We start from the raw sequence: 57,166 nt of genomic DNA, 5'->3' as shown, positions 1-57,166 counted from the left end.
TATTACGGTGTGGAAATGCATCTTGCAACAGAGAATCCAGGCTGAACATCGCGTTATCTCCTGACGTAGTCGCTGCAAACTTAAGCCAGAGCCGTGACTCTGACATGTCAGTTACATGACAATAAAGTGAATCCATCGACTATCAGGTATAGCAAAGTAATGGCGAATTGGGAGTGAAAGACGCATTTTCGCCCCCACTTGCCTTCACATCGGCGCCAGCAACGCTTCGATGCGGCGGTTTACCGCGTCGCGCAGGCGCAGCAGCGGCCCGGCCTGGTGCGGATAACGCTTGAAGGTGATGCGCATGCCCAGCTCACTTTCTATAAGCGCTTCCACCGTCGCCCGATCGGTCAAACTCTCCAGCAGCTGCAGCGCGCGCATGTCCTGCAGACCCTGGTGCAGCACCCGCAGGCGCAGCGACTCCACCGGCTGCAGATCCTCACCGGGATAGACCACGAACGGATCGCCGGAGGGAAACGCATGGCCGCTGTCGGTCACCGCGTACGGATTGATGCGTTCACGCGAATGGGCGCTGTTATAGAAGTTGAATCCCCAGTGCAGAAAGCCGGCGATGCGGTACAGATACAGCTGCACGCCCAATATGCGGTTGCGCGCCGAAGGCTGAGCGAAGAAGCGATTGGCGACCTCAGTCTTCTGCACGCAGCAGTAATAGGCCCACAGGCCGGGGACCTGGTGTTCGATAAAAGGTTCGAGGTGGTCGGTCGCAACGACCGGGGTTTCCACCAGGTCTTGCTGATAAAACGCGAAATCCGACAGCGCATCGAAGGTGCGGAAGCCATCCAGCAGCGGGCGCAGCGCGGCGCTGGCGCGCCGGTAGGCCGCCAGGTTGTCCAACGTCGGCTCATCGGAAACATGGAACCATACCTGCCGTTCCAGCCCCCGTTCGCGGAACCAGGCGGTCAACGCCGGCAGCAGCGCCTGTAGGAAACGCTGATACGCTTCGCCCTGCGCATCGGTGTGCCAGCCGAACGGCGTTCGCGTCTCGCCCTGCTCCTCCACCACTATCTTCGGCGCATGCGCCGCGCCCCATTGGGTAAACAGCGGCGCGATTTCGAAGTGCTCGATGCCCTCTTCCTGCGCCAACGCCACCCACTGCGCCAAACGGCTGAAATCGAAGCCATACCCGTGCGCCGAATGTGTCACCCTCACCAACTGTACCGTGGTCCGTTCGCCGCCGACGGCGGTATCCAGCGGCGGCGTGAACAGCGGCGTCAGCAGCATATTGACGCCGGCCTGCACCGCGCAGCGCACAAAGTTGCGTACCGCGCGCCAGTACGCCGGGCTGAACACCGCCAAACGGTAGTAATCCGCCAGGCAGTCGGTGTGCAGCCATTCGGTGTGCAACAGCGTTTGCGGCGGCAACGCCGCGGGCACCAGATGCAGCGTCAGTGTGGCCTCGGCCAGCGCCTCGCCGCTCTGGGCATCCAGCAGCCGCAGGGTCAACGGAAAGTCGCCGGCCAGTTGTGCTTCGGCCGGCGGCGTCAGGGTCAACCACAGGCTGCCATAATAGCGGCAGGCGGCAAAAAAACGCCGTTGCGGCAGCGGTATCAGCGGATCGGGAAATAAGCCCGGCTCGGTGGTCAGGTAATTCTCATCGGTCTCGCGATAACAGGGAAAACCGCTCGGCACCGATTGCACCTGGCGCACGCTGATATACTCCGCCAGCGGCCCGTCGAGTTGATAACACAGCTCATGGCGAGTCTCGTTGCCCGGAGTTTGCAAACAGTACACCGCCTGCCAGGACAGCACCTCGTTATTTAACCCGCTCAGCCGATTTTCCACGGCAATGGGCAGCATATTTTGGCGATGAAATACTTTTTCCAGGCAATGCGTAAATACCAGAGACAGGCGCATGATATTTCGCCCTCTTTACTTTTGATGAATAAATGTTGTGAGATTCAGGCTAGCGTCTTTTATCGCCACAAACAATAGCCGGCAATAAAAAACGTTCAAGCGCCCTCCTCGGACAGCCCCAGCAAGATTTTTTTGTTTATTTGCATCACAAAAATGAAAGAAGCTGAAGCTTGCACAATAAAAATATTTTTAATCCCCATTATGGTGCAAAGGTTATCAGTTATTCCTATGCCTGCGAAGGCCGCTAAATGCCGCGCCACCGGGGATAAACCCCGCCAAAAGGTTAATGAAATGTGAACGAAAGCGCCTTTCATTTGGCCGTGAAAGCCTTTCGATTTTAACAACAACGAAACATTGTCGCCCCATTTTTGGGCGTTTGGGGGTGTATTGACACATTGAAAGTTAAGGGATAGAAAGAATTTACGTTGCGAAAAACGCTATTCGTCGCTCACCGAGGGGAAAGCAATGTCACCGATAAAAAATACCGGCCGCCTGCTGGCGCATTCTATTCTTGCCAGCGCATTATTATTACCTACGCTGCTCCATGCCGCAGATAAAATAACTTTACGCTATGCCGTTTGGGACAGAAACCAATTACCCGCCGAACAGGAGATTGCCAAGCGTTTTGAACAGGCTAATCCGGATATAAGAATAGAAATAGAATTAACTCCCTCGGCGCAATATTTCGTTAAATTAGATTCCGCCGCTGCCGGCGGCGTAGCGCCAGATATATTCTGGATCAATATGCCTTATTTTGTGCAGTACGCCAAAAACGGCATTATGGAGCCGTTGGCGCCCTATATTAAGGACAGCGGCCTTAAACTGGACGACGTGGTCGCCAGCTCGGTGAAAGCCTATCAGTACGACGGCCAACAGATGGCCATCCCGCGCGACGTCGATTCCATCGCCGTGTGGTACAACAAAAAACTGTTCGATCAGGCCGGCGTCAGCTATCCCACCAGCGACTGGAGCTGGGACGATCTGAAGAGCAAAGCCGCCGCGCTGAAAAACGGGCTGAAAGGCGCCGCCTTCCCGCTGGTGATGGACCTCAGCATCGACGGCCAGGACAGCTACATGAACCTGCTGTTCCAAAACGGCAATCACATCGTGCCCAAGGATGGCCAGCCTACCGACATCGCCAACGACAAGTCCATCTGGGTCTATCAGCAACTGCAGGGCATGATGAAAGACGGCCTGATGCCGAGCGCCCAGCAGATGAGCGAAGTCAAAACCGAGAATATCTTCCAGTCCAACCGCGCCGCGATGGTCTATGCCGGCTCCTGGCTGGCGGCGCCGTTCGCCAATAACCCGCTGATCAACGACCACATCGGCGTGGTGATGATGCCCAAAATTGAACGCCAGTCCGGCGTGGCCCACAGTTTGGCCTTCGCCATGTCGGCGAAAAGCGCCCACAAGCAGGCCGCCTGGAAATACATCGCCTTCATGAGCAGCGAGGCCTCACAGGCGGAGCTGGCCAAGGTGGTGATCCCGGCCAACAAGACGGCGGCCAAAGTCTGGGCGCAGCAGATTCAGAAAGTCGACGTCTCGCCTTACATCCAGACCCTGGAAGTGACCCAGGCTTACCCCACCGCCGGCACCAATACGCCGAAGTGGCAAAACATGTGGATCGCCAGCCTGAAGAAGATCTTTATGGGCGCGGACGCCAAACAGGAAATGGACAAATCGGTCAAGAAGATCGCGCGCGTCATGGAGCAGTAATCGCCCCGCCGCGGCGCGCTGCCCCGAGCGCGCGCCGCGGTGGACCCACGCTGAACGTCATAGGTGAGGAATGGCAACATGTCGCTGGCAGAAACGGCTACGGTCACCCTGAAACCATCCCGGCGCACCGCCCGCCCCGCGCTCAATCGGCTCGAACGCGCCGAACGCTTCTGGGGCTGGGTGATGATCCTGCCGCTGCTGTTGGGGGTGACGGTGTTTTACCTGATCCCCTTTTTGCAGAACATTTTCTACAGCTTTACCGATCTGAACCAATTCATGCGCTGGAGCAGCATCAGCGTCGATAACTATCTCAACCTGTTTGAAGACGACGACTTCTACACTGCCGCCGCCAACACCCTGTTTTACGTGGTGGTCTGCGTGCCGATCAGCCTGAGCCTGTCGCTGCTGCTGGCGATTGGCCTCAACCAGAACATCCGCGGCAAAGGCCTGCTGCGCACTCTGCTGTTCCTGCCGGCGGTCACCATGCCCGCGGCGGTGGCCATGGTGTGGCAATGGCTGTTCAACAAGGATTTCGGCCTGATCAATCAGGCGTTGGGCCTTCTGCACATTGCGCCGGTCGCCTGGCTGTCCGATCCGGACGTGGTGCGCATCAGCGTGTCCATCATCATCATCTGGTCGTCGCTGGCGCTGAAAATCATCATTTTGCTGGCCGGGCTGCAGAGCATTCCGCGCCAGCTGTACGAAGCGGCGGACATCGACGGCATCGGCACCCTGCGGCGCTTCTTCTGCATCACGCTGCCGATGATGGTGCCGACGCTGTTCTTCGTGTCGGTGATGAGCTTTATCGAGATCCTGCAAATCTTTGACGTGGTGTTCCTGATGTTCGACCGCGCACTGGTGGAGAACGACGTGATGACCGTCACCAACCTGTTCTACAAGTACGCGTTTTACCTGCAGGAAAAAGGTTACGCCTCCGCCATCACCGTGGTGCTGTTCGCCGTCACGTTGGTGATCACCCTGATTCAAATGGCGATCGGCAAGCGCCTGAAAGTCAGCTGAGGAGCTGCACATGAACGCAAGCAAGAAAACGCTGGTGTACCTGTTTATGGGGCTGGCGGCGCTGGCCTCGGTGGTGCCTTTTATCTGGATGCTGGTGACCTCGCTGAAAACCCAGGCCGAGAGCATTCAGATCCCGCTGACGCTGCTGCCGGCGCATCCCAGCCTGCAGGCCTACGGCCGGGTGATGCACGAAATCCCGTTCGCCGGTTTTTATCTCAACTCGCTGCTGGCGACCTTCTTCACCGTCACCCTGCAGATGGCGATCGCCACCCTGGCCGCCTATGGCTTCTCGCGCCTGCATTTTCGCGGCCGCGACGCGGTGTTTCTGGTGTGCGTGTCGATCCTGATGGTGCCCGGACAGGCGTTTCTGATCCCGCAATTCCTGGTGGTGCAGAAGCTGGGGCTGGTCAACAGCATCACCGGGCTGGTGCTGCCGGGCATTTTCAGCGTTTACGCCACCTTTCTGCTGCGCCAGTTCTTCCTGGCGGTGCCGAAGGAGATGGAGGAAGCGGCGTTGATCGACGGTTACAGCTACTTCGCCATCTTCTGGCGCATCATGCTGCCGCTGATCCGGCCCGGCATTATCGCCTGCGTCATCATCAACGGCCTGTGGAGCTGGAACAACCTGATGTGGCCGCTGATCGTCAATACCACCACCGAGAAGCTGACGCTGCCGGTTGGACTGGCCTCGCTCTCCAGCCGCGCCGGGGTGGAATACCCGTTGCTGATGGCCGGGGCGCTGATGGCGGTGATCCCGATGCTGATGCTGTTCATTATTTTCCAACGCTATTTCATCCAGGGCATCGCCAGCGCCGGGGTGAAAGGCTAACGCGCAGACAAGGTAAACGACATGGCCGGAATTCAGTTAAATAGCGTTAAAAAAGTGTACCCCAACGGTTTCCACGCGCTGCACGGCGTCGATCTGGACATTGAGGATGGGGAATTTATGGTGTTCGTCGGCCCGTCCGGCTGCGCCAAATCCACCCTGCTGCGGATGATCGCCGGGCTGGAGAGCGTCAGCGAGGGGCAGATCCTGATCCACGATCGCTGCGTCAACGACAGCATGCCGAAGGATCGCGGCGTCGCCATGGTGTTCCAGAACTATGCGCTGTACCCGCACATGACGGTGTACAAGAACATGGCGTTCGGCCTGATCGGCAAAGAGAGCAAGGCCGAGATCGACCGCCGGGTGCGCGACGCGGCGGAAAAGCTGGAGATCACCAATCTGCTGCAGCGCAAGCCGGGCCAGCTCTCCGGCGGCCAGTGCCAGCGGGTGGCGGTCGGCCGCGCCATCGTGCGCAAACCCAAGGTGTTCCTGTTCGATGAGCCGCTGTCCAACCTCGACGCCAAGCTGCGGGTGTCGATGCGCGTGCAACTGATCGAACTGCACAACCAGCTGAAGCAGGAAGGCGCCGCTGCCACCATGGTGTACGTCACCCACGATCAGGTCGAGGCGATGACCATGGGCGATCGCATTTGCGTGATGAACCGCGGCGCCATCATGCAGGTGGATAAACCGATCAACCTGTACCACCACCCCGCCAACCGTTTCGTCGCCGAGTTTATCGGCAGCCCGTCGATGAATTTGCACGATCTGGCGATCGTGCGCGACGGCCAAACGGTGCGGCTGCGTATCGGCCTGCAGCACCAGCTCGATCTGCCGCCTGCGCTGCAACGGCAATTGGCGGACTACCCGCATGCGCGGGTGTGTCTCGGCATCCGGCCGGAGTCCTTGCGGCTGTGCGCGCCCGGCAGCGCCAACTGTTTCCCGGCGCAGATCGTCACTATCGAGCGCATGGGCAACGAAGAGCTGCTGCACTGCGAACTGGCCGATCTGCGCTTCGTGCTGCGCATGGCGTCGCTGCCGGATTGGGAGCCGCGCCTCGGCGAAAACATTCATCTGGCATTCGATCTGACGCGCGCGCATTTGTTCGACGAGCTCAGCGGCCAAAACCTCAAATAACAACAGCGGAGTATCCAGCAATGTCGTCAACACAACCCAACAGCTTTGCCCATCGCCCGGTGCGGGTGCTGGTGGTCGGCGCCGGGGCGCGCGGTGAAATCTACTCGCGCTATGCGCTGGCGCATCCCGATTTGATGCAGGTGGTGGCGGTAGCGGAACCGCGCGACGCCTACCGCGAGCCGTTCGTGGCGCAGCATGCCATCGTGCCGGAAAACGTCTTCACCGACTGGCGTCAGGCCGCCGGCGCCGGCAAGCTGGCCGACGCGGTGCTGATCTGCACCCAGGATCAGATGCACCTCGAACCGGCGCTGGCCTTCGCCCGCCTGGGCTACGCCATGTTGCTGGAAAAACCGCTGTCGCCGGACGCCGACGAGTGCCGCGCCATCGTCGCCGAGGTGACGCGCCAAAAGCTGATCTTCTCGGTCGGCCACGTGCTGCGTTACACCCGCTATACCCAAAAGCTCAAGCAGCTGCTGCGCGACGGCGCGATCGGCGACATCATCAGCCTGCAACATTTGGAACCGGTCGGCTACTGGCATCAGGCGCACTCCTTCGTGCGCGGCAATTGGCGCAACGATCGGCAGGCCGCCTTTATGCTGCTGCAGAAATCCTGCCACGACATCGACTGGATCCGCTACGTGATGGAGCAGCCCTGCGAACAGGTCAGCTCCTTCGGCAACCTGCGCCACTTCCGCCAGGAAAACCAACCGGCCGGCGCGGCGGACAACTGCCTGGATTGCGCGGTAGAGGCAAACTGCCCCTATTCCGCCAAACGCATCTATCTGGGCGACAATCACAAGGCCACGCCCGGTTTTCTGCGCGTGCTGACGCCAGAACCCGACCAGACGACTCTGCGGGCGGCGCTGCGAGACGGGCCTTACGGCCGCTGCGTCTACCGCTGCGACAATAACGTGGTCGACCATCAGGTGGTCAACATGCAGTTCGCCGGCGGCCGCACCGCGTCGTTCACCATGACGGCCTTTACCCGCCACGAAGATCGGCACACCCGCATCTTTGGCAGCCGCGGCTGCCTGGAGGGCGACGGCCGCCATATTCGCATCACCTCGTTCCTCGACGACGGTGAAACGCATTACGACACCGACGCCGGCCAGGATCTGCACGCCATGGCCGGCCACGGCGGCGGCGACTACTACCTGATGCAGCACTTTATCGCGGCTATTCGCGCCAACGATCCGAGCCAGGTGCTGGCCGGCCCGGCGGAAGCGCTGGAGAGCCATCTGATGGTGTTCGCCGCCGAACGCGCGCGCCGCGAGGCGGCGGTGATCGCCCTAAGCGGAGCCTAAAGCATGGCGATGAGAGAGATGCGTTACGGCTTCGACATCGGCGGCACCAAAATTGAAATGGCCGCTTACGATCGCCGGTTCAATCAGGTGCTGCTCCAACGGGTGCGCACCCCAACCGGCGATTACGGCGAGTTCGTGGCCTGCATCGCCGGGCTGGCCGAGCAGGCGGATCGCAAACTGCACACGCGCGGCAGCATCGGCATCGGTTTACCGGGGATCACCGATCCCGTCAGCCGCCGCCAGTTAGCGGTCAACGTGCCCTGCCTGACCGGCCATTGCCTGGCGGATGACCTGACGCAGGCGCTGGCGCGACCTATCGCCATCGAGAACGACTGCCGCTGCTTCGCGCTGTCGGAAGCCAGCACGCCGCAAACCGCGCACCTGCCGCTGGTGTTCGGCGCCATCATCGGCACCGGAGCCGGCGGCGGCCTGGTGGTGAACCGGCAACTGCACAAGGGGCGCAGCGGCGTGGCGGGCGAATGGGGTCATATGCCGATATCGGCCCAGTTGGCGCAGCGTTACGATCTGCCGCTGTTCAGCTGCAACTGCGGGCTGACCGGCTGCTTTGAACGCTACGTCTCCGGCAGCGGGCTGCTGGCGCTGAGCCGCCATTTCTCCCATCCGGCCGCCGACGTGCCGGCGCTGGTCGCCTGCTATCGTGCCGGTGATGCGCTCGCACAACAGCTGATGACCATGTACGTCGACATCCTGGCCAGCGCGCTGGCCGGCTTACAGCTGCTGCTGGACGTCGATGCCTTCGTGCTGGGCGGCGGGCTGTCCAACGTCGGCGAGCTGTATCGGCTGTTGCCGCCGGCGATGCGGCGCTGGCTGCTGCCGGGCGTGGAACCGGCGGCGGTGTTCCCGCCGGTGCACGGTGACAGCAGCGGCGTGCGCGGCGCAGCGCTTTTAAGCGCGCCGGCATAAAAAAAAACAGTGAAAGCCCGGCGGTTGTCGAGCGATCGCTGCGGCTTTCGGCATCGATGGACTGAATGAATAAGCGCTGGGAATTGGCGACTGAAAAATAACGAATTTGCCGTTTTCACTTTGCGTTAACACCGCTTTCGGTTGCCGCTCAATCGAAAGCAAAATCAAATATAACCAACTGATAGATATAGATATTTTAAAATTAATCGATTGCATTTCAGTGTTTCGTTTGCTGTAATTCGCCACGAACAACTGAAAGCGCTCCGGTCGGTATCGCTGCGGCTTATTAAGCCGCGGTCGGGCACGGCTACAGGTAAATCAGGAGTCTGCATTAATGATCAATACCGCAAAACGCCGGGAATTAATTATCGACCAGCTGTGCCGCGAGGGCACGGTGCGCGTGGAGCAGCTTAGCCAGCAGTTTTCGGTGTCCAGCGTCACCATCCGCAGCGATCTGCGCCAGCTGGAAAAACACGGCTGCGCGGTGCGCGCCTACGGCGGCGCCATGTTGAATAAACAGTTCGCCTTCGACCGCCCGCTGCAGGACAAGGGCCGCATCAATCGCGACGTAAAACACGCCATCGCCTGCGCGGCGGCGGCGCTGATTGAAGACGGCGACGCCATCATCCTCGACTCCGGCTCCACCACCAGCCAAATGGCGCCGCAGCTGGCGGGGAAAAAGGATCTGGTGGTGATGACCAACGCGCTCAACATCGCTTTCGAACTGGCCAACAACGAGCAGATCGACCTGATGGTGGTCGGCGGCAGCGTGCGCCGCAAAGCCTGGTCGCTGTACGGCCCCGCCGCCGAACAACAGCTGCGCCAGTATCGGTTCGACAAGCTTTTTCTCGGCGTCGACGGCTTCGATCTCGCGAGCGGCATCACCACGCCGGATCCGGGCGAAGCGCAGCTGAACCGGGTGATGTGCGAGGTGGCGCGCGAAGTCATCGCCATCGCCGACGCCAGCAAATTCGGCCGCACCAGCTTTTGCATGATCCGCGACATCGGCCAGATCCACCGCCTGGTCACCGACAGCCGCATTCCTGAACACTATCTGCAGGCGCTGCACCATTTAGGGATCGACGTGATTATCGCCGACCGTTAACCGAGGCTTTTTAAGGAGCTGTCATCATGAACGCGTATTTCTCTTACGAGACGAATTGGCTGAAGCAGCGCAACGCCTGGCTTACCGCCGCAGAAATTTGGCAACAGCCGGATTTGTGGGCGACGCTGCATCGCCAACTGCAGGATCAACAGGCGCAATGGCAGCCGTTCCTGGCGCCGCTGCTGGCCAATCCGCGCCTGCAAATCGTGCTGTGCGGCGCCGGCAGTTCGGCATTTGCCGGCCGCGCCCTGGCCCCCTGGCTGCGCGAACGCACCGGCCGCGACGTGGTGGCTTACGGCACCACCGATATTGTCGCCAACCCGCTGCAGTATCTCGACCCTGACCGGCCGACGCTGCTGGTCTCCTTCGCCCGTTCGGGCAACAGCCCGGAAAGCGTGGCGACGGTGGAGCTGGCCGATCAATTGCTGCCGGAAAGCTATCATCTGATGCTGGTGTGCAACCCGGACAGCCGGCTGGCGCAGTACGCGCATCAGCGTGGCAACGTCTGCTCGCTGGTAATGCCGCAGGGCGCCAACGATCAGAGCTTCGCCATGACCTCCAGCTTCAGCTGCATGATGCTGAGCGCCGCGCTGCTGCTCGGCCCAACGTCGCTTGAGGCCGCCCAGGCGCCGTTGAACGCCATGGTGCAGCGCTGCCGCACACTGCGCGAAACGCTGCAGCCGCAGGTGAAGGCGCTGGCCGCCAGCGGTTTCCGCCGTTATATCACCCTCGGCGGCAGCTGCTTTACCGGCCTCGCCGAAGAGGCTTCGCTCAAGATGCTGGAGCTGACCGCCGGCCGCATCGTTACGCGCTACGACTCGCCGCTCGGCCTGCGCCACGGCCCGAAATTTATGGTCGACGGCCAGACATTGGTGGTGCTGATGTTCTCCCACCACGACTATGCCCGCCAGTATGACCGCGATCTGTGGAACGAGCTGCAGCGCGATGGGCAGGCGATGCAGCTGGTCGGGTTGACCGGTGAACGCCAACCTCTCGCCGATGCCCTGCTGCATATGCACGATGCCGCTGACGATATCTGGCTGCTGTTCCCGTATCTGCTGTTCAGCCAGATGCTGGCCTTCGAGAGTTCGCTGGCGCTGGGGCTGACCCCGGATAACCCCTGCCCGACCGGCGAGGTCAACCGGGTGGTGAAAGGCGTGACGATTTACCGTTTTCCTTCCCTCGAGCCGTAAGGAGATCCCATGTATCTGATAGCCAACCGAGACATGCTGCTCAAGGCGCAGCGCCAGGGTTACGCCGTTCCGGCGTTTAACGTCCACAATCTGGAAACCGTGCAGGTGGTGGCGGAGACCGCCGCCGAGCTGCGCTCACCGGTGATCATGGCCGGCACGCCCGGCACCTTCAGCTATGCCGGCACCGACTACCTGATCGGCATCTGCCAATCGGCCGCGCACCGCTACGATCTGCCGCTGGCGCTGCATCTCGATCATCACGAAGAACTGGACGACATCGAGCACAAGGTAAAAAGCGGCATTCGCTCGGTAATGATCGACGCTTCCCACTTGCCGTTTGAACAGAACATCGCCAAGGTGGCCGCCGCGGTCGCCCTGTGTCACCGCTACGGCGCCAGCGTGGAGGCGGAGCTGGGTCGCCTGGGCGGGCAGGAAGACGATTTGATCGTCGATACGGCGGACAGCTTCTATACCGATCCGGCCGCCGCGCGCGAGTTTGTCGCCGCCACCGGCATCGACTCACTGGCGGTGGCGATCGGTTCCGCCCACGGCCTGTACCACGGCGAACCGAAGCTGGACTTCGAACGCCTGGCGCTGATCCGCGAACAGGTGGACGTGCCGTTGGTGCTGCATGGCGCCTCCGGCATTCCGGAAGCAATGGTCAAGCGCGCGATCTCGCTCGGCGTTTGCAAGGTCAACGTCGCCACCGAACTGAAAATTGCCTTCGCCGATGCGGTAAAAAGCTACTTTTCGCAGCACCCGGACGCCAACGATCCGCGCAAATACATCGTCCCCGGCAAGCTGGCGATGAAAGAAGTGGTGGCGGAAAAGATCCGCATCTGCGGCAGCAGCGGCATGCTGTAATCCCGCTCTCGCCCCCGTTGCTGCGGCCGCGCAACGAGGGCGAAAACGGCTGCCATTGCCCGACTTTCCTGAGAGAACGATCACAGCCTGTTATCCCGCCCGCGCCTGAAATCATTAACCGGTCTTCACTATGATCCAAATCATGGTTTTACTCATCCTACCTCCCTATTATCAAATTCATTGAATGCGGGCAGTAGGATTTTTGCCCATTCGTTTTTATTTCGCCAGACGAAATAGCTTATTTTATGAAAACAAGCGCGCTTGTTTTTTAATTGGCAGTGTTTTTACTCTGAAAGGAACAGCGTATGAACCATTACTTAGCCGTATTAAGCGCATTGGTCATTCTGCCCTTCGCTCTGCAAGCAAAACCGCTTTCCGGCAGCCAGGTCGCCTCTGGCGTCGTGCGCTTCACCGGCGCCATTACCACACCGGCCTGCACCGTCAAACATCAGGATGAAAAGCTTATCTCCAGCTGCTTCGGTAAAGTGACGGAATATCAGAACGGGTATATATCCTCTTCGTTAAAAGAGATGCCAAAAGAATTAGTTTCTGCCGTCAGCAGTGAGTTGGTGAATAACGATCCCCATTTAAAGCGCGTGACTATCAGCTATAAGTAAGCACAAAGCGTTACTGCCTGCTGAAATAATAAACAAGACGCAACTTGTCTTGATGACTTATAAATTTATTTTATAAATTTATCGCACAATAACTCCCCGCCTTACCGTAAGCCGGCTATTCGGGCAACCCTGCGGTTGCCCATCATCATGTCCGAAATCCGCCATCGCTCCCTCCCATTTCATGCGATAATCGCCACACTAAACTGAGGAGTGAGCCAGATGCAGACTTTTTTGATTGATCGTACCGCCACGCCGGTGGGAGAACTGGTGCTGATTGCCGATGAACAGGGGCGCCTGCGGGCGATCGACTGGACCGATCACGAAGCGCGCCTGATGAAGCTGCTGAACACCCACTACCGCGCCGATCGGTTTACCCTGCGCGAACAGCGCGATCCCAGCGGGCTGACCGACGCCATGCAGCGCTATTTCGCCGGGGAACTGAGCATTATCGATCGGTTGCCGGTGATGACCGCCGGCACCGAGTTCCAGCGCACCGTCTGGCAACAGCTGCGCCAAATCCCCTGTGGCGAGATCCTGACCTACGGCCAGCTGGCGCAACGCATCGGCCGTCCGACCGCCTCGCGCGCCGTCGGCATGGCCAACGGTTCAAATCCGATCAGCATCGTGGTGCCCTGCCATCGAGTGATCGGTTCGCAGGGCGCGCTGACCGGCTATGCCGGCGGCGTACAGCGCAAGCAGTGGCTGCTGCAGCATGAAGGCTACCTGCCGAAAAGTTTGCTGTAGCCGCTGCGATCGGCTTATCCAGCGCCATTGTTTGGCGCTGCTTAATAAAGCACAGTGCCCAACGCCGCGCTCGTGCCCGCAGGGCACTATTAATAACTTGTGTGAATAAAACGCATAAGTCACAAATAATACTCATAACTTCAGTCCGATACAGAATAATCGGCGGCATGTGTGCGCAAAATTCGCACACAATACCCCTATTCATGCTAATGCCACCCTTATCAGCTGCAGCAAAAGATGTTAAAATTGACTCATATCAATTATTGAATGAGCGTAATCTATGATCCCGGAAAAACGCGTGATTCGTCGTATCCAGTCTGGTGGTTGTGCGATCCATTGCCAGGACTGCAGCATCAGCCAGCTGTGCATTCCTTTCACCCTCAATGCTCACGAGCTGGACCAGCTCGACAACATTATCGAGAGGAAAAAGCCCATCCAGAAAGGCCAGACCTTGTTCAAGGCCGGCGACGAGCTGAAATCGCTGTACGCGATCCGTTCCGGGACCATCAAAAGCTACACCATCACCGAGCAAGGTGATGAGCAGATCACCGGCTTCCACCTGGCGGGCGACCTGGTAGGCTTCGACGCCATCGGCGGCCTGAAGCATCCGAGCTTCGCTCAGGCGCTGGAAACCTCGATGGTGTGCGAGATCCCGTTCGAGACCCTCGACGATCTGTCCGGCAAAATGCCGAACCTGCGTCAGCAAATCATGCGGTTGATGAGCGGCGAGATCAAAGGCGACCAGGACATGATCCTGCTGTTGTCGAAGAAAAACGCCGAAGAGCGCCTGGCGGCGTTCGTTTACAACCTGTCGCGCCGCTTTGCGGAGCGCGGCTTCTCACCGCGTGAGTTCCGGTTGACCATGACCCGCGGCGACATCGGCAACTACCTTGGGCTGACGGTGGAAACCATCAGCCGCCTGCTGGGTCGCTTCCAGAAAAGCGAAATCCTCAGCGTGAAAGGCAAATACATCACCATCGAAAACGCCGACGCGCTGTCGGTGCTGGCCGGTACGCCGCGCATCAACGTGACCGTCAACGCCTGATCCCCCCGCCGGATCAACATTTCACCGAAATTGTTGATCCGGCACGCTTCCGTTGTTGTTCTGTTTTTCAATGTTGGGTTACTCTGTAAATTAACAGACTGTTGATTTCAGCTGTAAGGAGGCCCTATGGCGAAGTATCAGAATCTTCTGGTGGCTATTGACCCCAATCAGGACGATCAGCCGGCATTGCGCCGCGCCGTATACCTGGTAAAACGGAACGGCGGGCGCATCAAGGCCTTCCTGCCCATCTATGACTTCTCTTACGAAATGACGACCCTGCTCTCTCCGGATGAAAGAACGGCGATGCGGCAAGGTGTGATCAGCCAACGCGCCGCCTGGATCAACGAGCAGAGCCGCTTTTACCTCAACGACGGCGTGCCGATCGAAATCAAAGTGGTCTGGCATAACCGCCCCTTCGAAGCCATCATTCAGGAAGTGCTTTCCGGTCAACATGACCTGCTGCTGAAAATGGCGCACCAGCACGACCGGTTGGAGTCGGTGATCTTTACCCCCACCGACTGGCACCTGCTGCGCAAATGCCCTTGCCCGGTGTGGATGGTGAAAGACCAGCCCTGGCCGGAAGGCGGCAAGGCGCTGGTGGCGGTCAATCTGGCCAGCGAAGAACCCTATCACGACCCGCTCAATATCAAACTGGTGCAAGAAACCGTCGAACTGGCGCAAAACGTCAACCAGACCGAGGTTCATCTGGTCGGCGCCTATCCCGTTACCCCGATCAACATAGCCATCGAATTGCCCGACTTCGACCCGAGCGTCTACAACGACGCCATTCGCGGCCAGCATCTGATCGCCATGAAGGCGCTGCGGCAGAAATTCTGCATTAAGGAAGAGTTCACCCACGTGGAAAAAGGCCTGCCGGAAGAGGTGATCCCCGATCTGGCCGAACATCTGCAGGCCGGCGTGGTGGTGCTGGGCACCCTGGGCCGCACAGGCATTTCAGCCGCCTTTATCGGCAACACCGCGGAACATGTGATCGATCATCTGAAATGCGACCTGCTGGTGATTAAACCGGAAAACTTCAACTGCCCGATCGAGGCGGATGAAGATGACGAGCATGACGACGAAGATTAACCTTCGTGCATAAAAAACGGGCCGCTAAGCGGCCCGTTTTTTTGGTTGCCCAATTCTACTTCTGCAGCGCCCGCAGAATCGCTTCCACGCTGTCTTTGGCGTCGCCGAACAGCATCTGGGTGTTCTCCTTGAAGAACAGCGGGTTCTGCACGCCGGCATAGCCGGTGTTCATCGAGCGTTTGAACGCGATCACGTTCTGCGCTTTCCACACTTCCAATACCGGCATGCCGGCGATCGGGCTGCGCGGATCTTCCAGCGCCGCCGGGTTCACCGTATCGTTGGCGCCGATCACCAGCACGGTGTCGGTATCCGGGAAATCGTCGTTGATTTCATCCATCTCCAGCACCACGTCGTACGGCACCTTCGCTTCCGCCAGCAGCACGTTCATGTGGCCCGGCAAGCGCCCCGCGACCGGGTGAATGCCGAAACGCACCTTCACGCCGCGCGCCCGCAGTTTTTCGGTGATTTCCGCCACCGGATACTGCGCCTGCGCCACCGCCATGCCGTAGCCCGGGGTGATGATCACCGAGGTGGAGTTCTTCAGCTGCTCGGCCACTTCTTCCGCCGTGGTTTCACGGTATTCGCCCATCTCTTCGGCGTCGCCGGTGGATGAACCGTCACTGCCGAAACCGCCGGCGATCACGCTGATAAACGAACGGTTCATCGCCTTGCACATGATGTAAGACAGTATCGCCCCCGAAGACCCCACCAGCGCGCCGGTGACGATCAGCAGATCGTTGCTCAGCATGAAGCCCGCAGCGGCCGCCGCCCATCCCGAGTAGGAGTTGAGCATTGACACCACCACCGGCATGTCGGCGCCGCCGATCGAGGCGACCAGATGCCAGCCGAACGCCAGCGCGATCGCCGTCATCAGCAGCAGCGCTATCACCTGCCAGCCCACGCTGTCGGTGCGCACGAACGCCACCAGCAACAGGAACGAGATCACCAGCGCCGCCAGGTTCAGCTTGTGGCGATTCGGCAGCATCAGCGGTTTGGAAGAAATGATGCCGCGCAGCTTGCCGAAGGCGACGATCGACCCGGTGAAGGTCACCGCACCGATAAAGACGCCGAGGAACACTTCGGTCAGATGGATATTCGCCATCACCGGCTCCATCGGCGCGCCGTGATCCAGGTAGCTGTTGAAGCCGACCAGCACCGCCGCCAGGCCAACGAAACTGTGCAACACCGCCACCAGCTCCGGCATTTCGGTCATCTCGACCTTCTTGGCCAGATAGACGCCGATCGAGCCGCCGATGATCATGGCGATGATGATCCAGCCGACGTTGCCGGAATCCGGCCCCAAGATGGTGGCGATCAGCGCGATCGCCATGCCGGCGACGCCGAACAGGTTGCCCTGCTTCGACGTTTCATGCCGCGACAGGCCCGCCAGGCTGAAAATAAACAAAATAGCGGCAACAATGTATGCAGCTGTAACCAATCCTCCAGACATTTGTTACCCCTTAGTTCTTGCGGAACATCTTCAGCATGCGCTGAGTGACGGTGAACCCACCGAAAATATTGATGCTGGCGATCAGCACGGCGATAAAGGAGAGGAAACTCACCCAGCCGCCATGGCCGATCTGCAGCAGCGCACCGACCACGATAATCCCTGAGATCGCGTTGGTAACCGACATCAGCGGGGTATGCAGCGCGTGGCTGACGTTCCAGACCACGTAGTAACCGACCACGCAGGCCAGCGCGAACACGGTAAAGTGCGACAGGAACTCTTTCGGCGCCGCGTCCGCCAGCCAGCCGAACAGCAGGATCGCCAGGGCCATCAGGCCATACTTCAGCCACGGCGAGGTCGGTTTAGCTTCAGGTTTGGCGGCCGGTGCGGCGGCGGGCGCCGCTTTCGGTTGGGCTGAGACCTGGATCGGCGGCGCCGGCCAGGTGATTTCACCGCTGCGCACCACGGTAACGCCGCGGATCACCGTATCGTCGAAATCGATGTCAATCTCGCCGTTTTTTTCTTTCGACAGCAGCTTCAGCAGGTTGACCAGGTTGGTGCCGTACAGCTGCGAAGATTGGGTCGGCAAGCGGCTCGGCAGATCGGTATAGCCGATGATTTTCACGCCGTTGTCGGTCACGGTAATGGTGTCAGCCACGGTCAGTTCGCAGTTGCCGCCGGTTTGCGCCGCCAAATCGACGATCACGCTGCCCGGCTTCATCGACGCCACCATCTCTTTGGTGATCAGCTTCGGCGCCGGTTTACCCGGGATCAGCGCGGTGGTGACGATGATGTCAACCTCCGCCGCCTGCGCGGCGAACAGCGCCATCTCGGCCTTGATAAAGGCTTCGGACATCACTTTGGCGTAGCCGTCGCCGCTGCCCGCTTCCTCTTCAAAATCCAGCTCGAGGAACTCCGCCCCCATGCTCTGCACCTGCTCTTTCACTTCCGGGCGGGTGTCGAAGGCGCGCACGATGGCGCCGAGGCTGCCCGCGGCGCCGATCGCCGCCAGGCCGGCCACGCCGGCGCCGATGATCATCACCTTGGCCGGAGGCACTTTGCCGGCGGCGGTGATCTGGCCGGTGAAGAAACGGCCGAACTCATGCGCCGCTTCGACGATCGCGCGGTAGCCGGCGATGTTGGCCATCGAGCTCAGCGCGTCCATCGACTGGGCGCGCGAGATGCGCGGCACCGAGTCCATCGCCAGCGCGGTGACGTTGCGCGCCGCCAGCTTGGCCATCAATTCGGGGTTTTGCGCCGGCCAGATAAAGCTGACCAGCGTGCTGCCTTCACGCATCAAGGCGATCTCGTCGTCTTGCGGCGCGTTGACTTTCAGGATCAGATCCGACTGCCACACTTCGCTTTCGTCGACCAGCGCCGCGCCGGCGGCTTCATAGGCGACGTCCTCAAAACTGGCCAGTTTGCCCGCCCCGCGTTCAATCGCGACGGTAAAACCCAGCTTCAGCAGTTGCTCCACCGTTTTCGGCGTGGCTGCGACCCGGGCTTCATTGGCCAACCGCTCTCTTGGTACACCAATACGCATAATGTTCCCTTCTCACCTGTCTTGGATGATGTTTATTATTTTCCTGCCCATAGCACGGCGCCGCCGGCGAGCGTTGCGTTAACTTGCCCGCACTGATTTCAGGCGCCAACTATAACCTACTGAAAATAAGGTCGATGATCCATAATTGCTTACGCATTCATCCCTGTTTTTACATAAAAACGCCGCGCGCGATATGACAAATCGCAATTTACAGTGAAAAAATCCATACAGAACAGCACATTCTGCGTGACAAGAGGTTTATGCCCGGCGTAACGATTTATGGCCGCGCGCGGCGTAAAAGCATAAAAGTTATCATTTTGTGAATAATTAACATTAATGACACCAAAGCCGTTATTATGGAAACTTATGACGGCGGCGCCATCCGTGCGACCCGCGTCGCCATCGGCGATTTGTCGCACGGGATAACATAAAATGCTGAGACAGTTTTCAGAATTACATGTAATAATCGACGGCTGAATTACACTTAAACAGTTCAGTACGTTATAAACGTTAATGCGCTAGGCGAAAGGATTTTTTATGAAGCTGAAGACCACGATCATCGCGTCAGCCTTGTTATCACTCACCGCGCTGTCTGCTCATGCGGCGCAAGAGTTAACTCCTGAGAAAGCAGCGGCGCTGAAGCCGTTTGATCGCATCACGATTACCGGCCGCTTCAATGCCATCAATGAAGCCGTCGACGCCGTATCCCGCCGTGCAGACAAACTGGGTGCCGATTCCTTCTATATCCAGGACAGCAACAACAGCAACAACGGCGGCAACTGGCGCGTCACCGCAGACCTTTATCATAAAGATGCGCCAGAAGTGAGCAAAACACCAAAATACCGCGTATTTAACGGCGTGAACGAACTGCCTAAAGAGGAAGCCTACCTGCTGGAGCCTTACGATACCGTGAGCGTCAGCGGCTTCTACCGCAGCCAGCCGGACATCAACGACGCCATCTCCAAAGAAGCGAAGAAAAAAGGCGCCGCTTCGTTCTTCATCGTGCGCCAGGTTGACGCCAACTCCGGCGGCAACCAGTTCGTCACCGCCTATATCTATAAGGCCGATGCGCCGAAACGCCGCGTGCAGAGCCCGGACGCCATTCCGGCCGATTCTGACGCCGGCCGCGCCGCCCTGGCCGCCGGCGGCGCCGCAGCCGCGAAAGTCGAAATTCCTGGCGTCGCGTCTTCCGGTTCGCCAAGCCGCGAAGTGGGCCGTTTCTTCGAAACCCAGTCCTCTACCGGCCAACGCTATACCGTCACGCTGCCTAACGGCACCAAGATCCAGGAAGTGAACAACGTGACCGCCGCGCAGATGGTGCCGTTCGATTCCGTCACCTTCACCGGCCACTTCAACAGCATGACCGATGTCTCCACCGAAGTGGCGAAACGCGCGGCCGAGAAAGGCGCCAAGTACTATCACGTCACCCGCCAGTGGCAGAACAAGAGCGGCGGCAACCTGACCGTCAGCGCCGATCTGTTCAAATAAAACCCGTTTTTAGGTTTACCATCGGGCAGCCCTTGAGCTGCCCGTTTTTATTGCCGCTTTTTCCATCGCGCGTTGAATAGTTTTTTGTAAATTCCGCATATTCAATCATTGCATCTCTAATCATCCCTCCGTAGAATTTGCGCCAATTTTTAGGGCTATTGTCTATTCGCGCAGTGGTTGTTAATACATTGTTGCCGCCAAGCAGTTCCCTTCCAGTTGTTTATTCTGCGTTCAGGATCCGTCATTGGAAAAAAAACTCGGTCTTACCGCGCTAACCGCTTTGGTGCTCAGCTCGATGCTGGGCGCCGGCGTGTTCAGTCTGCCGCAAAACATGGCGCAGGTCGCCAGCCCCGCCGCGCTGCTGCTGGGTTGGGGGATCACCGGCGTCGGCATTCTGTTTTTGGCATTCGCCATGCTGTTGCTTACGCGTTTGCGTCCGGATCTGGACGGCGGCATCTTCACCTACGCCAAAGAAGGATTCGGCGAACTGGTGGGCTTCTGCTCCGCCTGGGGTTACTGGCTGTGCGCCGTGATCGCCAACGTCTCGTATCTGGTGATCGTGTTCGCGGCGCTGAGCATTTTTACCGATCGCGGCGGCAACGTTATCCTCGGTGACGGCAATACCTGGCAGGCGCTGATCGCCGAATCCGCCCTGCTGTGGATCGTGCACGCGCTGGTGCTGCGCGGCGTGCAAACCGCCGCCAGCATCAATCTGGCGGCCACCCTCGCCAAACTGTTGCCGCTGGGGATGTTCGCCGTTCTGGCGGCGATTGCCTTTAAAATGGACGTGTTCACACTGGATTTCAACGGCATCGCCCTCGGTAAACCGGTGTGGGAACAGGTCAAGGACACCATGCTGATCACCCTGTGGGTGTTTATCGGCGTGGAGGGCGCGGTGGTGGTTTCCGCCCGCGCCCGCAATAAGAAAGACGTGGGCCGCGCCACTATGCTGGCGGTGCTGTCGGCGCTGGCGGTGTATCTGATGGTCACGCTGCTGTCGCTGGGCGTGGTGCCGCGCAGCGAACTGGCCGAGATGCGCAATCCGTCAATGGCGGTGCTGATGGTAGAACTGATCGGCCCGTGGGGAGACGTGCTCATCGCCGCCGGCCTGATCGTTTCCGTGTGCGGCGCCTACCTGAGCTGGACCATCATGGCGGCGGAAGTGCCGCTGCTGGCCGCGCAGCACGGCGCGTTTCCGAGCGTGTTCGGCAAGCAGAACCGCCATCACGCCCCGTCCTCTTCGCTGTGGCTGACCAACATCGCGGTGCAACTGGCGCTGGTGCTGATTTGGCTGACCGGCAGCAACTACAACTCGCTGTTGACCATCGCGTCAGAGATGATCCTGGTGCCTTACTTCCTGGTCGGCGCGTTTCTGTTCAAGGTGGCTTACCGCCGCCGCGACAAACGCCTGATCTTCGCCGCCACCGGCGCCTGCGTCTATGGCCTGTGGCTGCTGTATGCTTCCGGGCTGATGCACTTGCTGATGTCGGTGCTTCTGTATGCGCCAGGGCTGTTGGTGTTCATGTATGCCCGCCGCGGCCATCGAGATATCAATCTGCTCAATCGCCTGGAAAAAAGCAGCATCTTCTTGCTGCTGGTGGCCACGCTGCCTGCCGGCTGGTTTATGTTGCACTAAAATCGCCTGCCCATGCGGCTGCCCGTCAGCCGCATTTCATTTGCTCGTCCTTCCTCTTACCCCGCTCCCCGTGATTAATCCGTCAGTGGCTTCGCTTGCGATCTCAAATGCAATTAATTATCATTATCAATTGTGATTGACGGTATGGCTCGAGCGCCCCCTGCCGAGAGGCGTCAGGAGGCGGGTTTAGACAGGCTGAAAATGGAAGGCATTTCATGGCTGAAAAACTGCTGCACGCATTACCCTTGTTTGCTGCTTGGGAAGCACGGATCGCCGAGGGCAACACGGCATTCAATCAGCAGCGCGATCGCCTGGCGATGGCGCGCTATCAACAGGCGCTGGAGGGGGCTCAGGCGATCATCGCCGAGAAGCCCTGGCTGAATGCGGAATATACCGCCAGATTTGAAGCGCTGAATATTTTCGAGTCTGCCCTTGCCGCGCTGATCGTCACGTTCAACAACATTACCCATCTGCGCCTGCGGCAGAAGCCTCTTCGCGGCGTCGAGCTGCATGTTCATCAGGCCCGAGTCGCTATCGAGCAACTGTTGGACGATACGTCGCTGTGCGAACAGATGCAGCAGATCGCCGAACGGCACCTGCTGCGTTTCAGGATTGAAACTCTGCACTTGCTGCGCGAACACCGGCTGCCGGAAACCAGCGTCTGCGCGCCGGCGGCCAACGCTTCCGCTACCTTGCATTAAAAGTGACACACCAATCTGAGGGTCATCTGTAATGAATGAATTGAATGACGAGATGAAGAAGATGCTGGCTAAACAGCTGCCTGTGCAGGCGACCAGCAGCCCGAACGGCGTTCCCGATATCGGCCCCAAGCGCTCTTTGCGCCTCTATGATGACCGTACGCTGATTTACAACGAAAATACCGGTGGCCAAACGCTGAAAAACATCAAGGCCGGCTCGAAAATGGCCGTGGTGATCATCGATCGCGAAGCGCTGGACGGTTACCGCTTCGTTGGCACGCCCGAACTGTTTCTGGCGGGCAAGCCGTTTGACGATGCATTGACGTTTGCGGAAAAAAATGGGATGAAGCCGCCGAAGTACGCGGTGTTAATTCATATAGACAGTATTTATACCCTGCGCTCCGGCCCGAATGCCGGGACCCAGCTCTAGACGCCGGCCGTCATGCGGCGTGAGACATCACGTTCATGGTTAGGCCATCTCGGTAAGTCAATTGCCTAACCATGAACGGGCGGCCGGGTCGGTACACCCGGTCAGCTTTTAGGGGGAATGGTGATGGTCATGCGCTCACCCACCAGGGCGATCGCAATGCCTTTCTCGCACTCTTTTTGAATGGCCGCCAGCTGTTGCGCTTCCAGCGCATAGGGCAACTGAATATCAAACACCGTCAGGCCCTGCTGCTGCGCCAGGTCAATCAGGCGCACGATATTGGTTTCATCGCTGACCTGTGTCGACACCACTTGCAGCGCCAGCTCTTTCAACTGCTCTTTGCGCGTTTGTGACGTGGTCACGCGCGATTTCAACACCATGCCGAAGATCGGCATCACACCATAAATAGCATCAACAAAGCGCCAGTGCTTCCTGCACGATGCGGACAGAAAATCCATATAGTCGAAACAGATTTTCTCACTGCGCGCGATAGATGCAAGGTGATTGCTGTTCATCCCCTCATTCCTCTCATGGCCAGTGTTAACCCGTGGTCTTTCAAGCCGCCGCCGGGCGGCAACCTGAAACGCATTGGGGATCTTACATCCAGAAATGGATAATCATGCGAAGCTTTAACGACTTTCCGCCGTATGATGGCATAATTCCCCTATTGTTTGCCAGTCTGTCCAGGAGCTTTAATCAATGGAACACCCCAACTCTGCCCCGGTGCTGATTACCGGCGGCGCGCGGCGCATCGGGCTGGCGCTCGCCAGAGCGTTTCTCCAGCGCGGCGTTCCCGTCATCATCGCCTATCGCAGCGAATATCCGGCGATGACCGAGTTGAAAGCCTTGGGCGCCAGTTGTATTCAAGGCGATTTTTCCACGCACGAAGGTATCTACCGTTTCGCCGACCAGGTGCGGCAGGTGGCGCCCAAATTGCGCGCGGTGATCCACAACGCCAGCGCCTGGCAGGCCGAGTCGGCGGAAGTGCCGCCGGAGCAAGTGATGGCGGCGATGCTGCAAATTCACGTCTATACGCCCTATTTGCTCAACCAACTGCTCGAGTCTTGCCTGACCGGCCAGGGCCAGGCAGGCGCTGACATTATCCATCTGACCGACTACGTGGTGGAAAAAGGCAGCGACAAACATATCGCCTACGCCGCCAGCAAGGCCGCGCTGGACAATATGACCCGATCGTTCGCCCGCAAGCTGGCGCCGGAGGTGAAGGTCAACGCCATCGCGCCGGCGCTGATCATCTTCAATCCGGGCGACGATGAAGCCTACCGCCAACAAGCGCTGGCGAAATCGCTGATGAAGGTCGCGCCGGGCGAGAGCGAAGTGGTCAATCTGGTGAACTACCTGCTGGAGAGCCGTTACGTGACCGGCCGCACCCACGGCGTCGACGGCGGGCGGCCGCTGCGCTGAGGCAAAGATCCGCATGGCGCATCGCTGTAGGCCGCGCTATGCTGAAATCCGCTTTTCTTATTAAAACACGGGCATATGCATAAAATTGTTTTTGTGGAAGACGATCCTGAAGTCGGCAAGCTGATCGCCGCCTATCTGGGCAAACACGACATCGAGGTGCTGATCGAACCGCGCGGCGACAGCGCGCAGGCGCGCATTGAGCGCGAGCAACCCGATTTGGTGCTGCTGGACATCATGCTGCCCGGCAAAGACGGCATGACGCTGTGCCGCGATCTGCGCCCTACCTTCCCCGGCCCGATCGTGCTACTCACCTCGCTCGACAGCGACATGAACCATATTCTGTCGCTGGAGATGGGCGCCAACGACTATATCCTGAAAACCACGCCGCCGGCGGTGTTACTGGCCCGCCTGCGTTTGCACCTGCGCCAACACAGCCAGCAGCCGAAAGAAGAGTCGGTTCAGCCGCTCACCCAGCACAACGCGCTGCATTTCGGGCTGTTGTGCATCGATCCGGTCAACCGGCAGGTCACGCTGGGCGAAGAAACGATCACCCTGTCCACCTCGGATTTCGATTTGTTGTGGGAATTGGCGACCCACGCCGGGCAGATCATGGATCGTGAGGCGTTGCTGCAAAACCTGCGCGGCGTAAGCTATGACGGCATGGATCGCAGCATCGACGTGGCGATCTCCCGCCTGCGCCGCAAGCTGTACGATAACGCGCTGGAACCGTTCCGCATCAAGACCGTGCGCAATAAAGGCTATCTGTTCGCCCCTAACGCCTGGGCATCGGTGCAACAATGAGAAAACTTTTCGTCCAGTTCTTCCTGTTGCTGTTCGTCTGTTTTCTGGTGATGGCGATGCTGGTTGGCCTGGTGTACAAGGTGACCGCCGAGCGCGCCGGCCGCCAGTCGATGGACGATCTGATGAAAAGTTCGCTGTACCTGATGCGCAGCGAGCTGCGCGAAATCCCGTTGAAGGACTGGAACAAGACCATCGCCACGCTGGATCTCAATCTGTCGTTCAAACTGCATATCGAACCGCTCGGCAAACAGGCGCTGAGCGAGGATCTGAAAAAACGGCTGCGGCTGGGGGAAATCATCGCCCTCGACGATCAGTACACCTTTATGCAGCGCATTCCGCGCAGCCACTACGTGTTAGTGGTCGGCCCAATTCCTTATCTGTTCTACCTGCACCAGATGCGCCTGCTGGATCTGGTATTGCTGGTGTTTATCGGCATGTCGCTGGCGCTGCCGGTGTTTCTGTGGATGCGGCCGCACTGGCAAGACCTGCTCAAATTGGAAAACGCCGCCCAGCGGCTCGGCGCCGGGCATCTGGATGAGCGCACCCACTTCGATCCCACATCCAGCCTGAGCCGTCTCGGCGTGGCGTTCAACCAAATGGCCGACAGCGTCAACACCCTGATCGCCAGCAAGAAACAGCTGATCGACGGCATCGCGCACGAGCTGCGAACGCCGCTGGTGCGCCTGCGTTACCGGCTCGAAATGAGCGATAATCTGTCCGAAAGCGAGCAGCAGGCGCTGAACCGCGATATCGGCCAGCTGGAGTCGCTGATCGACGAGCTGCTGACCTATGCCCGTTTGGACCGCCCGCAGGTTGCGTTAAACATTGAACCCATCGATCTGCCAAAATGGCTTGAGGACAAGGTCGATGATATCCGTCTTATTCATCAGGAACGTGACATCCAGCTCGATATCCCACACGTCGGCGACTTCGGCGGCGTCGATCTGCGCCTGATGGAGCGCGTGCTCGACAACCTGGTCAACAACGCGCTGCGCTATTCCGAACAGCGTCTGCGCGTCGGCCTGTGGTTTGACGGCGACCTCGCCTGCTTGCAGGTCGAAGACGACGGGCCGGGCATTCCGCCGGAAGAGCGTGAACGGGTGTTTGAACCTTTCGTCCGTCTCGACCCCAGCCGCGATCGCGCTACCGGCGGCTGCGGGTTGGGACTGGCCATCGTCCATTCCATCGCCGTCGCCTACCAGGGGCAGGTGTTCGTCGAAGGCAGTTCGCTCGGCGGCGCCAGTTTCCGTTTCTGCTGGCCGGTAAAGCCGACATTCAGTTTAAAAGCCGATCTGGCATAATGCCGCCAGACCTTCTCATTGGAGCCGAATAATAATGACATCTGCACATTCCAACACGTCTGCTTACGATCACCTGCGCGCCCTGTTCAGCCGGTTGTCGCGTTTCGGCCACCTGTCCGCCATCGCCGGTTGGGACATGCAAACCATGATGCCACCGGGCGGCAGCAAGGCGCGCTCCGAAGCGCTGGCCGAGCTGAGCGTGCTGCAGCACCAGATTTTAACGGCACAAAGCACCGGCGCGCTGTTGGATCGCGCGCAGCAAGAGACGCTGGACGAACTCGACCGCGCCAACCTGCGCGAAATGCGCCGCCAATATGAAGACGCCGTGCTGCTGCCGGCGTCGCTGGTCGAGGCCAAGTCGCTCGCGGGTGCGCGCTGCGAACACGCCTGGCGCGCCCAGCGCCCAGCCAACGATTGGGACGGCTTCGCCGACAACCTGCGCGAGGTGGTCAAGCTCAGCCGGGAAGAGGCGCAGATCCGCGCGCAGGCGGCCGGCACAAGCCGCTATGATGCCCTGCTCAACCTGTATGAGCCGGGCATGCGCAGCAGCGATCTCGACCGCATCTTCGGCGATCTGAAAACCTGGCTGCCGGATCTGCTGCAGCGCGTGGTGGCCAAACAAGCTAATGAGCCCTGCCAGGCGCCACAAGGCCCGTTCAATGTGGACACCCAGCGTCAGCTGAGCCTGAGCGTGATGAAACTGCTCGGTTTCAACTTCGACAATGGCCGCGTCGACGTCAGCGCCCACCCGTTCTGCGGCGGCGTGCCGGAAGATGTACGCATCACCACGCGTTACAACGAGAAAGAGTTTCTGACCGCGCTGCTCGGCATCGTGCACGAGACCGGCCACGCCCGCTACGAGCAAAACCTGCCGCGCGATCTGCTTGGCCAGCCGGTCGCCCTGGCCCGTTCTACCGCTATCCACGAATCACAGAGCCTGCTGTTCGAAATGCAGCTGGCGCGCGGCAATGAATTCCTGAAAATCTTGCGTCCGTTAGTCACCGCGCAGTTTGGCGAACAGCCGGCGCTGGAAGAGACCAACTTCATTCGCCTCAACCAGCGCGTTAAACCGGGCCTGATCCGCGTCGACGCCGACGAAGTGAGCTATCCTGCTCACGTCATCCTGCGCTACGAAATTGAAAAAGCGCTGATCGAAGGCGATATCGAAGTGGAAGACATTCCGGCGCTGTGGAATGAGAAGATGAGTGCTTACCTCGGCCTCGACACCATCGGCAACTACCGCAACGGCTGCATGCAGGATATTCACTGGACCGACGGTGCCTTCGGCTACTTCCCGACTTACACCCTCGGCGCGATGTACGCCGCGCAGCTGTTCCACAGCGTGCGTCAGGCCCTGCCTTCGCTGAACGAAGATATCGCCGCCGGCAACCTGCAGCCGCTGTTCCACTGGCTGCAGCACAACATCTGGCGCCACGGCAGCCGTTTCCCGACCGAGACGCTGATCGCCAACGCAACCGGCGAAGCGCTCAACCCACGCTATTTCCGTCAGCATTTGGAAAACCGCTACCTGTAATCTCCCCTGGCGCGGCCCTGCCGCGCCCTTTTCCCACCTGCAAGACCGGATAATGCTTCATAACGCACGTTCTGTGCCGACATCGCCTTGGCTACAGAGCGGCGGGTGGCGACCCACCATTAGTATGTTGTAACTAAAATAGCCAAAACGCTGGCGATCCGGCTTATCATCCCAGCGCATGACGGGCGATCATCGCCGCCAGCTGCAGCCTCAACGGCGCAGGCAGGTCATGCCCCATGCCCGGCATAATATGCAATTTGGCGTTGACGACCGCGCGGGCGATCGCCGTGAATGACCAGCGTCGGCGCGGCTATGCGCCGGCTGTAGCGACGCAGATCGCCGCTGCCGAGCAACGCGGAAAGTTGCCGCTGCACGCCTTCGGGATCCACGCCCCGCTTCAACAACCGATTCACCAATGCATCCAGCTCCGCCTCCTCCGGCGGATAAAACCGGGTACCGAGCGCGCGCAGGAAGGCCTTCATTCCCTCGTGGCGCTGCTGCAGCGTCAAATCGGCCGCCGGCCGGCGCACCAACAGCCACAGTAGCGAAGGCGCCGGCGGTGGCAACAGCGGCTGATTGGTGCTGGAGAACAAGATGCATAACGAGGCGACGCGCTGCGGGTATTCGGCGGCCAGCACCTGGGCGATCATCCCCCCCATCGAAGCACCCAGTACGTGAGCCTGCGGGATGCGTAAATGATCGAGCAGATGCGCCGCGTCCGTCGCCATGTCCGCCAGGGTATAAGGCACCGGCGTTTGCCAACCGAGCTGGGCGCGCAGCATCAGCAGCCACAACGGCTGCGTGCGTTGCGCCTGCGTTTTGCCGGAAAGGCCGACATCGCGGTTGTCATAACGGATCACCCGAAACCCCTGAGCCACCAGGGCGCGGCAGAAGTCATCAGGCCACAGCAACAGCTGCGCGCCGATGCCCATGATGAGCAGCAGCGGCGGGTGCGCCTCATCGCCCCAGTCCTCATAGGCCAGCGGCACCTCGCCCTGTTCGGTTACGCCATAACGAATCACTATCTCGTTCATTTTAAATCCCTTTTATCGCGCCTGGTGGTCATTATAGCAGCAATCCCCTCGCCGCCGTCGCCCTGTACATTAGGTTACATGCCGAAACCAATCACTCACGGAAAGCCGGGCGCCGTTTGCCTACTATCATTTCAACGGCCCCGCAGTGGGGTTGATACCCAAAAGTCATGTTGAGGATTCTACGATGAAAAAAGTATTAGCTCTGGTTGTTGCCGCTGCAATGGGTCTGTCTTCCGTGGCTTTCGCTGCCGAGGCTGCCACCACCGCACCTGCGGCAACCGCAACCACCGCCACCGCTGCGCCGGCTAAAGCTCAGGTGAAACACCACGGCAAGAAAGCGCCGGTACAGAAAGCGCAGGCGGCCAAGAAGCATCACAAAAAAGCCGTGAAGAAAGCCCCGGCGCAAAAAGCCCAGGCGGCTAAAAAGCACCACAAGAAAACCAGCCACAAAAAAGCGTAATGACGTGAGGGTCCCCTCACCGCTTCAGGCTTGACGTGTACGACACCCGGTTCGCCGGGTGTTTTTTCATCGGGGGGTTCTCATTGATGCTGCGCCGCTACCTGTTCGAGATCGTTCTGACCGCCCTGATCCTTTGCGGACTGATCGCCGTCTTTTTTTACCTGTAGCCTGCCGCGTCGCCGGCGGGAAATTATTGAAAAATCAATTATTGCCCATCCACATGGCTGCTAAATCAGTCTATAGTTAGCATTCAGTGTGTTTATGGATGATCCGTATTTGTCAGGCAAGAGATCTATGCGCATATCCGTTTTACTGTTGCTGTGCTCACTCCCGCTCATCGCTGCTCAGGCGGCACGCGCCGACGGCCCGTCCAAGGCCGAGCAAACGCGTCTGTTTTTCGGCAAAGATGAACGAATCAAGGTCACGGATACCGCCGCCCAGCCGTGGCAGGCCATCGGCCAGGTCGAAACCGCCAGCGGCAATCTGTGTACCGCCACGCTGATCTCCCCGCACCTGGCGCTGACCGCCGGCCACTGCGTGCTGGCGCCGCCCGGGCAACTGGATAAAGCCATCGCTCTGCGCTTTGTGGCAGGCGATAAATCCTGGCAGTATCAAACCGGCGATATCGAGACCCTGGTCGACAGCAAGCTGGGCAAAAAGCTGAAGCCGGACGGCGATGGCTGGATCGTCCCGCCCGCTGCGGCCGCTTATGACTTTGCGCTGATCCGTCTGAAAGACAAAAAGCCGCTGCCGATCGCACCGTTGCCGCTGTGGCAAGGCGACAGCAAGGCGCTGACCCAGGCCCTGAAACAGGCCAAACGGCTGATCACTCAGGCGGGTTACCCGGAGGATCATCTGGATGACCTCTACAGCCACCAAAACTGCAAGGTCACCGGCTGGGCCCAGCAAGGCGTACTGTCGCACCAGTGTGATACCCTGCCCGGCGACAGCGGCTCACCGCTGCTGTTGAAAACCGCCGACGGCTGGCAGCTGATCGCCATCCAAAGCTCGGCGCCGGCGGCGAAAGATCGCTATCGCGCCGATAACCGCGCCCTGGCGGTGCCCGGCATCCGCGACGCGCTGGACGCCCTGGCGGCGGGCAAGTAGCTCTCGCAACGGCGCATCAAGCGCCGTTGCTGCTTATCTGTTCCCTGAATTTCAACTTGCGCTGCGCCGGCCGCTTGCCGGCCGGCGCGCCTGAGCTTAGCCCGAAAGCTGTTCGATGGTTTGCAGAATGCGCTTGTCGGAGATCGGGTAAGGCGTGCCCAACTGCTGCGCGAACAGGCTGACGCGCAGTTCCTCGATCATCCAGCGCACCGCTTTCACCTCTTCTTCCTGCTGCCGCTTCGGCGGCAGCTTGTTCAGCCACTGCTGCCACGCCTGCTGCACCTGCTCCACCCGCAGCATCTGCGCGCGATCGCGGTGTGGATCGATAGCCAGTTTCTCCAGCCGGCGCTCGATCGCCTGCAGGTAACGCAGCGTGTCCGGCAGGCGTTTCCATCCGTTGCCGGTGACGAAGCCACGGTAGACCAGGCCACCGAGCTGGGTCTTGATATCCGACAGCGCCAGCGCCAACGACATGTCCACCCGGCCTTTCAGCCGCTTGTTGATATTGAAGACCGCCGTCAGGATCTGCTCAACCTGCTTGGCCACCTCGACCACCGTGTCGTTCAGCTCGGCGCGGATCCGCTCTTGCAAACGCGCAAAGCCTTCTTCCTGCCAGACCGGGCCGCCGTGTTCGGCGATCAGCTTGTCGATGCCGCACGAAATGCAGTCGTCGATCAGCTCCAGTACCTTGCCGTACGGGTTGAAATAAAGCCCCAGTTTGGCCTTGTTCGGCAGCTTCTCATGCAGATATTTGATCGGCGAAGGAATATTCAGCAACAGCAGGCGGCGCGTGCCCTGCCACATCGCCTGTTGCTGCTCGCTTTCGCTGTCGAACAGGCGGATCGCCACGCTGTCCTTCTCATCCACCAGCGCCGGGTAGGCCTTCATCGAATAGCCGCCGCGCTTCTGCTCGTAGAACGCCGGCAGTTGGCCAAAGCTCCAGACATGCAGATTGCTCTGCTCCAGCCCGTCATCGGCCACCGCCGACAGCGTCTCCTGCACCTTCTCTTTCAGCTGCAGGCGCAACGCGGCCAGGTCTTTGCCTTCGCGCAGCGTCTGGTTCTTCTCGCCCACCACGCGGAAAGTCATTTTCAGGTGATCGGGCACCTGATCCCACTGCCAGTCATCACGTGACACGGTCACGCCAGTCATGCGCCGCAGCTCGCGCTCCAGCGCGTCCAGCAGCGGCAATTCCAGCGCCGTAACGCGGCCGAGGAATGCTTCGGCGTAGTTCGGCGCCGGCACGAAGTTGCGGCGCACCGGTTTCGGCAGCGACTTGATCAGCGCGATCACCAGCTCACGGCGGATGCCGGGGATCTGCCACTCGAAGCCCTGCTCCTCCACCTGATTGAGGATCGGCAACGGAATGTGCACCGTCACGCCGTCGGCGTCGGTGCCCGGTTCAAACTGGTAGCTCAGCCGCAGCTTGAGATTGCCCTGATGCCAGAAGTTCGGGTAGTCCAGCGCGCTGATCTTGTTGGCGCCCTCCTTAATCAGCATCTCTTTTTCGAAGTTCAGCAGGTCGGGCTGCTGTTTGGCGGCATTCTTCCACCAGCTGTCGAAATGACGGCCGGAAACCACGTCGTTGGGGATGCGGCGATCGTAGAAGCCGAACAGCGTCTCGTCGTCCACCAGAATGTCGCGGCGGCGCGATTTATGCTCCAGCTCTTCCACTTCGGCGCGCAGCTTTTGGTTTTCACGGAAGAAGGCGTGGCGCGTCTGCCAGTCCCCCTCCACCAGCGCATGGCGGATAAACAGCTCACGGCACAGCAATGGATCGATGGCGCCGTAATTGACCTGGCGCGCCGCGACGATCGGCAAACCGAACAGCGTGACCTTTTCGCTGGCCATCACCGCCCCTTGCGACTTCGACCAGTGCGGCTCGCTGTAGCTGTGTTTCACCAGATGCTGAGCCAGCGGCTCGATCCATTCCGGTTCGATGCGCGCGGCGATGCGCCCCCACAGGCGGCTGGTTTCCACCAGTTCGGCCACCATGGTCCACTTCGGCGGCTTCTTGAACAGGCCGGAGCCGGGGAAGATTGAGAAGCGGGCATTGCGCGCGCCGGTGTATTCCTGCTTGTCCGCATCCTTCTGGCCAATGTGCGACAGCAAGCCGGTCAGCAGCGCGGTGTGCACGCTGCGGTAGTCGGAAGGCGTGCTGTTGATCGGCAGCCCCAGCTCTTTCACCACCTGGCGCAGCTGGGTATAGATATCCTGCCACTCGCGCACCCGCAGGTAGTTGAGGAAATCGTTGCGGCACAGCCGGCGGAACTGGCTGGAAGAGTTCGCCTTTTGCTGCTCCTGCAGATAATCCCACAGATTGACGAACGCCAGGAAATCGGAGTCTTTGTCGGCGAAGCGGCGGTGTTTTTCGTCCGAGGCCTGCTGCTTGTCCATCGGGCGCTCACGCGGATCCTGAATCGATAGCGCGGCGGTGATGATCATCACCTCGCGCACGCTGCCGCTCTTCTGCGCTTCCAGCACCATGCGCGCCAGACGCGGGTCAATCGGCAACTGCGCCAGCTGCCGGCCTTGCGGCGTCAGCTGATAGTGGCCGTTGTCGGCGGTGGCGATCGCCCCCAGCTCTTCCAGCAGGCGCACGCCATCCTGAATGTTGCGTTTATCCGGCGCTTCGACGAACGGAAACGCGGCGATGTCGCCCAGCCCCAGCGAGGTCATCTGCAGAATGACCGACGCCAGGTTGGTGCGCAGAATTTCCGGATCGGTAAACGCCGGCCGCGACAGGAAGTCCTGTTCGGAATACAAGCGAATGCACACCCCTTCCGATACGCGGCCGCAGCGCCCTTTACGCTGGTTGGCGGAAGCCTGGGACACCGGCTCGATCGGCAGGCGCTGCACCTTGGTGCGGAAGCTGTAGCGGCTGATGCGCGCGGTGCCCGGATCGATGACGTACTTGATGCCCGGCACCGTCAGCGAGGTTTCCGCCACGTTGGTGGCCAGCACGATGCGGCGACCGTGGTGCGACTGGAACACCCGGTTCTGCTCGCTGTTCGACAGGCGCGCATACAGCGGCAGCACTTCGGTGTGCGGCAAATTGAGGCGGTTCAGAGCGTCGGCGGTGTCGCGGATCTCTCGCTCGCCGCTCATGAAGATCAGAATGTCGCCCGGCCCTTCGCGCCCAAGCTCGTCCACCGCATCGAAAATCGCCTGCAGCTGGTCGCGGTCGGTATCGTCGCCGTCGTCGACCACCGGGCGGTAACGCACCTCCACCGGGTAAGTGCGGCCGGAAACCTCGATGATCGGCGCATTGTTGAAGTGGCGCGAGAAGCGCTGCGGATCGATGGTCGCCGAGGTGATGATCACCTTGAGATCCGGGCGCTTCGGCAGCAGTTCACGCAGGTAGCCGAGAATAAAGTCGATGTTGAGGCTGCGCTCGTGCGCTTCATCGATGATCAGCGTGTCGTACTGCATCAGCAGGCGATCCTGCTGAATTTCCGCCAGCAAGATGCCGTCGGTCATCAGCTTGACCAGGGTGTTTTCCCCGACCTGATCGTTGAAGCGCACCTTGTAACCGACGCTGCCGCCGAGCGGGGTTTCCAGCTCGTCGGCGATGCGGTTGGCGACGGTGCGCGCCGCCAGGCGGCGCGGCTGGGTGTGGCCGATCAGCCCTTTCACCCCACGCCCCAGCTCCAGACAGATCTTCGGCAACTGGGTGGTTTTCCCCGAGCCGGTCTCCCCGGCAACGATCACCACCTGGTGATCGCGGACAGCGTTTAAAATGTCCTGCTTTTTCTGACTGACCGGCAGGCTTTCCGGATAGGTAATGCGCGGGCAAGACGCGGCGCGCGCCAGCACTTTTTGCCGCGCCGCCGCGATGTCGCTTTCCACTTCGGCGGCGACCGCCAGCTGGGCATCGGGATTTTTGATTTTTCGTGCGCCATGCAGGCGACGACGCAGGCGTTGTTGATCGCGGAGCATCAGCTCGCCCAGTTGGGCCGGCAGTGCCTCGAGCGGAGATTTCACGTTCAGTGTTCCTTGTTTCTTCGCCGCCAAGACCAGGCTTAGCAACGGTTTAATGTTTTTTTAGCGATTTTTTTGCTTTAGCCGCACAGCCTATCACAAACGGCTTTTTCGCCCTACTTCCGCGAGCAAAACCTCGGCATGTCATTCAATAAAATCGAACGAAGATCTCGAAATATTGCGCTATCACTGTTGGAGGAATGTGAATAGCATGTACTTCATGCAAGGGACGCTGAGTCCTGATGTCACTGTCACAACGTAAGGAATTATCGATGAGCAACGTATTGGTTCTGAAATCAAGCATCCTGGCGACCTACTCTCAGTCTAACCAACTGGCCGATTTCTTCGTAGAGCAATGGAGCAACGCCCATGGCGGCGACACCATCACCGTGCGCGATCTGGCCGCACAGCCAATCCCGGTGCTGGACGGCGAACTGGTTGGCGCGCTGCGCCCTTCCGATGCGCCGTTAACCCCGCGTCAACAAGAAGCGCTGGCGCTGTCGGACGAGCTGATCGCCGAGCTGCAGGCCAATGACGTCATCGTGATTGCCGCACCGATGTACAACTTCAACATCCCGACCCAGCTGAAAAACTATTTCGATCTGGTTGCCCGCGCCGGCGTGACCTTCCGCTACACCGAAAACGGTCCGGAAGGCCTGGTGAAAAACAAACGCGCCGTGATCCTGACCAGCCGCGGCGGCATCCATAAAGGCACCCCAACCGACCTGGTAGAACCTTACCTGCGTCTGTTCCTGGGCTTCATCGGCATTACCGACGTGGAGTTCGTCTTCGCGGAAGGTATCGCCTATGGCCCGGAAGTGGCGACCAAAGCCCAGGAAGACGCCAAAGCGGCCCTGTCTCAGGTGGTTGCTGCCTAAGACCCTGCGCAGGGGCGCTGTGCCCCTGCCGGACAAAAGGCAAGTCCTGTCAAACCTGCACTACCCTCATAATAATCATCTATCCGTATCATTTAGCGCGCCAGACGGCGCGCTTTTTTTATTTCTTCAACCATTGTCCGTTGATGCCGCGCACATACTCGCCGCTCTGCGCACGCGTCACCAGCTTCTGCCCCGCCATGCGTGCCACTTCGTCGACGGCGATATGGTTGCCGTCCGCCACTTCCTGATACTTCTCGGCGCGGCCGGCGTTGATGCGCTTCACCAGCGCCAGCGTTTCCGCATCCTGTTTCACCGGCGCAATATAGCCGCTCAGGGTTTCGCCCACCCGCCCTTGCTGCTTCGCCTCATCCAGCGTCAGCGCCATCGCCACGCTGCTGAACAGCCAGGCGGCGCCGGCCAGCCACACATAACGTTTTTTCATGTCGGCTCCTAGAACAGACCGCTTTGGGTTTTCAGCAGGTTTTCGACGTCCTTATCCACCTTGATATGAATCTCATGCTCGATCTTGACGTTCATATTGATGGTGATCGGATCCTTCGGCGTCGCCACCTCGATGCGCGGCACGCAGCCGCTCAGCAGCGAAACGCACAGCACCGCTGCCAGCGCCGACACACTCATGATTTTCATTGTTGCTCCCCAGGTTGTGAGAGGGCCTGCTCCAGCCACTCCTGTAAATTGTCGCCGAAGCGCAAACTGCGCCACAGCTGAAACACGTTTTCCTGATGGCGATAGTTCAGGATCACCTCGCGCTTGGCGCTTTTCTGCGGATTGATGCCGTCGATGCGCGCGCTCAGCGTCAGCTCGCCCAGGTTGTCGAGATCGACCCGGGCGTGCGAACGGTTGATTTCCATGTAGCGCAGCCAGTCGATCGCCGCGCCGGTCGCCAGGTTATTGCTGCCGATGGCGTCGGCCATGTCTTTGTCCAGCCGCAGCGTCAGGGTGCCGGCGTTGGCGATCCAGCCGTTTTGCACCAGCCATTTCGGGTGATTCAGGAACAGCGGCAGTTCGCCGTCGACCCGGCCGGACATGGCGAACTGCTTCGGTTTCAGGGCGGTGAACAACGCGCTGAGATCGACCTTGTCCAGCTTCAGCACCGCGGCGTCATGCTGCGGCAACCGCAGCGCCGACAGGCTGATATGCCCGTTGAGCATGTCCACGCCGACGTTGCTCAACGTCAGCGGCTGCCTTTCGCTATAAGGATAGGTGCCCTGCAGATCGGCGGAAATATTCTGCATCTCGAACAGGTTGGTGAAAGACTTGATGCGCAGCGACACCGGCTGTTTGGCCCCCAATTGCCACTGATGCTGCTTGAACCGGTACGACAGGATAAAATCCAGGCCGCTCATCTCGCCGTCCTTCAGCCACATGCCGCCGTTTTTCACCACCCAGTGGCCACCGGCCTCGAACCCCTGTTCGCGAGCGGCGGAAAACGCCGACTGCGCGTAAAACTCGCCGTCGCGCAGCGTGAGATTGAGATCCGGCGCCAGCAGCGGTTGGAACACCTTCAGCGACTGTTTCGGCCACCAGGCTTCGCCGCGCAGACGTTCGCCGTCCCAACGGCCGCGCAGCGCGATCGGCCCAATCTGTTGCGCCTGCAGTTTGCCCTGCAGTTGGAAACTGTCCGGTGAACGGCCGTTTACCTGCAGCGCCAGCACCGGCGCCGGCAGATAGCCGCCATCGCTGAAGCTGACCTTATCCGCCGCCAGCTGCAACTCGCCGTTGAACTGCGGACTTTGTTCATCACGCCGCCAGCGCAGCGGCTGATTGAGGCTCAGGCGCGGCGCGGCGACCGTCACCAGACCGTACTTCAACTTATCGAAGCCGGTGGAAAGTTTGTCGAGCACCAACTCACTGTCGCGCCAACGGCCGCTGCCGGCGACGTCCCAGGCGGCCTGCAGCGGCGGCAAGCGGCCATTGCCCCAGTAACGCCATTGCCAGTGGCCCTTGTCCGGCCAGAAATCCTGTGCCTGGCCGTCCAGGTGCAGCTTGAAGCGGCCCCAGTAACTGTCGCTGGCGCTCAAAATCGCCTGTAGGCGGCCGGTGATGCCGGCGGCGGTCACCTTCACGCCCGCCAGCGGCAAACGCGCCTCTTCCAGCGTCATTTCCGGCGTCACCTTGCCCCACAGGCGCAGCAGCGAACCGGGCTGCAGCACCAGCGTCGGGTTGAGAATGCTGCCGCCGATCACACCCGGGATCGACGCGGTAGTGGAAAAGTCGGCCAGATTGGCCTGGCCGGTCAGTTGGAAGCGCAGATCGCTGTCGGTCAACCCCACCTTGCCCGGCCCGAGGGTGAGCACCGCATTGCCCTTGCCGTTGTGACCCGCGGTGATCACGTTCAGCCGCGCGCTGATCTCCGTTTCATCCAGCCCTTTGCTCCAATCGTGCAGCGCGATGCTGAGCCCGCCGTTCAACGGCTGCTCGCTGTACGGCCAACGCCACTCGCCCTGCTTGATGCTGACCCGCTGCGGCGAGACTTCCCACGGCAACACCGCCAGCGGGCGATCGTCACCTTTCTCGCTCACCGTCAATACGCCCTGCTGCTGTTGCCAGCGCATGTCCAGCAATACCGGTTTTTCCAGATAGGCGGTTTGCATTTCCCCCTGCAACGCGCCCTGCGTCGGCAGGCTGGCCAGATCCAACGGGATGGTGATCTTGCCGGCGAGGTGCAAAGGTTGTGCGCTGTTGGGCGGAACCACGGTCAGGCTCTGCAACGTCAGCTGCTGTTTTTCATCCAGCTGCGCCTCGGCGCTGAGATTCGGGCCCCGATAATGCAGACGTTGCCCGTCGGGGCCGGAGGAGAGCTGCAGCTTGCCGGCATAGCGCTGCCAGGGAATGAGCGTCAGGTCATTAATGGTGAGATCCAGCGGCGGCAGCTGTTGCTGCAGCTGATCGAGCGCCAGCGGCGCGCTGTTGGCGTCGCCACTCGGCAGTTTTGACAAACAGGCGCTATCGACGCTGACCTTATCGCTCGACAGCTGCCAGCGGCCCTGGCGGTAAACCAGCCGCGTCGGCCCGACGTTGGCCAACAGGCAATCTTGCGCAGTGAAACGCGCCCCCGTCAACGCCAGGCCGCCCTGGCGCCAGTGCAATTTGCCCTGCAATTCCAGGCGGCTCCCCGCCGGCAACCAATGCGATAACACCCCCGGCAGCCAGCGCGGCAAGGTTTGCCACAACGCCAGCACCAGGATTGCGCAGCCCGCCACCGTCCCTATGAATACTTTCAATCGCCTGGTCATTAAATGATTGCTTCGTTCCTGAGTTAGGCATTGGTTAAGTCTATGCCTGAATTGACAATAATGATGGCACGAATTTGACATAGGGTGAAGCCGAGCGGGCTCGCAGAAGCGATTTGCACCTTTTTGGCGCAAACGTGTGCGGGGTTGTAGATTTTCGTTACATATACATCACATAAACAGGACAGTTTTCAGACTTTTGTTATTGTTGTTACCGTTGATGATTAATAGTCTTGCAACCATTCTAATAAAAGTTTAGCTGCTAGCTAACTGTGTACTAGAGAAGCCATTCCCCACACCCCCGTGGGGATTTTTTTGCCGCCTGTCGCCACCGTCGTCTTCCCTCCATCGTATCCAGACCCACCGCAGCCTTGCAGCAGCGATTTCGGCCATGTCGAAACGGGCTAACCAATTGTCGAATTTACTAAAATCTGTTAAATTGATCACAAAATCACGGTGGAGAAACCACGATGAAATTGGCGATATACAGTACCAAACAGTATGACCGTAAATACCTCGAACTGGTGAATCAGCAGTTTGGCTATGAGCTGGAATTCTTCGACTTTTTACTCAGTAAAAAAACCGCCAAAACGGCCGCCGGTTGCAAGGCGGTGTGTATCTTCGTCAACGACGACGGCAGCCGTGAAGTGCTCGAAGAACTGGCGGCGCTGGGCGTCGAAATTCTCGCCCTGCGCTGCGCCGGTTTCAATAACGTCGATCTGGACGCCGCCAAAGAACTGGGCATCAAGGTGGTGCGCGTGCCGGCCTACTCGCCGGAGGCCGTGGCAGAACACGCGGTCGGCATGATGATGTGCCTGAACCGCCGTATTCACCGCGCTTATCAGCGTACCCGCGACGCCAACTTCTCGCTGGAAGGGCTGATCGGCTTTAACATGCACAATCGCACCGCCGGCGTGATCGGCACCGGTAAAATCGGCGTGGCGACGATGCGCATTCTGAAAGGCTTCGGCATGAAACTGCTGGCCTACGATCCGTTCCCGAGCGAACAGGCGCTGGAACTGGGCGCGGAGTATGTCGATCTGAAGACGCTGTACGCGCAATCCGACGTGATCACCCTGCACTGCCCGCTGACGCCGGAGAACCACCACCTACTGAATGCCGACGCCTTCGCGATGATGAAAAACGGCGTAATGGTGATCAACACCAGCCGCGGCGCGCTGATCGATTCCACCGCCGCCATCGATGCGCTGAAGCAGCAAAAAATCGGCGCCCTCGGGATGGACGTCTACGAGAACGAACGCGATCTGTTCTTTGAGGACAAGTCTAACGACGTGATTCAGGACGACGTGTTCCGCCGCCTCTCGGCCTGCCACAACGTGCTGTTTACCGGCCATCAGGCTTTCCTGACCGAAGAGGCGCTGACCAGCATTTCACAAACCACGCTGCAGAACATCAGCCAGTTGGATCGCGGCGAAACCTGCCCGAACCAGTTGAACGCCTGAGCGTAACCTCGGGGCGCCCTTGCGGCGCCCTGTTTATTTGAGAGAACGCGATGAGAAAAACCACGGTAGCCGCCCTTGCGGCGCTGGCCTTAGCGGGGTGCAGCATGAAACCACACACGGCCGTCACGCCAGGCGATCTGTTGCATCACAACTTCGTGTTGCAAAGCGTGGATGGCGAAACGGCAAAATCACCGGCGGGCGGCGGCCTGCTCAATCTGGAATTCGGCGAGAACCTGCATGTCTCCGGCACGATGTGCAACCGCTTTTTCGGCCAGGGGCAATTACGCGACGGCGTGCTGACGGTGAAATCGCTGGCCACCACGCGCAAGCTGTGCCCTGATGAGCAGCGCAACCGCTGGGATCGGGTGATTGGCACCGTGCTGGAAAACGGCGCCGAAGTGACGCTAAACGCACAGCAGCTGACGCTCACCGGCAGCGGCCACACGCTTATTTATACCCTGCGCGATTGGGTGTATTGATCCTGCAGGCCAGGCGCCGCGGGCTTACCCGGCGCAGCTGCCCAGGGCCAGCGTACGTTCTTCGCACTGCTTGCCGTTCGGCATCTGGCACATGCGCAGCGCTTCACCGTTCAAGTTGTGCGCGATGGTGGTAACGCCGCCGACCGCCGCGCAACCGGCGCTGGTCTGCAACGTATTGATTCTGGCACTGTTGCCCTGCTGTACTGGCTCTTCGTTATTGCTGCTGCAGGCGGCTAAAAGCAGCACGGCGCTGGCAAGCAGCCATTTTGATGTCGTCATTATCCCACTCCTGAACCCGGAACTGCGCTGTGTAAAATCGCCATTGCTGATAACGCGCGTCACTTGGCGGACACGTTTCGCTATCTTTGATGCAAACTTGTTTAATCTAGCTCGATATATAAATAATGAAAATATATTCCAGCCATTATTTGTCGTTTTTTTGCGCCGGCCGAACATTTATTTTGTTTGCAGAATATTTCCGTGACGGCGCCACTCGCTGTCAGGTACTGGCCGCACGCAAAAAAGTGATAACGTCACCGCGGCCATCGAGGAAGTTTTTCCCGCGACAGCGGTATTAATTATCTTCGCGTGCTTTCATTGCGGCGGCGCATTTTTTGCTACCGGAGAGAACGATATTTGTGTCTATGCTGGCGGCGCTAACTAATTAGCATTCCACTATTTTCAGTGAATGATGGCTGAATTCTTCAACCGGCGCGACTTGCTGTCACGCCGGCTTTTTTTTACATTAAAATAACACTCAGTGCACCGAGGCTTTCGACAGTAAATTAATCACCAGCACGCCGGCAATAATTAATCCCATGCCAACGATCGCCGGCCAATCCAATTTTTGCTGATAAACGAACACCGCGGCGACCGACACCAGCACAATCCCCATGCCCGACCAAATCGCATACACGATGCCCAGCGGCATGCTCTTGACCACCATCGACAGCCCCCAAAACGCCACGCCGTAGCCCAGCACCACCAGCAGCGACGGCCACAGACGGGTAAAGCCCTCAGAGGCTTTCAACATGGTGGTGGCGATCACTTCCGCAACGATCGCCATCGTCAAATACATAAATCCGCTCATGGTTTTCTTCCATCAGTTTACCGATGCGCAATTATGACGCGCCGGAAATAAATTGTCTTTAAACGGCGAAAACAATTTATTGAAGTGACCTCAACCGGCGATGCAAATAGTGATGCCCGATACGCTTGCCGATTTATCACCCGCCACACAAACGCGATAAAGCCGCGTTCGCCCCTCTGTTAGACTTTTTTCCATTACTGCGAAAGTGCGCTTTCGCGGCTTTGTGAGCAATGAAAAGGTAACGCCGATGATAACTACAGATGGTAATAATGCAGTCGCTTCCGTGGCCTATCGCACCAACGAAGTGATTGCCATCTACCCTATCACGCCAAGCTCCACCATGGCGGAGCAGGCGGACGCCTGGTCCGGCGATGGCCGGCAAAACATCTGGGGCGATATTCCGCGGGTGGTGGAAATGCAGTCGGAAGGCGGCGCGATCGCCACCGTGCACGGCGCCTTGCAAACCGGCGCGCTGTCGACCTCGTTCACTTCATCGCAGGGCCTGCTGCTGATGATCCCCACGCTGTACAAACTGGCCGGCGAGCTGACGCCGTTCGTGCTGCACGTCGCCGCGCGCACCGTGGCCACGCACGCGCTGTCCATCTTCGGCGACCATTCGGACGTGATGGCGGTGCGCCAAACCGGCTGCGCCATGCTGTGTGCCGGCAACGTGCAGGAGGCGCAGGACTTCGCGCTGATCTCGCAGACCGCCACCCTCAACGCGCGCGTGCCGTTTATCCATTTCTTCGACGGTTTCCGCACCTCGCACGAGATCAACAAGATTGTGCCTCTCAGCGACGATACGCTGCGGCAGATGCTGCCGCAGGCGGCGATCGACGCGCACCGCAGCCGGGCGCTGTCGCCGGATCATCCGGTGGTGCGCGGCACTTCCGCCAACCCGGACACCTATTTCCAGTCGCGCGAAGCCACCAACCCGTGGTATGACGCCACCGGCCAACACGTGATCGACGCCATGGAAGCCTTCGCCGCCCTCACCGGCCGCCGCTATCGGCCGTTCGACTATTACGGCCACCCGCAGGCCGAACGCGTGGTGGTAGTGATGGGTTCCGCCGCCGGCACCTGCGAAGAAGTGATCGACACCCTGCTGACCCGCGGCGAGAAAGTCGGCGTGCTCAAGGTGCGGCTGTTCCGGCCGTTCTCCGCCCAGCATCTGCTCGGCGCGCTGCCGGACAGCGTGCGCAGCGTCGCGGTGCTCGATCGCACCAAAGAGCCGGGCGCGCTGGCCGAGCCGCTGTATCTGGACGTGATGACCGCGCTGGCGGAAGCCTACAGCCGGGGGGAGCGCGCCACGCTGCCGCGGGTGATCGGCGGCCGTTACGGCCTGTCGTCGAAAGAGTTCGGCCCGGACTGCGCGCTGGCGGTATTCCGCGAGTTGGCCCTGCCGCAGCCACGCCCGCGTTTCACCGTCGGCATCTTCGATGACGTCACCGGGCTTTCGCTGCCGCTGAGCGACGAAATCCTGCCGCAGCGCGCCTCGCTGGAAGCGCTGTTCTACGGTTTGGGCAGCGACGGCTCGGTCTCTGCCACCAAGAACAACATCAAAATCATCGGCAACGCCACGCCGCTGTATGCCCAGGGCTATTTCGTCTATGACTCCAAAAAGGCCGGCGGCCTGACGGTGTCGCACCTGCGCGTCAGCGAGCAGCCGATCAATTCGGCCTACCTGGTCAGCCACGCGGACTTCGTCGGCTGCCACCAACTGCAGTTTATCGATAAGTACCAGATGGTCGAACGCCTGAAGCCCGGCGGCACCTTCCTGCTCAATACCCCTTACGGCGCCGATGAGGTCTGGTCGCGCCTGCCGCAGGAGGTTCAGGCGCTGTTGCACCAACGCCAGGCGCGTTTCTATATCATCAACGCCGCCAAGCTGGCGCGTGAATGCCGGCTCGGCGCGCGCATCAACACCGTAATGCAGATGGCGTTCTTCCACCTGACGCAGATCCTGCCGAGCGACGTGGCGCTGCAACAGCTGCAGGACGCCATCGCCCGCAGCTACAGCAGCAAGGGCCAGGAGATCGTCGAGCGCAACTGGCAGGCGCTGGGCGCCACCCGCGCCGCGCTGACCGAGATCCCGCTGCAGCCGGTAGACGCCAGCAGCCCGATGCGCCCGCCGGTGGTGTCGGACGCCGCGCCGGACTTCGTCAAAACCGTTACCGCCGCGATGCTGGCCGGGCTGGGCGATGCGCTGCCGGTTTCCGCCTTCCCGCCGGACGGCACCTGGCCGGTGGGCACCACCCAGTGGGAAAAGCGCAACATCGCCGAAGCGATCCCGATCTGGCAGCCCGACCTGTGCACCCAGTGCAACCACTGCGTCGCCGCCTGCCCGCACTCCGCCATTCGCGCCAAGGTGGTGCAGCCGGCGGAAATGGAACACGCCCCCGCCTCTCTGCAGTCTCTGGATGTGAAAGCGCGCGATATGCGCGGCCAGAAATACGTGCTGCAGGTAGCGCCGGAAGATTGCACCGGCTGTAACCTGTGCGTCGAGGTCTGCCCGGCGAAAGATCGCCAGAACCCGGAAATCAAGGCCATCAACATGGCGTCACGCCTCGATAATCTGGTGGCGGAGAAAGACAACTATGACTTCTTCCTGCAGCTGCCGGAAATCGATCCGGCGCAGCTGGAGCGCATCGACATTCGCACCTCGCAGCTGATCACGCCGCTGTTCGAGTACTCCGGCGCCTGTTCCGGCTGCGGCGAAACGCCGTACATCAAGCTGTTGACCCAGCTCTATGGTGACCGCTTGCTGATCGCCAACGCCACCGGCTGTTCGTCGATCTATGGCGGCAACCTGCCGACCACGCCGTACACCACCAACGCCGAAGGGCGCGGGCCGGCGTGGGCCAACTCGCTGTTCGAAGACAACGCCGAATTCGGCCTGGGCTTCCGCCTGACGGTCGATCAACATCGCGCGCGAGTGCTGCGTCTGCTGAACGCACTGGCGCCGCAGCTGCCGGAGCAATTGGTCAACGCCCTGCAGATGGAAGACGTGGCGCCGGAGCCGCGCCGCAAGCAAATCGCCGAACTGCGCGCGCTGCTAGCGAGTATTGAAGGTGAAGATGCGCGCCAGCTGGCGGCGGACGCCGACTACCTGGTGGATAAATCGATCTGGCTGATCGGCGGGGACGGCTGGGCCTACGACATCGGCTTTGGCGGTTTGGATCACGTGCTCAGCCTGACGGAGAACGTCAACGTGCTGGTGCTCGACACCCAGTGCTACTCCAACACCGGCGGCCAGCAGTCGAAAGCCACGCCGCTGGGCGCGGTGACCAAGTTCGGCGAGCACGGCAAGCGCAAGGCGCGCAAGGATCTGGGCGTCAGTATGATGATGTACGGCCATGTCTACGTCGCGCAGATTTCGCTGGGGGCGCAGCTTAACCAGACGGTGAAAGCGATTCAGGAGGCCGAGGCCTATCCGGGGCCGTCGCTGATCATCGCCTACAGCCCGTGCGAAGAGCACGGCTACGATCTGGCGCTCAGCCACGATCAGATGAAACAGCTGACCGCCACCGGTTTCTGGCCGCTGTACCGCTTCGATCCGCGCCGCAGCGCCGAGGGCAAGGCCGCATTGGCGCTGGATTCGCGCCCGCCGAACAGCAGCCTGGCTGAAACTCTGCTGAACGAGCAGCGTTTCCGTCGCCTGAACGCGCAGCAGCCGGAGGTGGCCAGCGCGCTGTATCAGGCCGCCGAGAAAGAGCTGAAGGAGAAATACGATTTCCTCAGCCTGCTGGCCGGCAAGGCGGAAAAGTCCGCCGCTGAGTAACCTCCCTCAGGGCGCGAGCGATTCGCGCCCTGTTCTTTTACCGCCGACGTAAATCGCAGCAACAAAACCTGCTGGCATTCCGGCGCGCAATCCGTACCATACAGGCCTCGCGTCGGGTGCGTGGCGGCTGGATGATGAATAATGATCAAAATCGGCCGGTTGAATGGTAAACTCGCGGTCTATAACGCCATGCCCCTAGTGCCCCCCATTGAGAATGAGCACGATTTAAATGTCAGAAAAGCAATCCGTTAGCCAAAAAGAGCAGTACAACCTGAACAAATTGCAAAAGCGCCTGCGCCGCAACGTGGGCGAAGCGATCGCCGATTTCAATATGATTGAAGAAGGCGACCGCATTATGGTCTGCCTGTCCGGCGGCAAAGACAGCTACACCATGCTGGAGATCCTGCGCAATCTGCAGCAAAGCGCGCCGGTCAACTTCTCGCTGGTGGCGGTGAACCTCGATCAGAAACAGCCCGGCTTCCCGGAGCACATTCTGCCCGCCTATCTGGAAAGCCTGGGGGTGGAGTACAAGATCGTCGAAGAAAACACCTACAGCATCGTTAAAGACAAGATCCCGGAAGGGAAAACCACGTGTTCGCTGTGTTCGCGCCTGCGCCGCGGCATTCTGTACCGCACTGCCACCGAACTGGGCGCCACCAAGATCGCACTGGGCCACCACCGCGACGACATTCTGCAGACGCTGTTCCTCAACATGTTCTACGGCGGCAAGATGAAAGGCATGCCGCCCAAGCTGATGAGCGACGACGGCAAACACGTGGTCATCCGCCCGCTGGCCTATTGCCGCGAGAAAGACATCGAGCGTTTCTCGATCGCCAAAGCGTTCCCGATCATTCCATGCAATCTGTGTGGCTCGCAGCCTAATCTGCAGCGCCAGGTGATCGGTGACATGCTGCGTGACTGGGACAAGCGTTACCCAGGCCGGTTGGAAACCATGTTCAGCGCCATGCAGAACGTGGTGCCTTCGCACCTGAGCGATATCAACCTGTTCGATTTCAAAGGCATTCACCACGGCAGCGCCGTGGTGGACGGCGGCGATTTGGCCTTCGATCGCGAAGACATCCCGATGCAGCCGGTCGGCTGGCAGCCGGAAGACTCGGACGACGCGGCGCCTGCGCCAGAGCGTTTGAACGTGCTGGAAATCAAATAAGCCCCCTCGCCGCTTGCCATCCTGCGAGCGGCGACATTTACCTTTCCCGACGATCTCGATCCTGTTCACAGTTTGCGCAAAATTTACTGGGCAGTGCCGTTTTTACCCTATACTGTTTATTTATACAGTCATATGGAGATCGCGCAATGAACATCACCCCCTGCCTGTCCCACGTCTCACTGGGCTCCAACGATTTCGAGGCCGCCGCCGCCTTTTACGATCGTGCACTGGCCGCTTTGGGTTGCCGACGCGTGCTGGAGCATCCCGGCGCCATTGGTTACGGCCGCGACTACCCGGAGTTTTGGCTGCAGGTGCCGATCGACGGCCGGCCGGCCTCGCCCGGCAATGGCACGCACGTCGGTTTTTTCGCCACCAGTAAGCAACAGGTGGATGAATTCCATCGCCAGGCGCTGCTGGCCGGCGCCGTCGATGAAGGCGCGCCCGGTTCGCGGCCGCATTACGGCGAGGCTTACTACGGCTGCTTTGTCCGTGATTTGGATGGGCACAAGATTGAAGCCAGCTTCTGGGATGAAAGCGCGGCCTGAAGAAGAAGGAAAGCCGAATAAAAAAATGCCGGTGATTAAACCGGCATTGTACGAATCAAATGTGCTATGCAGTAATTCAAAAATAAGAAAGTAAGACAATTATGGAGCGCAACGCCCATCGCTTGACGTTGCATTCACCTGCGAGAGAGATCATGCCCCATTTACCCCGGCTAAATGTTGATATTGCTCAATGTTAACCGGGTTTTCGTCATTTTTGCCTACAGCCAGCGGCTGCGCTTCAACCACCAGGCGACGCCAAGCACCAATCCGACCAGCATCAGGCAAAATGCCGCGAAACCGAAAGGATTACCGCCGCCCGGAATACCGCCAAGGTTGACCCCGAACAACCCGGTCAGGAAAGTGGTGGGCAGAAATACCATCGCCAACAATGACATGGTGTAAGTGCGGCGGTTCATCGCGTCGGCCATCACCGTGGTGATTTCGTCGGACAAGATGGCGGTGCGCGCGATGCTGCCGTCCAGATCGTCCAATCCCCGTCCCAGGCGATCGGCGATATCCTGCATGCGGCGACGATCGTCATCGCTCATCCACGGCAGGCGGTCGCTGGCCAGCCGCGCGAAGACGTCGCGCTGCGGCGCCATGTAACGGCGCAGCACGATCAGCTGTTTACGGATCAGCGCCAGCTGGCCGCGCTCCGGCACCTGCTGCTCCAGCAAGGCGTCCTCCAGATCGATAATCTTGTCGTGCAGATCCTCGATAAATTCACTGGTGTGATCGGTCAACGCATCGGAAATTTCCACCAGCCAGCTGCCGCTGTTGGTCGGCCCAGCGCCGCTTTGCAGATCGTTCACCACTTGATCGATGGAATACACCTTGCGGTGCCGCGTGGAGATAATCAGTTTATCGGTGATGTACACGCGGATGGTGACCAACTGGTCCGGCCGTGAGTTGGCGTTAAAGTTGATGCTGCGCAGGGTGATCATGGTGCCTTCGCCCTGGCGGCTGACGCGCGGCCGTGAGCTTTCGCCGGAGAGCGCTTCACGCACCGAGTCCGGCAGCAGCGGCGTGGTACTCAGCCATTCAGCGCTGGCCGGGTGCGCGTAATCAAGATGCAGCCAGCACGGTGCGTCGCAGGTGATCTTGTCATCCCGCTCGATCGGCGTGACGCCCCCCTTGCCGTCGAGCTGGTAGGCGTAAACCGCATCGGCGACCTGCAGCTCGCTCCCCTCAATCACATCCATTCATTTATCCCCTCAGTCTTGCTTATGTTGCTGAGTCTAGCGTTAACGCCTTGGAGATCAAAGGCCAAGCTGTAACGCCAGTTTTCTCGTTGTCCCATAAACGTGATCTATACTTCTGCCGCAAGGAACGAACGGAGAACCGCAGGAGATCGCCATGCTAAAAACTTTTCTGGACATCGTCGTACCCACCGTAGGCGCCTTTGGCGCGATGTTTTTCGCCCTCGTCAAAATGCCCTTCCGCATTCGGCGGGAAAACCACGATAAGCTGCTAAACCTGCTCGAATCCGTCGAGAAGCCCCAAAGCGCCCCCATACACCTGTTACGCTTTCGCGACTATATCGGCAACAGCAGCGCCAGCCTCACTGCACTGCAGCTGCTGTTGGCGTTACCGGACAGCGTAGCGGCGCTGGAACGCTATCGCTTCACCGGTGGCCGCCAGCAAATCTTGCGCGCCACGTCCGCTGGCTTCGTGTTGCGGCCAAGCGCCAATAACGCTTTCAAACGTTTCCTGCTTTCCTGCCGCTATTTCTTGCTGTATTTGGTGTTCGTTACGCTGCTGGTGCTGTTCCCCGCTTTGACTCAATGGGGACTGCAGCAGTTAGGGGTATTGATTACGCCCCATTCACTCCACTATCTGCCTAATGCGCGCATCACCGACGGCTGGCAGCTGCTGTTCCCCGGCCTATTATTTATTATGATTATGTTCAGCCTGGCATTCCTGACCTTCAGGCAGCTGGCACGCGCGGGTAACCTCAGTTCGGAACGCGCCTTTTATCGCTACTATCAACGCGCGCGTGAGGAACAACGATGCCGGGAAGTCCTGAGACAAATGCGCACGGTGCTGCGCCGAACCTGACGAGGCGCCGCCGCCTGCGCTGCATCGCCATGGCCACTCTGCTGCTGTTCGGCCAATCGGTTCGCGCAGAACCGGTGTTAGAACGTCTCGCCACGCCCTACCACGCGCCGACGGCGGCGGGTTCCCTGCCTTATTTTGTCGCTCGCGCTCGATCCCCCCAGCCGCATACCGCGCTGGTGGTGATGCACGGGCATCCACGCGACGCCGCCAAGACGTTGCAAGCGGCGATCGATGCCGCGCAGGGAGCGGGAGACAACAGCTTGCTGGTCGCCCCGCTGTTCCAGGTGCCGGTGAAACTCGCCGCCCGCTGCCATTCCGCCGGTCTGCCCCAGCCGCAAGACGGTGACGCTCTCTGGCGCTGCGGCTCGTGGATCGCAGGCGGTTTGGATAATGGCGGGAAAACCGGCTCGTTCAACGCCATGGATAACCTGCTGGCCGATCTGAAACGGCGTTGGCCGTCGCTGCAGTCGATCACCGTGGCCGGTTTTTCCGCCGGCGCCCAGTTCGTACAACATTATGTCGGCTTTGCTCATCCGCCAAGCGGAGTGCGTCTGCGCTATGTGGTGGCCGATCCCGGCAGCTGGCTCTATTTTGATCGCCTGCGCCCTCTGCCCACAAGCCGGGGAAGCTGCGGCATTGAAACAGCCTGCCGTTTCCGCTGGCAAACGCTGGACGCCGGCCGCTGCCCGCAGGCCAATCGCTGGAAATACGGTCTGGAAGCGCTTCCCGCTCACCTGCAGCGCACTGCAGACGCGGCTCGCAGGCGCTATGCTGCGGCCGATATCACTTATCTGGCCGCCGCCGATGATACCGGCACCGCGCCGGGCGCCTACTATCGGATACTCGACAAATCCTGCGCCGCCCAGCTGCAGGGTCCTTATCGGCTGCAGCGCGCCCTGGCCTATGCCGACTATGACCGACGTTATCTGGCGCCGGATAAGCCGCATCGGTTAACGATCGTACCCGGCTGTGGGCACAACGTCGCCTGCGTCTTTCCCGCGCCGGCGGCCAGGCCGGCGCTGTTTCCCATTAATGCAGACTAATAATAACGGCAATGAAATAAACCCTTGCCGATAAATCAGACAATATCACCGATAAAGCGCTGGTAATGCCGTTATTATTATGACTTAACATATTGCTATCAATTTTAATTCAAAATGATAATAATAAATCAACACAAAGCTGTTTCAGCGCAAATTTTAGGGGCATATACTTTTCTCACTACGAGGAGGTAGTTATGTTACGCGACCATTTAAAAATAAACGCCAGCGATACGCTGGAAAAAATCAGCAATATTCATTTGCAAAACCAGGGCCAGGAAGAGATCAGTGAGTTCGTGGTGAAAAACGCCGCCGGCCTGCAGATTGGCAAGGTCTCCGTCCACGATCGTTTCAGTACCCGTCGTTCTTATCCCACCAGCTACCGCATTACTCAGACCGATATGAGCGGCCGCGTAGTGGTGGACGCCATGCGGGACTGTCTGTAAGCGTAACCGCGCTCTGAAATAGACAATATTAATGTGATGATGGCAACCCCGTTTATTATTAAACGGGGTTTATCGCGTGGAAAATTAATTAGTCTCGTGGTTTCGCCGCCGAAAAAAAAATAACGCCCCCACATTGCGCGGGGGCGGTAAATAAACCAACTCAGTGTTTGATGATATACATCGTTTGGCTATAGGCCACGTCTTCCGGATTGGTGATCGGGTAGCCTTTTACCCACGGTTTGATCAGGCGGCCGTTGGTATATTGGTATATCGGCGCGATCGGCGCCTGATCGGCAATGATCTGTTCCATCTTGTTGTAATCGGCGGTCACCGCCGCCGGGTTGGTTTCCCGCCCCGCCTGCGCCAGCAGCTTGTCGTAGTCCGCATTCTTGAACTTGGCGATATTGCCGCTGTGGGTGGAGGTCAGCAGCGACAGGAAGGTCGACGCCTCGTTATAGTCACCCACCCAGGAGGCGCGGATCACATCGAAATTGCCGGTATTGCGGCTGTCGATATAGGTTTTCCACTCCTGATTCTGCAGCTTGACGTCAATACCGAGCTTTTTCTTCCACATCGAGGCCACGGCGATGGCGATCTTTTGGTGGCTTTCCGAGGTGTTATACAGCAGCGTCAGCTTCAGCGGGTTGTTCGGGCCGTAACCGGCTGCCTGCAGCAACGCTTTGGCCTGCGCGTCCAGCTCCGCCTGCGGCTGCTGTTGCAGCAAGCTCGCCTCGGGTTTGAACCCGGCGGTCACGTCCGGCGTGAAGTGATAGGCCGGTTTTTCGCCGGTGCCCAGCACTTTTTCCGCGATAATCTTGCGATCGATGGCATAGGACAAGGCCTGGCGCACCCGCACGTCGTTGGTTGGCGCACGCTGGGTGTTGAACGCGTAATAATAGGTGCCCAATTGATCCGGCGTGTACACCTGCCCCGGAATGTCTTTCAGCAGCTTCTGATACATGTTTTTCGGGAAGGATTCGGTGATGTCGATGTCACCCGCCAGGTAACGCTTGGTGGCGTTGGATTCCTGGTTGATCGGCACGAAGGTCACTTTGGTCAGCACGGTGCGCGCATGATCCCAGTAATGGTCGTTAGGCGTCAGCACCAGCTTCTCGTTCACCACCCGTTCCTGCAGTTTGAACGCGCCGTTGCCCACCAGATTGCCGACCTTGGTCCAGTCGTTGCCGTATTTTTCCACCACCGCCTTGTTCACCGGGAACAGGCTGAAGTTGGCCGTCAGGCTGACGAAGTACGGCACCGGCTTGTCCAACTGCACCTTGAGCGTGTAGTCATCCGGCGCCGATACGCCCAAGCGATCGGCAGGCAGTTTGCCGCTGATGATCTGCTCGGCGTTCTGGATCCCCGCCAGCTGCGCGAACCAGGCGAACGGCGACAGATTTTTCGGTTCTACCAGCCGCTGCCAGCTGTAGACGAAGTCTTTTGCCGTGACAGGGTCACCATTTGACCACCGCGCGTCTTTACGCAGATGGAAGATATAAGTCTGGTTGTCGCTGGTCTGCCAGCGGGTGGCGACGCCGGGGATCACTTTGCCGTTGGCGTCCTGATTGACCAGCCCTTCGAACAGATCGCGCGCCAGCTGAGCCTCCGGCAAGCCCACCGCTTTGATCGGATCGAGCGAGGCCGGTTCGTCTTTAATGTGGCGCACGATTTCCTGTTTGTTCGCCAGCGCGGTGCCCGGGGGAACCTGCGCCGCCATGGCGCTGCTCATACAGGCGCCGATCGCCGCCGCGCAGAGCGCCAAACGAAAACCCCGTTGCATTTTTTTTCCCGTCATTGTGATTTGTCCCCCGTTAACCATCTGAATTTTTTATCATATAGCACAAGATCCATCCGGCCTAGCGCTCACGGCCGAGAAGTTGCAAAAAGTGCGATTCAGGCGATAAAAAACCCGTGCGGCGCAGGGCGACACGGGCGGTGTTTGCAGCGGCGACCGTCAGTCGTACAGGTGGATGCTGTTGATGCGGTAGCTGAACTCTTCACCCTCTTCTTCATCGAACACGGTGAAAAAGCCTTTCTCAGCCAGCGGACGAGCCGAGATATCGGTTTTTTGCAGCTGACGCGCATCCGCGTCGTCGTAGCCGTAGTCGAGATAGAAGGCATCTTTCTGGTAATCGATATGCAGGGTGAACGGATAGTTCGATTCGTCCCCGCGCCCGTCGTCGTTTTTCACCACGCCGAACCATTCCCCCTGGCGGATCTGGTTTTCAGCGTCTACGCCGCACAGCAGCGTGATGGTGTCATTTTCATTTTCGCTATAGCTGGCGATGATTCTGGCTACTGGCATGTTAAATCCTCTTGCGGGTGATTGGCTTAGCTCTGCCGTTAGTATAACAACAGCCTCAGGTCAGGTGCGGTTTAATTGGCGTTTTCGCCGCTACCGCATCACAGATCGCGCAAACGCCGCACAATTGCGATGGGAAAGATGTCTCAAAGCGTAATACACTGAATAAAATGACAATGACTCTCGGCCTTTAACTCAGGGACAACACCATGACCGAACATCGACCGCGCAGTGAACGTGGCCAGTTGGCCATCGCAGGAGAGAACTACGGCAGCTCGCTGCTGGGCGCGCCGCTGGTCTATTTCCCGGCGGCGGTCAGCGGCCCGCAGACCGGGCTGATCATCGCCGGCACCCACGGCGATGAGAGCGCCGCCATCGTAACCCTGTCCTGCGCGCTGCGCAGCATCGCCCCCGAACAGTTGCGCCACCACGTGGTGCTGGCGGTCAACCCCGACGGCTGCCAGCTGGGGCTGCGCGCCAATGCCAACGGCGTCGATCTGAACCGCAACTTCCCGGCCGCCAACTGGCGCTCCGGCGACACCGTCTATCGCTGGAACAGCGCGGCGCCGGTGCGCGACGTCAGGCTCTCCACCGGCGGGCGCCCCGGCTCCGAACCGGAAACCCAGGCGCTGTGTCATCTGATCCATCGCCTGAAGCCGCATTGGGTGGTGTCGTTCCATGAGCCGCTGGCCTGCATTGAAGATCCCGCCAGCTCGCGGCTCGGCGTTTGGCTGTCGCACAAGTTCGAGCTACCGCTGGTGACCAGCGTCGGTTATGAAACGCCCGGCTCGTTCGGCAGCTGGTGCGCGGATCTGTCGCTGCCGTGCATCACCGCCGAATTCCCGCCGATCTCCGCCGATGCCGCCAGCGAGCGTTACATCGACGCGATGACCGAGTTGTTGACCTACCCGGATTAATCCCTACGGGGCGATATCGACGATCGCCCCGCATTCGAACGCCAGGCCCGGTTCGGCGTCTCGCGCCAGCCAGGTCGGGCCGTCCAGATCGACGAAGCGCGCCGCCGGCGCCAGCGGCAAGGCAGCGGATATCGCCCGCGACGTACATAACATGCAGCCGAGCATGATGGCGAACCCTTGTTCGCGCGCGGCCTGCGCCAGCGCCAACGCCTCGGTCAAGCCGCCGGTTTTGTCCAGTTTGATGTTGACCATCTGATAGCGTTGCGCCAGCTGCGGCAGATCGGCACGAGTGTGGCAGCTCTCATCGGCGCAGATCGGCAGCGGATGAATAAAGTGCTCCAGCGCGGCGTCGTCACCGGCCGGCAGCGGCTGCTCCAGCATCGCTACGCCGAGATCGGCCAACAGCTGGCAGCGCGCCGCCAGCCCTTCCGCCTGCCAGGATTCATTGGCGTCGACGATCAGCGTCGCCTGCGGCACCGCGGCGCGGATCGCCACCAGCCGCTCGCTGATATAGTGATCGTCGAGTTTGATCTTCAGCAGCGTGGCGCCCTGCCGCTCCAGCTCACGCGCGGCGAAGGCCATCGCTTCCGGCGTGCCGATGCTGACGGTCTGCGCCATGCTGATCTGCGCCGGCGCCGTCACGCCGCTGCGCTGCCACAGGCTTTGCCCGTGCAGACGACACTCCAGATCCCACAGCGCCGAATCCAGCGCGTTGCGGGCCGCGCCCGCCGGCATCTGCGACAGCAGCTGCTCGCGGGTGATGCCCCGCGCGATCGCCGGCGCCATCTCAGCCAGCTGCGCCATCACCGATTCCTCGCTCTCGCCATAGCGCGGATACGGCGTGCATTCGCCGACGCCGCGCACGCCCTGCTGTTCGATTTCGACCACCACCACCCTGGCTTCGGTGCGGCTGCCGCGCGCGATCACGAAGGCGGTGTGCAGCGGCCAGGCTTCCGGGTAAAAACGCATGTCTCTCATAACGGCTCCTGAGCGAAAACTGCGCATCCAGGCAGGCTGATGCGCCGGTGATGTTTTATAGAACAGCCTAATATATACAACTATTTAGCAAACTTTGATATCCAATCCGCCCCGCTTGTCATAAACTGGCGCCAGGGTGTGAACCTGATGTTAACAGCCGTCGCCGGCGCGCCGTTCCATCAGGTTCATACCCTTTGTATAAACACCTGTAAAAGGAATCTAGCAATGACTCAGACAGTACATTTTCAAGGCAATCCGGTCAGCGTAGCGGGCAAACTGCCACAGCAGGGCGAACAGGCCAAGGCCTTCTCGCTGGTTGCCAAAGACCTGTCAGACGTAGCGCTGAGCAGCTTCGCGGGTAAACGCAAAGTCCTGAACATCTTCCCAAGCATCGATACCGGCGTCTGCGCGACGTCGGTGCGTAAATTCAACCAGTTGGCCAGCGGCCTGGATAACACCGTGGTGCTGTGCATTTCCGCCGATCTGCCGTTCGCGCAGTCGCGTTTCTGCGGCGCGGAAGGCCTGAGCAACGTGGTCACCCTGTCCACCCTGCGCGGCGCCGAGTTCAAACAGGCATACGGCGTTGAAATCGCCGAAGGTCCATTGGCGGGCCTGACCGCGCGTGCGGTCGTGGTGCTGGATGGCCAGGACAACGTGCTGTACAGCGAGCTGGTGAACGAAATCACCACCGAGCCGGATTACGACGCGGCGCTGGCAGCGCTGAAATAACAAAGCCGGCGTTCGCCGGCTTTGGAAACACGCTAAAGGCGCCGCAAGGCGCCTTTCTTATTCTTCGCCCTCGGCGCCGCCTTTACGGCTGCTCAGGCCATACTCGCGCAGCTTGTTGGCGATGGCGGTATGGGAAACGCCCAGCCGCTTCGCCAGCTTGCGGGTGCTGGGATAGGTGCGATACAGGCGCGTCAGCACCGAGCGCTCGAAACGCTTGCTGATGTCGTCCAGCGAGCCGTCCAGCACCTCGTCGCCCAGCGACATTTCCACCTCGAACTCCGGCAACACGATATCCTGCGGCCGCAGCTCGTAGCCTTCGGTTTGCGTCAGCGCGCGGTAGATGGCGTTTTTCAGCTGGCGCACGTTGCCCGGCCAGCCGTATTTGCTGAGGAAGCCGCCCAGATCGCTCGCCAGCTTGGGCCGCGCTACGCCCTGTTCATCGGCGAAGCGCGCCACGAACAGTTCGGTCAGCGGCATGATGTCCTGCGGACGTTCGCGCAGCGGCGGGATGGTGATGGTCAGCACGTTGAGGCGGTAATAGAGGTCTTCACGGAATTCGCCGCGCTGCACCAGCTCGGTGAGGTTTTTCTGGGTGGCGCAGATCACGCGCACATCGACGTGCACCTCATGCTCTTCGCCGACTCGGCGGAAGGTGCCGTCGTTGAGGAAACGCAGCAGTTTGGTCTGCATGCGCGGCGACATTTCGCCGATCTCGTCCAGCAGCACCGAACCGCCGTTGGCCTGCTCGAAGAAGCCTTTCTTGCCTTCCAGCGCGTTGGGATAAGCGCCCGGCGCATGGCCGAACAGCTCGCTCTCCACCACGTCATCCGGCAGCGCGGCGCAGTTCAGCGCCAGGAACGGCTGCTTGCCGCGCGGGCTGCGCAGGTGGCAGGCGCGGGCCAGAATATCCTTGCCGGTACCGGTATCGCCGACGATCAGCAGCGGCGCATCGAGCATCGCCAGCTTGCGCGCCTGCTCCAGCACGTGACGCATCTTGGCGCTCACCGCGACGATGTGGTCGAATTCGGTATCGTCGTTCACCGACAGATTTTGCAGTTGGCGGCCCATTCGCGCGGTGGACTTCAACATCACCACTGCGCCGACCGCAGCCGGCTGTTGCTGTTCGTCCTCCAGATAGATAGGCGTAATATCCATCAGGAAGTCCTGGCTGCGGATCACCACCCGTTCTGAGTGCGGCGCCGTATGCTCGCTCTCCAGCCAGCGGCTGAAGTTATAGCCGCCGATCAGCGCCCCGGCGGTCTGGTTGCGGATCTTGTCTTCGCTCAGGCTGAACAGCGCCTGCGCCGCCGGGTTGGCCAGCTCGACCTTGCCCTTCATGTCGATAGAGAACACCGGCTCCGGCATCGACTCCAGCAGCGCACGCAGCGCGCGATGCTCGCGTTCGGAAGGCATAAAGCTGACGGTGCGCACGTCGGTCACGCCGGCGATGCGACGGATCTCCGCCATCAACGCGCGGAAAGTATCGAAGTCCAGCTGGGAAAAATTGAGGTAAATGCGGCCGATGGGATCGATCTCGATGCCACGTAAGTCAATGCTGCGCGATACCAAAAGATCGAGTAATTCTCGAGTGAGACCGAGGCGGTCTTCGCAAAATACTTCCAAACGCATCAGTGTTGGCCTTATCTCTGCAAGTGCGGGGATCGTTGACGATGATGATACTCCCTCGCACCGGGCGG

General features: G+C 59.8%; 51 protein-coding genes and 1 pseudogene (1 of these 52 only partly in view). 34 read left to right on the top strand and 18 right to left on the bottom strand.

Annotation, left to right across the window (positions count from 1 at the left end):
* Both olsF and ACJ8OK_RS05110 read right to left on the bottom strand, forming a co-directional pair.
* A protein-coding gene (gene olsF / locus ACJ8OK_RS05115) for an ornithine lipid synthase OlsF (RefSeq protein WP_015377973.1) crosses the window boundary here: on the bottom strand, positions 1-49 show its 5' end (the start). It extends 1,673 nt beyond the left edge of the window; only the first 49 of its 1,722 coding nucleotides appear in the window; it begins with the start codon at positions 47-49; the stop codon falls past the left edge of the window.
* Between the two features lie 155 nt (positions 50-204).
* Positions 205-1,875, bottom strand: coding sequence for a DUF4091 domain-containing protein (locus ACJ8OK_RS05110; RefSeq protein WP_442530417.1), 1,671 nt, complete (start codon positions 1,873-1,875; stop codon positions 205-207).
* A gap of 465 nt (positions 1,876-2,340) precedes the next feature.
* Between ACJ8OK_RS05110 and ACJ8OK_RS05105 the strand changes: the two genes are divergently transcribed.
* The 13 genes from ACJ8OK_RS05105 (at position 2,341) to uspE (ending at position 15,462) form a co-directional block, all read left to right on the top strand.
* Complete coding sequence (locus tag ACJ8OK_RS05105; RefSeq protein WP_442530416.1) at positions 2,341-3,594, top strand: ABC transporter substrate-binding protein; 1,254 nt, start codon at positions 2,341-2,343, stop codon at positions 3,592-3,594.
* Between the two features lie 78 nt (positions 3,595-3,672).
* On the top strand, positions 3,673-4,614 hold the full coding sequence (locus tag ACJ8OK_RS05100; RefSeq protein WP_025302955.1) for a carbohydrate ABC transporter permease: 942 nt from the start codon (positions 3,673-3,675) through the stop codon (positions 4,612-4,614).
* Between the two features lie 10 nt (positions 4,615-4,624).
* Complete coding sequence (locus ACJ8OK_RS05095; protein ID WP_004938251.1) at positions 4,625-5,443, top strand: carbohydrate ABC transporter permease; 819 nt, start codon at positions 4,625-4,627, stop codon at positions 5,441-5,443.
* 21 nt (positions 5,444-5,464) lie between these two features.
* Positions 5,465-6,577: an ABC transporter ATP-binding protein gene (locus ACJ8OK_RS05090; protein WP_004938255.1), complete on the top strand. Its 1,113-nt coding sequence runs from the start codon at positions 5,465-5,467 to the stop codon at positions 6,575-6,577.
* A gap of 20 nt (positions 6,578-6,597) precedes the next feature.
* The gene (locus ACJ8OK_RS05085) at positions 6,598-7,881 is read left to right on the top strand and encodes a Gfo/Idh/MocA family protein (RefSeq protein ID WP_033632950.1); all 1,284 of its coding nucleotides are present in this window, start codon (positions 6,598-6,600) and stop codon (positions 7,879-7,881) included.
* 18 nt (positions 7,882-7,899) lie between these two features.
* Entirely contained in the window at positions 7,900-8,805 is a 906-nt protein-coding gene (locus ACJ8OK_RS05080) for an ROK family protein (RefSeq protein WP_033632949.1), read from the top strand.
* Positions 8,806-9,139: 334 nt separating this feature from the next.
* Complete coding sequence (gene agaR, locus ACJ8OK_RS05075) at positions 9,140-9,910, top strand: transcriptional repressor AgaR (RefSeq protein WP_021503775.1); 771 nt, start codon at positions 9,140-9,142, stop codon at positions 9,908-9,910.
* Between the two features lie 26 nt (positions 9,911-9,936).
* The gene (locus ACJ8OK_RS05070; protein ID WP_442530415.1) at positions 9,937-11,103 is read left to right on the top strand and encodes an SIS domain-containing protein; all 1,167 of its coding nucleotides are present in this window, start codon (positions 9,937-9,939) and stop codon (positions 11,101-11,103) included.
* A gap of 9 nt (positions 11,104-11,112) precedes the next feature.
* A complete protein-coding gene (locus tag ACJ8OK_RS05065; protein ID WP_033632947.1) occupies positions 11,113-11,967 on the top strand; it encodes a tagatose bisphosphate family class II aldolase in 855 nt (284 codons plus the stop codon).
* A 305-nt stretch (positions 11,968-12,272) separates the two neighbouring features.
* Entirely contained in the window at positions 12,273-12,584 is a 312-nt protein-coding gene (locus tag ACJ8OK_RS05060) for a hypothetical protein (protein WP_015377982.1), read from the top strand.
* A 219-nt stretch (positions 12,585-12,803) separates the two neighbouring features.
* The gene (gene ogt / locus ACJ8OK_RS05055; RefSeq protein WP_004938274.1) at positions 12,804-13,328 is read left to right on the top strand and encodes a methylated-DNA--[protein]-cysteine S-methyltransferase; all 525 of its coding nucleotides are present in this window, start codon (positions 12,804-12,806) and stop codon (positions 13,326-13,328) included.
* Between the two features lie 280 nt (positions 13,329-13,608).
* Positions 13,609-14,373 (top strand): FNR family transcription factor, encoded by a 765-nt coding sequence (locus ACJ8OK_RS05050; protein WP_004938278.1) that lies wholly within the window; start codon positions 13,609-13,611, stop codon positions 14,371-14,373.
* 126 nt (positions 14,374-14,499) lie between these two features.
* A complete protein-coding gene (gene uspE, locus ACJ8OK_RS05045) occupies positions 14,500-15,462 on the top strand; it encodes a universal stress protein UspE (RefSeq protein ID WP_442530414.1) in 963 nt (320 codons plus the stop codon).
* 55 nt (positions 15,463-15,517) lie between these two features.
* Here uspE and pntB read toward each other — a convergent pair whose 3' ends face one another.
* The 3 genes from pntB to ACJ8OK_RS05030 form a co-directional block, all read right to left on the bottom strand.
* Positions 15,518-16,912: a Re/Si-specific NAD(P)(+) transhydrogenase subunit beta gene (gene pntB, locus ACJ8OK_RS05040; protein WP_033632945.1), complete on the bottom strand. Its 1,395-nt coding sequence runs from the start codon at positions 16,910-16,912 to the stop codon at positions 15,518-15,520.
* A gap of 10 nt (positions 16,913-16,922) precedes the next feature.
* Positions 16,923-18,452 carry a Re/Si-specific NAD(P)(+) transhydrogenase subunit alpha gene (pntA, locus tag ACJ8OK_RS05035; protein ID WP_004938288.1) on the bottom strand — a complete coding sequence of 510 codons (1,530 nt, stop codon included), beginning with the start codon at positions 18,450-18,452 and terminating at the stop codon, positions 16,923-16,925.
* Between the two features lie 149 nt (positions 18,453-18,601).
* Positions 18,602-18,871, bottom strand: coding sequence for a hypothetical protein (locus tag ACJ8OK_RS05030; RefSeq protein ID WP_139792486.1), 270 nt, complete (start codon positions 18,869-18,871; stop codon positions 18,602-18,604).
* 118 nt (positions 18,872-18,989) lie between these two features.
* On the opposite strand from ACJ8OK_RS05030, the gene ydgH reads away from it, so the two are divergent.
* From ydgH to ACJ8OK_RS05010, 4 genes are all read left to right on the top strand, one after another.
* Complete coding sequence (gene ydgH, locus ACJ8OK_RS05025) at positions 18,990-19,940, top strand: DUF1471 family protein YdgH (protein ID WP_004938291.1); 951 nt, start codon at positions 18,990-18,992, stop codon at positions 19,938-19,940.
* A gap of 244 nt (positions 19,941-20,184) precedes the next feature.
* The gene (locus tag ACJ8OK_RS05020; RefSeq protein ID WP_442530413.1) at positions 20,185-21,576 is read left to right on the top strand and encodes an amino acid permease; all 1,392 of its coding nucleotides are present in this window, start codon (positions 20,185-20,187) and stop codon (positions 21,574-21,576) included.
* Positions 21,577-21,791: 215 nt separating this feature from the next.
* A complete protein-coding gene (locus ACJ8OK_RS05015) occupies positions 21,792-22,277 on the top strand; it encodes a hypothetical protein (protein ID WP_033632943.1) in 486 nt (161 codons plus the stop codon).
* Positions 22,278-22,308: 31 nt separating this feature from the next.
* Positions 22,309-22,704: a pyridoxamine 5'-phosphate oxidase family protein gene (locus ACJ8OK_RS05010; RefSeq protein WP_004938299.1), complete on the top strand. Its 396-nt coding sequence runs from the start codon at positions 22,309-22,311 to the stop codon at positions 22,702-22,704.
* A gap of 101 nt (positions 22,705-22,805) precedes the next feature.
* Here ACJ8OK_RS05010 and ACJ8OK_RS05005 read toward each other — a convergent pair whose 3' ends face one another.
* Positions 22,806-23,216: a hypothetical protein gene (locus ACJ8OK_RS05005; protein ID WP_033632942.1), complete on the bottom strand. Its 411-nt coding sequence runs from the start codon at positions 23,214-23,216 to the stop codon at positions 22,806-22,808.
* Between the two features lie 184 nt (positions 23,217-23,400).
* Between ACJ8OK_RS05005 and folM the strand changes: the two genes are divergently transcribed.
* The 4 genes from folM (at position 23,401) to ACJ8OK_RS04985 (ending at position 27,759) form a co-directional block, all read left to right on the top strand.
* The gene (gene folM, locus ACJ8OK_RS05000) at positions 23,401-24,123 is read left to right on the top strand and encodes a dihydromonapterin reductase (RefSeq protein WP_016927586.1); all 723 of its coding nucleotides are present in this window, start codon (positions 23,401-23,403) and stop codon (positions 24,121-24,123) included.
* Between the two features lie 75 nt (positions 24,124-24,198).
* Complete coding sequence (gene rstA / locus ACJ8OK_RS04995) at positions 24,199-24,924, top strand: two-component system response regulator RstA (RefSeq protein ID WP_004938307.1); 726 nt, start codon at positions 24,199-24,201, stop codon at positions 24,922-24,924.
* Positions 24,921-26,225: a two-component system sensor histidine kinase RstB gene (gene rstB, locus ACJ8OK_RS04990; protein WP_031299665.1), complete on the top strand. Its 1,305-nt coding sequence runs from the start codon at positions 24,921-24,923 to the stop codon at positions 26,223-26,225. Before rstA ends, rstB begins: the two co-directional genes overlap by 4 nt.
* A gap of 34 nt (positions 26,226-26,259) precedes the next feature.
* The gene (locus ACJ8OK_RS04985) at positions 26,260-27,759 is read left to right on the top strand and encodes a carboxypeptidase M32 (RefSeq protein ID WP_015377988.1); all 1,500 of its coding nucleotides are present in this window, start codon (positions 26,260-26,262) and stop codon (positions 27,757-27,759) included.
* Between the two features lie 166 nt (positions 27,760-27,925).
* Here ACJ8OK_RS04985 and ACJ8OK_RS04980 read toward each other — a convergent pair.
* Positions 27,926-28,793, bottom strand: a pseudogene (locus ACJ8OK_RS04980) (alpha/beta fold hydrolase).
* A 184-nt stretch (positions 28,794-28,977) separates the two neighbouring features.
* Here ACJ8OK_RS04980 and asr point away from each other — a divergent pair.
* Together asr and ACJ8OK_RS04970 are read left to right on the top strand one after the other, a co-directional pair.
* On the top strand, positions 28,978-29,253 hold the full coding sequence (asr, locus tag ACJ8OK_RS04975) for an acid resistance repetitive basic protein Asr (protein ID WP_004930450.1): 276 nt from the start codon (positions 28,978-28,980) through the stop codon (positions 29,251-29,253).
* Between the two features lie 294 nt (positions 29,254-29,547).
* Complete coding sequence (locus tag ACJ8OK_RS04970) at positions 29,548-30,360, top strand: trypsin-like serine peptidase (protein WP_033632938.1); 813 nt, start codon at positions 29,548-29,550, stop codon at positions 30,358-30,360.
* Between the two features lie 96 nt (positions 30,361-30,456).
* Here ACJ8OK_RS04970 and hrpA read toward each other — a convergent pair whose 3' ends face one another.
* A complete protein-coding gene (gene hrpA, locus ACJ8OK_RS04965; RefSeq protein WP_442530412.1) occupies positions 30,457-34,344 on the bottom strand; it encodes an ATP-dependent RNA helicase HrpA in 3,888 nt (1,295 codons plus the stop codon).
* Between the two features lie 269 nt (positions 34,345-34,613).
* Between hrpA and azoR the strand changes: the two genes are divergently transcribed.
* Positions 34,614-35,219: an FMN-dependent NADH-azoreductase gene (azoR, locus tag ACJ8OK_RS04960; RefSeq protein ID WP_016927576.1), complete on the top strand. Its 606-nt coding sequence runs from the start codon at positions 34,614-34,616 to the stop codon at positions 35,217-35,219.
* Between the two features lie 118 nt (positions 35,220-35,337).
* Here azoR and ACJ8OK_RS04955 read toward each other — a convergent pair whose 3' ends face one another.
* Genes ACJ8OK_RS04955 through ACJ8OK_RS04945 form a run of 3 tightly spaced genes read right to left on the bottom strand, consistent with a single transcriptional unit; the run spans position 35,338 to position 38,476 of the window.
* Positions 35,338-35,661, bottom strand: a complete 324-nt coding sequence (locus ACJ8OK_RS04955) for a YdbL family protein (protein ID WP_015377995.1) — start codon at positions 35,659-35,661, stop codon at positions 35,338-35,340.
* 8 nt (positions 35,662-35,669) lie between these two features.
* A complete protein-coding gene (locus ACJ8OK_RS04950; RefSeq protein ID WP_004930472.1) occupies positions 35,670-35,867 on the bottom strand; it encodes a YnbE family lipoprotein in 198 nt (65 codons plus the stop codon).
* Positions 35,864-38,476 (bottom strand): YdbH family protein, encoded by a 2,613-nt coding sequence (locus tag ACJ8OK_RS04945; RefSeq protein ID WP_442530411.1) that lies wholly within the window; start codon positions 38,474-38,476, stop codon positions 35,864-35,866. The genes ACJ8OK_RS04950 and ACJ8OK_RS04945 overlap by 4 nt, the downstream gene beginning before the upstream one ends.
* A 467-nt stretch (positions 38,477-38,943) precedes the next feature.
* Between ACJ8OK_RS04945 and ACJ8OK_RS04940 the strand changes: the two genes are divergently transcribed.
* Together ACJ8OK_RS04940 and hslJ are read left to right on the top strand one after the other, a co-directional pair.
* Positions 38,944-39,936: a 2-hydroxyacid dehydrogenase gene (locus ACJ8OK_RS04940; RefSeq protein WP_015377997.1), complete on the top strand. Its 993-nt coding sequence runs from the start codon at positions 38,944-38,946 to the stop codon at positions 39,934-39,936.
* A gap of 50 nt (positions 39,937-39,986) precedes the next feature.
* Positions 39,987-40,415 (top strand): heat shock protein HslJ, encoded by a 429-nt coding sequence (gene hslJ, locus ACJ8OK_RS04935; protein ID WP_015377998.1) that lies wholly within the window; start codon positions 39,987-39,989, stop codon positions 40,413-40,415.
* 24 nt (positions 40,416-40,439) lie between these two features.
* On the opposite strand, the gene ACJ8OK_RS04930 is transcribed toward hslJ, so the two are convergent.
* Both ACJ8OK_RS04930 and ssmE read right to left on the bottom strand, forming a co-directional pair.
* On the bottom strand, positions 40,440-40,694 hold the full coding sequence (locus ACJ8OK_RS04930) for a DUF333 domain-containing protein (RefSeq protein ID WP_004930482.1): 255 nt from the start codon (positions 40,692-40,694) through the stop codon (positions 40,440-40,442).
* A 478-nt stretch (positions 40,695-41,172) separates the two neighbouring features.
* The gene (ssmE, locus tag ACJ8OK_RS04925; RefSeq protein ID WP_033632935.1) at positions 41,173-41,505 is read right to left on the bottom strand and encodes a multidrug efflux SMR transporter SsmE; all 333 of its coding nucleotides are present in this window, start codon (positions 41,503-41,505) and stop codon (positions 41,173-41,175) included.
* A gap of 247 nt (positions 41,506-41,752) precedes the next feature.
* Here ssmE and nifJ point away from each other — a divergent pair, with 247 nt between their 5' ends.
* The 3 genes from nifJ to ACJ8OK_RS04910 all read left to right on the top strand — a co-directional run bounded on the left by nifJ (position 41,753) and on the right by ACJ8OK_RS04910 (position 46,999).
* Complete coding sequence (gene nifJ / locus ACJ8OK_RS04920) at positions 41,753-45,286, top strand: pyruvate:ferredoxin (flavodoxin) oxidoreductase (RefSeq protein ID WP_135638249.1); 3,534 nt, start codon at positions 41,753-41,755, stop codon at positions 45,284-45,286.
* A 229-nt stretch (positions 45,287-45,515) separates the two neighbouring features.
* Positions 45,516-46,454, top strand: a complete 939-nt coding sequence (ttcA, locus tag ACJ8OK_RS04915; protein WP_004930494.1) for a tRNA 2-thiocytidine(32) synthetase TtcA — start codon at positions 45,516-45,518, stop codon at positions 46,452-46,454.
* A 146-nt stretch (positions 46,455-46,600) separates the two neighbouring features.
* Positions 46,601-46,999, top strand: coding sequence for a VOC family protein (locus ACJ8OK_RS04910; protein WP_004930496.1), 399 nt, complete (start codon positions 46,601-46,603; stop codon positions 46,997-46,999).
* A 218-nt stretch (positions 47,000-47,217) separates the two neighbouring features.
* Here the strand turns inward: ACJ8OK_RS04910 and zntB are convergent, their stop codons facing one another.
* Positions 47,218-48,201, bottom strand: coding sequence for a zinc transporter ZntB (gene zntB, locus ACJ8OK_RS04905; protein WP_004930499.1), 984 nt, complete (start codon positions 48,199-48,201; stop codon positions 47,218-47,220).
* Between the two features lie 154 nt (positions 48,202-48,355).
* On the opposite strand from zntB, the gene ACJ8OK_RS04900 reads away from it, so the two are divergent.
* From ACJ8OK_RS04900 to ACJ8OK_RS04890, 3 genes are all read left to right on the top strand, one after another.
* Complete coding sequence (locus ACJ8OK_RS04900) at positions 48,356-49,057, top strand: hypothetical protein (RefSeq protein ID WP_085058694.1); 702 nt, start codon at positions 48,356-48,358, stop codon at positions 49,055-49,057.
* The gene (locus ACJ8OK_RS04895) at positions 49,009-50,100 is read left to right on the top strand and encodes a hypothetical protein (protein ID WP_079007624.1); all 1,092 of its coding nucleotides are present in this window, start codon (positions 49,009-49,011) and stop codon (positions 50,098-50,100) included. Before ACJ8OK_RS04900 ends, ACJ8OK_RS04895 begins: the two co-directional genes overlap by 49 nt.
* A gap of 194 nt (positions 50,101-50,294) precedes the next feature.
* Positions 50,295-50,543, top strand: coding sequence for a hypothetical protein (locus ACJ8OK_RS04890; RefSeq protein ID WP_004930507.1), 249 nt, complete (start codon positions 50,295-50,297; stop codon positions 50,541-50,543).
* A gap of 160 nt (positions 50,544-50,703) precedes the next feature.
* On the opposite strand, the gene ACJ8OK_RS04885 is transcribed toward ACJ8OK_RS04890, so the two are convergent.
* Positions 50,704-52,338 carry a peptide ABC transporter substrate-binding protein gene (locus ACJ8OK_RS04885; protein WP_442530410.1) on the bottom strand — a complete coding sequence of 545 codons (1,635 nt, stop codon included), beginning with the start codon at positions 52,336-52,338 and terminating at the stop codon, positions 50,704-50,706.
* 159 nt (positions 52,339-52,497) lie between these two features.
* Positions 52,498-52,848 (bottom strand): hypothetical protein, encoded by a 351-nt coding sequence (locus ACJ8OK_RS04880; RefSeq protein WP_015378006.1) that lies wholly within the window; start codon positions 52,846-52,848, stop codon positions 52,498-52,500.
* Between the two features lie 206 nt (positions 52,849-53,054).
* On the opposite strand from ACJ8OK_RS04880, the gene mpaA reads away from it, so the two are divergent.
* Entirely contained in the window at positions 53,055-53,762 is a 708-nt protein-coding gene (mpaA, locus tag ACJ8OK_RS04875; RefSeq protein ID WP_442530409.1) for a murein tripeptide amidase MpaA, read from the top strand.
* 3 nt (positions 53,763-53,765) lie between these two features.
* Here the strand turns inward: mpaA and ycjG are convergent, their stop codons facing one another.
* Positions 53,766-54,740 (bottom strand): L-Ala-D/L-Glu epimerase, encoded by a 975-nt coding sequence (ycjG, locus tag ACJ8OK_RS04870; RefSeq protein WP_156865964.1) that lies wholly within the window; start codon positions 54,738-54,740, stop codon positions 53,766-53,768.
* 225 nt (positions 54,741-54,965) lie between these two features.
* On the opposite strand from ycjG, the gene tpx reads away from it, so the two are divergent.
* Positions 54,966-55,469 (top strand): thiol peroxidase, encoded by a 504-nt coding sequence (gene tpx / locus ACJ8OK_RS04865; RefSeq protein WP_004930536.1) that lies wholly within the window; start codon positions 54,966-54,968, stop codon positions 55,467-55,469.
* 57 nt (positions 55,470-55,526) lie between these two features.
* Here tpx and tyrR read toward each other — a convergent pair whose 3' ends face one another.
* Positions 55,527-57,098: a transcriptional regulator TyrR gene (gene tyrR, locus ACJ8OK_RS04860; RefSeq protein ID WP_004930541.1), complete on the bottom strand. Its 1,572-nt coding sequence runs from the start codon at positions 57,096-57,098 to the stop codon at positions 55,527-55,529.
* Between the last annotated feature and the right edge of the window lie 68 nt (positions 57,099-57,166).

The organism is Serratia sp. CY71090 (genome assembly GCF_052166845.1).
Classification (GTDB): domain Bacteria; phylum Pseudomonadota; class Gammaproteobacteria; order Enterobacterales; family Enterobacteriaceae; genus Serratia; species Serratia nematodiphila.
Note: the sequence above shows the minus strand (reverse complement) of the source record. Positions and strands in the feature narration are given on the sequence as shown.

Coding starts and splice junctions, on each gene's coding strand:
- ACJ8OK_RS05110 (WP_442530417.1), bottom strand. CDS start 1,875: ATGCGCCTGTCTCTGGTATTTACGCATTGCCTGGAAAAAGTATTTCAT.
- ACJ8OK_RS05105 (WP_442530416.1), top strand. CDS start 2,341: ATGTCACCGATAAAAAATACCGGCCGCCTGCTGGCGCATTCTATTCTT.
- ACJ8OK_RS05100 (WP_025302955.1), top strand. CDS start 3,673: ATGTCGCTGGCAGAAACGGCTACGGTCACCCTGAAACCATCCCGGCGC.
- ACJ8OK_RS05095 (WP_004938251.1), top strand. CDS start 4,625: ATGAACGCAAGCAAGAAAACGCTGGTGTACCTGTTTATGGGGCTGGCG.
- ACJ8OK_RS05090 (WP_004938255.1), top strand. CDS start 5,465: ATGGCCGGAATTCAGTTAAATAGCGTTAAAAAAGTGTACCCCAACGGT.
- ACJ8OK_RS05085 (WP_033632950.1), top strand. CDS start 6,598: ATGTCGTCAACACAACCCAACAGCTTTGCCCATCGCCCGGTGCGGGTG.
- ACJ8OK_RS05080 (WP_033632949.1), top strand. CDS start 7,900: ATGCGTTACGGCTTCGACATCGGCGGCACCAAAATTGAAATGGCCGCT.
- agaR (WP_021503775.1), top strand. CDS start 9,140: ATGATCAATACCGCAAAACGCCGGGAATTAATTATCGACCAGCTGTGC.
- ACJ8OK_RS05070 (WP_442530415.1), top strand. CDS start 9,937: ATGAACGCGTATTTCTCTTACGAGACGAATTGGCTGAAGCAGCGCAAC.
- ACJ8OK_RS05065 (WP_033632947.1), top strand. CDS start 11,113: ATGTATCTGATAGCCAACCGAGACATGCTGCTCAAGGCGCAGCGCCAG.
- ACJ8OK_RS05060 (WP_015377982.1), top strand. CDS start 12,273: ATGAACCATTACTTAGCCGTATTAAGCGCATTGGTCATTCTGCCCTTC.
- ogt (WP_004938274.1), top strand. CDS start 12,804: ATGCAGACTTTTTTGATTGATCGTACCGCCACGCCGGTGGGAGAACTG.
- ACJ8OK_RS05050 (WP_004938278.1), top strand. CDS start 13,609: ATGATCCCGGAAAAACGCGTGATTCGTCGTATCCAGTCTGGTGGTTGT.
- uspE (WP_442530414.1), top strand. CDS start 14,500: ATGGCGAAGTATCAGAATCTTCTGGTGGCTATTGACCCCAATCAGGAC.
- pntB (WP_033632945.1), bottom strand. CDS start 16,912: ATGTCTGGAGGATTGGTTACAGCTGCATACATTGTTGCCGCTATTTTG.
- pntA (WP_004938288.1), bottom strand. CDS start 18,452: ATGCGTATTGGTGTACCAAGAGAGCGGTTGGCCAATGAAGCCCGGGTC.
- ydgH (WP_004938291.1), top strand. CDS start 18,990: ATGAAGCTGAAGACCACGATCATCGCGTCAGCCTTGTTATCACTCACC.
- ACJ8OK_RS05015 (WP_033632943.1), top strand. CDS start 21,792: ATGGCTGAAAAACTGCTGCACGCATTACCCTTGTTTGCTGCTTGGGAA.
- ACJ8OK_RS05010 (WP_004938299.1), top strand. CDS start 22,309: ATGAATGAATTGAATGACGAGATGAAGAAGATGCTGGCTAAACAGCTG.
- ACJ8OK_RS05005 (WP_033632942.1), bottom strand. CDS start 23,216: ATGAACAGCAATCACCTTGCATCTATCGCGCGCAGTGAGAAAATCTGT.
- folM (WP_016927586.1), top strand. CDS start 23,401: ATGGAACACCCCAACTCTGCCCCGGTGCTGATTACCGGCGGCGCGCGG.
- rstA (WP_004938307.1), top strand. CDS start 24,199: ATGCATAAAATTGTTTTTGTGGAAGACGATCCTGAAGTCGGCAAGCTG.
- rstB (WP_031299665.1), top strand. CDS start 24,921: ATGAGAAAACTTTTCGTCCAGTTCTTCCTGTTGCTGTTCGTCTGTTTT.
- ACJ8OK_RS04985 (WP_015377988.1), top strand. CDS start 26,260: ATGACATCTGCACATTCCAACACGTCTGCTTACGATCACCTGCGCGCC.
- asr (WP_004930450.1), top strand. CDS start 28,978: ATGAAAAAAGTATTAGCTCTGGTTGTTGCCGCTGCAATGGGTCTGTCT.
- ACJ8OK_RS04970 (WP_033632938.1), top strand. CDS start 29,548: ATGCGCATATCCGTTTTACTGTTGCTGTGCTCACTCCCGCTCATCGCT.
- azoR (WP_016927576.1), top strand. CDS start 34,614: ATGAGCAACGTATTGGTTCTGAAATCAAGCATCCTGGCGACCTACTCT.
- ACJ8OK_RS04955 (WP_015377995.1), bottom strand. CDS start 35,661: ATGAAAAAACGTTATGTGTGGCTGGCCGGCGCCGCCTGGCTGTTCAGC.
- ACJ8OK_RS04950 (WP_004930472.1), bottom strand. CDS start 35,867: ATGAAAATCATGAGTGTGTCGGCGCTGGCAGCGGTGCTGTGCGTTTCG.
- ACJ8OK_RS04945 (WP_442530411.1), bottom strand. CDS start 38,476: ATGACCAGGCGATTGAAAGTATTCATAGGGACGGTGGCGGGCTGCGCA.
- ACJ8OK_RS04940 (WP_015377997.1), top strand. CDS start 38,944: ATGAAATTGGCGATATACAGTACCAAACAGTATGACCGTAAATACCTC.
- hslJ (WP_015377998.1), top strand. CDS start 39,987: ATGAGAAAAACCACGGTAGCCGCCCTTGCGGCGCTGGCCTTAGCGGGG.
- ACJ8OK_RS04930 (WP_004930482.1), bottom strand. CDS start 40,694: ATGACGACATCAAAATGGCTGCTTGCCAGCGCCGTGCTGCTTTTAGCC.
- ssmE (WP_033632935.1), bottom strand. CDS start 41,505: ATGAGCGGATTTATGTATTTGACGATGGCGATCGTTGCGGAAGTGATC.
- nifJ (WP_135638249.1), top strand. CDS start 41,753: ATGATAACTACAGATGGTAATAATGCAGTCGCTTCCGTGGCCTATCGC.
- ttcA (WP_004930494.1), top strand. CDS start 45,516: ATGTCAGAAAAGCAATCCGTTAGCCAAAAAGAGCAGTACAACCTGAAC.
- ACJ8OK_RS04910 (WP_004930496.1), top strand. CDS start 46,601: ATGAACATCACCCCCTGCCTGTCCCACGTCTCACTGGGCTCCAACGAT.
- zntB (WP_004930499.1), bottom strand. CDS start 48,201: ATGGATGTGATTGAGGGGAGCGAGCTGCAGGTCGCCGATGCGGTTTAC.
- ACJ8OK_RS04900 (WP_085058694.1), top strand. CDS start 48,356: ATGCTAAAAACTTTTCTGGACATCGTCGTACCCACCGTAGGCGCCTTT.
- ACJ8OK_RS04895 (WP_079007624.1), top strand. CDS start 49,009: ATGCCGGGAAGTCCTGAGACAAATGCGCACGGTGCTGCGCCGAACCTG.
- ACJ8OK_RS04890 (WP_004930507.1), top strand. CDS start 50,295: ATGTTACGCGACCATTTAAAAATAAACGCCAGCGATACGCTGGAAAAA.
- ACJ8OK_RS04885 (WP_442530410.1), bottom strand. CDS start 52,338: ATGACGGGAAAAAAAATGCAACGGGGTTTTCGTTTGGCGCTCTGCGCG.
- ACJ8OK_RS04880 (WP_015378006.1), bottom strand. CDS start 52,848: ATGCCAGTAGCCAGAATCATCGCCAGCTATAGCGAAAATGAAAATGAC.
- mpaA (WP_442530409.1), top strand. CDS start 53,055: ATGACCGAACATCGACCGCGCAGTGAACGTGGCCAGTTGGCCATCGCA.
- ycjG (WP_156865964.1), bottom strand. CDS start 54,740: ATGAGAGACATGCGTTTTTACCCGGAAGCCTGGCCGCTGCACACCGCC.
- tpx (WP_004930536.1), top strand. CDS start 54,966: ATGACTCAGACAGTACATTTTCAAGGCAATCCGGTCAGCGTAGCGGGC.
- tyrR (WP_004930541.1), bottom strand. CDS start 57,098: ATGCGTTTGGAAGTATTTTGCGAAGACCGCCTCGGTCTCACTCGAGAA.